Below are 45,715 nucleotides of genomic sequence, written 5' to 3'. Positions count from 1 at the left end.
ATTGTTTTCAAGAAGTTCTCTTAGAATAATTACTTTTTGTTCAGCCGAGTAGTGTTTTCTTTCTCTCATTGTTGGAATCTCCATTTTTTATTTTACAAATATTATAATTTGAAAATTCCTTTTCCACTTGAAGCATTACAGTACAAAGAATTACGAATTACAAATTGGGAATTAGAAATTGGGGAAAAGTTGGTTTTGTAAACGGTAACGGCAATAGTAACTCGCCAAAAGAATATTCTTTTATTGATAAAAATGTTTTAAACGGAAATTATTCTTACCGCTTAAAACAAATTGATAATGACGGACAGTATAAATACTCCGGTGAAATTGAAGTAGATGTAAATATTTTGCCAATTGAATTTTCTTTATCGCAGAACTATCCTAATCCATTCAATCCATCAACAACACTAAAGTACTCTTTACCAAATACATCAAATGTTGAATTGAGAATTTATGACTTGTTGGGAAGAGAAGTTAAAACATTAGTATCTGGTTATCAGTCTGCTGGTTATAAAGAAATTGTTTGGGATGGAAGAAATAACACTGATGAACAAGTTTCAAGTGGAATATATATTTATAAACTTACAGCATCATCAATCGAAACTGAAATAGTAATTGAGAAAAGCGCAAAGTTGGTTTTAATGAAATAGCTATTAAATATGATTTACTTTGCAACTATAATTTTTTATTTTTATACAAAGTAAAGCAGGAAAAAGGTATGAATAATGAAATTATGTTTATTATTGAAGAATCATTAGAAGGTGGATACGAAGCTAAAGCCTTAGGTTATTCAATTTTTACCGAGGCTGAGAATTTAGTTGAACTTAGAAAAAATATTAAGGAAGCAATTGCCTGTCATTTCGAGATTTCAGAAATGCCAAAATTGATAAGGCTTCATTACATTAAAGAAGAGGTAATGGCAGCGTGAAAATCCCAAGAGATGTTTCCGCCGTTGATTTAATAAAAAGACTTGAAAAAATCGGATATTCTATAACCCGACAAAAAGGCAGTCACATTAGATTAACTAAGCAGTCTGGTTCAGAACAATTTCATATAACAATTCCAAATCACGATCAATTAAAAATTGGAACTCTAAACAACATTCTTAATTCTCTTTCCATAAATGAAAATATTACAAAGGATGAATTAATAAAACTTTTATTTACATAGATGAGTCCGGTTTAAAAAGCTAATATTGCCCAATTGTCATTCCCACGAACCAGCCAGCGAAAGGCGGGAGTGGGAATCTATTTAAAATTCTACGTGTTTTAGATTCCCACTTTCGTGGGAATGACAATTTGAGTATTTCGGCTTTTTAGAGTGGACTCATTTATGATTAATCAAAAAAAAGGTGGTTACTAAACCACCTTAGAATAAAATAAATTAGATTTATTATATGTTCATCTATAAACTTTTTCCATCAGTTGAAAGTTTTGATAAATATTTATCCGGATCCTTTTTTACTTTTGCCAGGCATTTTTTGCAGCAAAGACCATAAGTTACACCCTTATATGTGTAAGTTACATCGTTATTTTCAAGCTCTTCTCCGGAAACCGGGCAAACTTTATTATTAGCCATTTTAACAGATTCTTCCACTTTACCTTTTTTATCAATTGTTTTGGCGTTATCTGAATTTACTACTTCTTTATTTTTTAATACCTCTTTTCCAGTTTTCTTTTTCATATCCATCATTTTTTTATCCTGGGCGTTGGATAGAATAGTTACACTTAATAAAAGAAGTACAGCAACAAAAAATATATTTTTCATTTATTTCCTTAATAATTGTTATCGTTTAGTCAGTTGTAAATATTCAACAGGATGAAGGGAAGAAAAGTTTCACTCGCTTAAATTATTTTTAAATTCGCCTCTGGTAACCAACCGATTTTTCCATCTGCAAGACGCACTTTATACCAATTGTTCAATTCATCTTCAACTTTAACTTTTAATCCTTCGTGGATAATAAATGCATCATTACTTTGATTATCCGGCGATGTTTTAACTGTTACTGTTGATTCAATCAAAATTGCATAATTGCTGTTTGTATCCTGATTTAATTTAAGGAAGAAAAATAACAATGATAATAAGAATAGAATTCCGAATATTGAACCGGTAAGAAAAGACCATCTTTGTATGAAGGAACTTTTAGAAAAAAAATATAACGCAGCGATAGAAAGAATAATCAAATAGATAAAATAGATTGTTATCAACCAGCCATTAATTGGGAAAAGATTTACCAACGATTCCCACCATCTTACAAAGAATAATTTTGGAAGCATTTCTATCTTATCAACAGTATGAGCATTAGCAATTTTTAGATTATAATTTATATCTTCATCATTTGGTGAGAGTTTAAGCGCTTTTTCATAATTCAGAATTGAATAGCCAATTCTGCCAATTCTAAAATTAGCATTGCCAAGATTATAATAAAGATTTTTACTTTCGTATCCGTTATGCAAAATTTTTTCATAAACTTCAATCGCTTGTTCAAATTGATTGTTCTGGTAAAAGGTATTTCCCTTTTCCAGTATTCTTTCAGGTTCACCATTAGCTAATAATGGGATTGAAATAATTAATAATATGAAGATGAATAGTTTTTTCATTTCAATTTATTCTTTGTAACAAGATTCTTTTCAAATTCAATAATAATTTTGGAAGCCCGTTCATACATTTCCTGCATCGTAGCCTGTCCATCGCTCTGTGGAGCAAATCGTGCAAATTCACAAGTCTCAACTGAATTCCTCACCTCTGCAACAAACTCTTCAGAAATATTATTATCTCTTAAAGCTTCAATTGCCCGATCAATTGAAAAATCAGCTTTGGGAATTTTCAATTTATCTTCAAGATAACCGAATAGCGCCTGAGAAATATCGGAATAAAAAACTTGCTGGTTATGTGTATCAAAAGATTTCTTGGCTGTTTTTAATCTATTCCGTGCAATTTTTTCTGCCCGATGGAATTTCATCAATTGCACATTACCTGATAATTCATCTTCTCTCTTTTTCCATGCAATTAAGCCAACAAAAGCAATTAATGGAAGCAATGTAATTGCCCAGAACCAAAATTTGAGATATGTATAATCACCTTTTTTTACTAAATCATCAGAAGTAGTTTTTATAAATCTTATATCCTCGCCAAGAAGTTTAACATCCTCCTTATTGAATCCAGCCACACCCTCACCGTAAGTTCCATCACCCTTTTCAACATTTAGATTAAAAGTCTGAGAGCTTACTGTATAATATTTGTTATTGGATGGGTTGAAGTACGAAAACTCAATCGGTGCAATTTCCTTTTTACCCATCGCCCGTGGTACAATTAAATACTCAACAACTTTCTGCCCGGAAATTCTACCACTTCTATTTATCTGATCATTGGTTTTTGGTTCATACTTTTCAAGCCCGGCGGGCAAAGTAATTTCTGGTAAATCCAGCAGACTAATGTTTCCAGTTCCGGAAACAAATAATTTCAATGTAAAAGGTTCATTCATCTTAACATTATTTTTATCAACAGAAGCTTTGAATGAAAAATCGCCTACTGCACCGTGGAAAGAAGCCGGGATATTTGAAGATGGAAGAGGCAGAACATCTACTCTTAAAGTGTTTGACGTAGCTTTGTAATCAACTGTTTGTCCCTGGTTAAAAAATGGATCATTAAAGAACTCATCAAAAATATCACCGCGCCGGCGCTGCTTTGGAATAACCACAGGAATCGTAAGTTCAAATGGTGTAACTGATAGCTGCCCTGTTTGGGTGGGGAACAAAGCAGCTTTTTTCAAAGTTGCAACTCTGTATTGCTTTCCATTAACAACTTCAGTTGTAAAGAAAATTCTATTTGGCGATTCTATTTCTTCTGCCCAAAAACCCTGGTATTGCGGTAACTTTGAAATTTGCGGAGAAGAAATATCTAACCGTGTGTAAAGTTTATAAGTAACTGTAACCTGCTCCCCTTTATAAACTTTCTGTCTATCCGCAAATGCTTTAATGAAAACATTCTCGGCAATATTCTTTGTATTTACCTGTGCATTGTTTTGTTGTTGTTTCTGCTGTTGCTGTGATTGAGGTGCAGTACCTTTAATAACATTTATTTTTATTGGTTCTGTCTTATACGTCTTTCCCTTGTAATCGATAGATGCTGAACCGATTGTAAAATTACCTAAAGCCGAAGCGGTTACGTAAAATGAATAACTTAAAGAAGCAGAAACTGAACCATTAATTATCTGCATGCTTGTAGATTGGTTTGGTCCGGAGATAACCTTGAAATTCATAAAATCCGGTGCATGGAAATTTCTAAGACTGTTAATTTCGTCTCCATTAAACTGGAAAGAAATTTCGAAAGGTTCATTCGATCCCACAGACGTACTGTTTACTGAAGCCGTAAATGATTGTGCCGCCAGATTGTAGTTTATTATAAACGTTATTAAAATTATAAAAAATATTTTTTTCTTTTCTATCATACCAAAGATTCAATTAAGGTTCAGTCCAAATATAAGAAACGTAATTCTAATATATACTTGAAGTAAAATAGTTTTCATTTACAAAGCAAAAATTAAACTATACTAAAAAGAAAGTGGTTTCTGGGATATAGGTATAAGGGTATAAGGGTATATGGGTATATTGGAAAGATCTCTACGTACTTTATACTCCTATACCTTTTACTCCTATACCTTTATACCCCTATACCTTTATACCAGCCTCTTTCAAAGTATAGTTTAATTGTAAATATTCCATCTTTTTACCAGTCTTTAGAAGTTGCTACCCGCTTTCCTGCAAACTTCCTAAGTTTCTTTTGCAAATCCTGTTCATTATTTTTTAGTGCATTAAGAATGCGCTGTGCTTCTTCCTTAGACATTTTATTCTTATCCTGCTTTGCCTGCTGATTTTGTTTATCCTGCTGCTTAGTATTATCCTGTTGGGATTGTTGGTCCTTATTCTGATTTTGATTCTGCTGATCTTTTTTGTCCTTATTCTGGTCCTGTTTATCCTGATCTTTCTGGTTTTTGTTTTGATCCTTCTTATCGTTCTTGTCTTTATTCTTATCCTGTTGTTTATTTTCTTTTTGTTGTTTTAACTTATTCAACGCATAAGAAAGATTATACTTAGTTTCTTCATCCTTGGGATTCAGCTTCAATGAATTTTTATAGGCATCAACACTTTCCTGTACCTTTTCCGATTTTAGTAATGAGTTTCCAATGTTATGAAAAGTTTTTGCTTTAGACTCATTATCTTTGGACATTTGCAACGCCTGCTGGTAGGATTTAATTGCTTCATCGTATCGCTGTTGTTTGTAAAGTGCATCGCCAAGATTAAACTTTGCGTTAAAGTTATCCGGTGCTTTCTCTAATCCTTTTTTAAAATTGACTTCAGAATCCGGAAATTTTTTATCTTTATATTTTTCCACACCATCGTTAACAAGACTTCTTAAACTTTGGGAAAAAGAAACATTGGCAAACAACACAAAGATTATTAACAACAAGCCGATTGCGTAAATTCTATTTTTCATTGCATTATTCATATCAACTTCAACTGATTTTTTTAAGATTCAATTCCAACTTTTTTACTAAACTTTGCCCATCGAGCAGATCTTTTTTCTGAAATAAAGAATTCAATCATTAACAGGATTATAGCTGCAGCAAGCAAGTAATAAAATCGATCTTCATAATCTGTAACTTTTGCAGTTCCATATTCTGTCTTTTCAATTTTGGAAAGCTCATTGTAGATTTGATCTAATTCATTACCACTACTTGAACCGCGATAATATTTTCCTTTACCATCGTTTGCAATTTGCTGAAGAGTTAGTTCATCTAACTTTGTAAGAACTATATTCCCTTGTTCATCAGTCTTATAAGCAGGCTGACCTTGTTGATTACCAATTGGAATCGGAACACCCTGCGGCGAGCCCATCCCGATTGTATAAATTTTTATTCCTTTATCTCCAGCCTCATTAACTGCACCGGTTATGTCTCCCTCGTGATCCTCGCCATCAGTTATAATAATAATTACCTTTTGAGTTTTAACATCCTCCTTGAAAGATCTGACCGCCGACTTAATAGCTTCGGCTATAGCTGTGCCGGGTTGAGGTACGGTGTTGAAACTTGTTGCATTTAAAAGCAGATTGGCCGCCGCATAATCAGTTGTTAAAGGAAACTGAACATAAGCAGCTCCGGAAAAAACTATCAGACCTAATCTATCACCTCTTAACTTTTGAATTAAAGTTGAGATTGATTGTTTTGCAACATCAAGGCGGTTTGGTTTTATGTCTTCTGCCTTCATACTAAGGGAAACATCAAGGAGAATAAACACATCTATTCCAGCCTGTTTAACTTCTTCGTACCTTATACCAATTTGTGGATTTGCCAATGCTAAAATTAATAAAGTGGCTATGAACAAATTTAATCCACTCTTTAAAATAAATTTAGATCTACTTCTTTCAGGTGAAAGAACTTTTAATAATTTCTTATTAGCAAAAAGCTCAAGTAGTTTGCTCTGCTTCCTGTAAGTCCACCAGTAAAAAACCACCAGTAATGGAATTAAATAAAGAAGGTTTAAATACTCACTATGTGCAAATCTGAACATTAGGTAACTTAATTTTGATTAAATAAATATCTTAATGTAAAAATTATTATAAAGTCAGCTATGGAATTTTTCTAAAAACTGTTCTCGATAATCCCATTTCCAGGAAAAGAAAAAATATACCAGCACCGAGCCAGCCATAAAAAAGTTCTTTAGCATTTCTGTATGAAGTAATTTCAACTTTTGTTTTTTCCATCTTATCAATTTCTTTATAAATATCTTCAAGCTTTTTATTATTGGTAGCACGGAAATATTTTCCATTAGTAATTGATGCAATTTGTTTAAGAACTCCTTCATCAATTTCAACCGGAACCATTTGATATCGAATTCCGTAAGGTGTTTGGAAAGGATATGGCGCTTCACCAATTGTTCCCACACCGATTGCGTATACACGTATTCCAAAAGTTTTGGCAATTTGTGCTGCTGTTAACGGATCCACTTCACCAGCGTTGTTCACGCCATCTGTTAAAAGAATGATTACTTTGCTTTTAGCCTTACTATCCTTTAACCTGTTAACACCGTTTGCAATTGCGTTCCCAATAGCTGTTCCATCTTCAATCATACCGCTTTTAATATCTTTCAACAATCCCCTAAGCACAGGGTAGTCGATTGTAAGTGGGCATTGAGTAAAACTCTCACGGGCAAAAATTACCAATCCGATTTTATCACTAACCCTGCCCTGTATGAAATCATCAATTACATTTTTTGCAGCGCCAATCCTGTTAGGATGAAAATCTTCTGCGAGCATACTGCTGGAAATATCAAGCAGCATTGCAATATCAATTCCCTCTGTATAAATATTTTCGCCCGAAGAAAAACTTTGTGGTCTTGCCATAGCAACGATTAAAAAAGCTAAAGCGAGCAATCGAAGAACAAAAATTAAATGTCGTAACCGCTCCCGCAGAGTTGGTGGAAATCCCTTTAAGATTTTTAATGATGAAAAAGTTACTGAGGTTGATTTATTCCTGCCAGTTTTCCAATACCAAAAAGCTAGCAGTGGAAGGAGCAGAAGAAAATAAAACATCCATGAATAAGCAAAGTGAGTGTCAGTGAACATCAACTACCTCCGACTCAATTTGCATGTTATCTTCTGTTTTGTGCATTGTATCGTTTACTATTTGATAAGCTTGCTTCAGCATCTCTTCATTAACATCATTCATCGGTACAAACTTTGCAAATTTAACTAAGTCAGCATTGTTCAAAAAATCAGAAGTGATTTTTGTAATTGATTCAGCATCTGCCACCCCATTAAGTCCATTTAACAATTCGTCTGTTGTAATTTCTAAAGCAGGAACAAGGAATCTTCCTTCAAAATATTTGCGGATGATTCCAGTAACCTCAGTGTGATATTCTTTTATCCTGCCTTGCTGCCAGAGTTTTTTTTCTTCAAGCAATTTAAGTTCTTCCAAAGCAATTTCGTACGGTTCTCTTTTTATCTCTTCAATTATTCCAAGTTTTTGTAATCGTTTCTTCCTATAATATAAAAATCCATAAACTCCAGCAGCAATAATAACCAGAGCAATTAAACTCCACATCAAAATTAATCGCCAATCCAAAGGAATCTTGATCGGTTCTTTCACATCCTTAATATCACTTTGTGGATTAACATTTAATGTACTTACTGTAAGATAAACCGTGTTGGTTAATGTAGTTTCTTTAGCTTGATTCCCTTTCCGATTATAGATTATTGGTATAGCTGGAATATGAACATCTCCGGAATCGTATTTAGCTAAAATAAATTTAAATGTAGAAGTTACGCTCCCATCTTTTTCTTCTGTTGCAACCGGTTCAATTTTTATTAAATCAATTCCTTTTAAGCTATCCTTAATAGATGGAGAATTTACGCTAACATCTTTTGGATGATTTATTATGATGGAATAATTTATAAAATCACCAACAAGATAGCGTGAAGAATCTACCGAAGCTTTAACAGAAACACTCTGCGCTTTAACAGAAATGAATGTAAAACCTATTACAAATATTGCTAATAATACTTTTTTTACCATCGTCTCTCGCGTAATCGGAAGAAATCAATTAAAGGTTTTATGTAAGATTTATTTGTATTAATACTAATTGAATCCAGCCGGCTCTTAATAAACAATGATTTTCTTTGTTCAAAATTTTCAAGCCGGTTTCTAACAAACCACTTTTGAAAAACTTTATCGGAAGTATCGATGTATCTTTCTTCGCCGGTTTCAGCGTCCTGGATTTTAATCAGACCAACTTTAGGGATTAAATTTTCTTTATCATCAGTTAAAACCACGCCTATAAAGTCATGTTTCTTTCCAACTATTCTCAAAATTCTTTCATAGCCGGAGTCCATAAAATCCGAAATTAAAAAAACAATACTTCTTTTCTTGATGGCATTGTTCATATACTCAAGTGCAGCTTTAATATTGGTTTCTTTCCCATCAGGTTCAAAAGAAAGAACCTCCCGGATTATTCTAAGAACGTGGGTTCTTCCTTTTCTGGGCGGAACGAAACGTTCTATTCTATCACTGAATAAAATTAATCCAACTTTATCATTATTCTTCATAGCAGAAAAAGCTAATACAGCGCTTAATTCTGCTGCAATTTGCTGTTTTGTTTTTTCAACACTTCCAAATCCTAATGACCCACTCAAATCAACCAGAAGCATTACAGTAAGTTCCCGTTCTTCTTCAAATATTTTTATATAAGGATGACCAAACCGTGCTGTAACGTTCCAGTCTATATTCCTTATGTCGTCACCGAATTGATATTCGCGCACTTCAGAAAACTCCATTCCTCTTCCTTTGAATACAGAATGGTATTCGCCAGTGAAGACCTGGTTAACAACGCCTTTGGTCTTTATTTCAATTTGACGGACTTGTTTAAGTAATTCTTTGGTTAACATAAAAGCCCACACCCAACCCTCTCCCCAAGGGAGAGGGAATTGAATTCAATAATATATTCAATAATCGTTTTCATAATAACTCATACTTGTTCTTCTAAAGTCCCCCTTGGGGGGATTTAGGGGCTAAGGCACTTCAATTTTATTCAAAATTTCCTGGATGATTGTTTCCGAAGTAATTTCTTCTGCTTCCGCTTCATAAGTTACAGCCACACGATGACGAAGAACATCATAACAAATATTACGGACATCTTCCGGAATTACATAACCCCTTCTTTTAATAAACGCCATTGCACGCGCTCCAAGTGCCAGATTTATAGATGCACGCGGTGAAGCACCGTAAGAAATTAAATCTGTCAAATTCGGAAGCCCGTATTCCTTTGGATTCCTTGTTGCAAAAACAATATCAAGTATATAGCGATCAATTTTCTCATCAACATAAATCTCCTGCACCAAATTTCTGGCTTTAAGAATATCCTGTGGAGTAATAACCGGCTGGATTATATCATTGGATAAATTCTCTACATTCTGCTTCATTATCTTCAACTCTTCTTCGCGCGAAGGATAAGTGATTTTTATCTTCAACATAAACCTATCAACCTGCGCTTCTGGCAATGGGTAGGTACCTTCCTGCTCGATTGGATTTTGTGTTGCAAGAACAAGAAATGGCTCTTCTAATTTAAAAGTACTTTCACTAATTGTAATCTGTCTTTCCTGCATTGCTTCCAGCAAAGCGCTTTGCACTTTTGCCGGGGCACGATTTATTTCATCAGCAAGAATAAAATTTGCGAAGATCGGGCCTTTCTTAATAAAGAAATTTCCATCCTTTTGGTTGTAAATCATTGTACCGATTAAATCTGCAGGCAGCAAATCGGGAGTGAATTGAATTCGCTGGAACTTAGCTTTCATTGCCGCAGCCAGCGATTTTATTGCAAGCGTCTTAGCTAATCCAGGCACACCTTCCAGAAGAATATGTCCATTGGCAAGCAAACCAACAACAAGTCGTTCAACCATAGCCTTTTGCCCAACTATCACTTTGCCAATTTCATTCATCAGTAAATCGACGAAAGCACTTTCGTTTTTTATTTTTTCATTTAAAGCTGTAATATCCAAAATGTTAACCTCGCTTTGAATTTTATAAAATTACTTCTTTTGTACAACTACCCGTAAGAAATGGTTTCAAAAAATATAGATGAAATAATACTTTTACAAGAATCGAACTTTATATTTTTGGGTGGCGGATAAAAACGATGCAAAATTAATAAGGAATTACCAGTAGTTGATGAACTGGAATTAATAATAATCTGGCAGGCGGAACATTACGCCCCGCCTGGGATAAGACTTATCTCTATCTAATTAGAATCATCTTCTTGGTTATCACATTATCTCCAAATTTGATATCATAAAAGTAAATCCCAGAACAAACTTCATTGGTATAATTATCTTTACCATCCCAAACAACCGAGTAACTGCCAGCATTTTTATAATCATTAACTAAAGTTTTTACTTCTCTTCCAAGCATATCGAAAATCTTTACTGTTACAATTCCATCTGATTGTAAATTATAGTTTATTGTTGTTGTTGGATTAAAAGGATTGGGATAATTCTGTAGTATAGAATATTTATTGCAATTGTTTGAAGATTCCTCATTAACATTTGTGGTAGAATCCGGAGTAAAGTTATAATTTCTATCATAAATACTTTGCGCATTGTTTTTATTTAACGCAAGGTCATCAAAGTTTTCGCCAAAAAGTAATGCCATCGAATACTTTTCTCTGCTGCCTTGTTTAAACGGAAAAGTACCAGAAGAAAAAACGATGCTGATATTTGAATTCTGCAACGAAGTATCAAACGTTCCTGCTTGCATTTTTAACCACATAGTTTCATCGTCTTTAGGCCATCCGCCACCCACACCTCCATCACCTAGACGGTAAATAGAAACTGCCGTTAACCCAATCTGATCAGATTCATGTTTATCTGTTTTATCAAAATTGGGTTCACCATTTGAAGGCATACCATCACCTTCACCGAAATCATAGGTATTAGGGAGACCATCTGTACCGACATCATCTGTGATAACTTTCCAATCATTATCATTATCAATTCCATCATCTTGCCTTTCATCTATCATTCCATCTACATCATTGTCAAATCCATCCCATGGATTTCCTGGGCTTTCCAAATAAGCATAACCAATTAAACCTGTTTTCCAATTATTTGGCACTCCAAAACCATTGGAATCAAATGCATAAACCAAATCAAGTTCTGTATCAAAAGAACCACAATCATCTCCGGAATCATAAATGCCGCCCACACCTGGATCTGTAAAAATGCCGAAACAAGTATTATCGTAATCATTATCTGAAATATTAGTTACATCATATTGCCAAAAAATAACATCCGCCGTTAAAGGATTAGACCATTGAAAGCCTCTTACTTCAACTCTTAGTCCCAGCCCACCTCTTGCCAAATCAGAGGCTATTGGAAAAAAATTGTAAGGCTGCCGCGTCCATTCATAATCTTTTGAATCATCCATTACATAGAAAGTTTCTAAATCGGCGTTGAGAATATTTTTGCCAAAATAACCATACCAGCTTCCATTCCAATCAGAACCTAAGCCTAATGCGGCTGGCCATTCGGAAGGCCAACTATTTGGATCGGCGCTAATGGCAGGTGTTTGTGAATTTGGATTTGCGTATCCTGGTACCGGAGTTAAAGTCCACAATGCTCCGGTTACAGGATCTTTATCAACCCATTCCCTGTAATATGTTTCCAACGGATGAATAATTTGTTCATTCCCTGGTGCTTTTACTTCAGATGCAATAAGAACACAAAGACCATCAAGATATGAGTGTCCGCTTGCTTTAGGCCATTCGCCTGATGGTTGGTTTGGCCATTGTCCAATCATACCGCAATTATCAAAGAGAGTTCTGACAAGGTTACCATCCATAATTCCCTGTCTGCGATATTGGAGGTCTCCCTTAGCATCATCCCTGTAGCGCTGGATATCCTGTGAGTAAAGTTGAATTGAAAAGTGGAAGGAGAGGAAACCAAAAATCCAAATTACTTTTTTAATCAATAACATTTTTACACCTTTATTTTGAGTAGCATAATTTCACAACAAAAATTGTGTAAAGAAGGAATTTCAAAAATGAAATTATTAAAATTTTTCTTAAGGTGAAAAAGAAAAATATTATCCTACTTAAATTACTCCATACCGTTTAAGAATAACGGAAGAAAAGAAGAGAAAGAAAATTAAAGATCCAACTGTGCGCGCCAAATTTAACACTTACAAGTTTGCTGCTTACAAAGAGCGCGTAATCGATTTGCTAAAGCGTGTTTGTAAAGTAAGTGTGGAAACGGTTATGATAATTGAAGAGATGAAAAGTAAATATGATGCAAGCAGTTGAAGAAAAAGAATTTATTTATAAATATCTTTCCTGTGTTTTATCCTGTAAATCAAGACGGATTTCAGCTTATCATTTATTTCAAAAAGCACACGATAATTACCTGAACGAATACGATAACCTTCTTTATCTGTAAGTTTCTGAATACCAATTGGGCGCGGTTCTTCTTTAAGCTGATTGATGCGGGTTAGAATTTTGTTTAATTCAACATCGGGGAGAATATCCAGGTCTTTAATAGCTGACGGTTTAATTATTATTTTATAAGCCACGCTTTTTTAAATATTGTTCAATGGAAAAACTTTTGCCTCGTACTTTTTTTGCTTTTTCAAGATCGGAGATATCCTCAAGCAATTCTATGGTTTCACTTAAAGCTGGATTTTTCTTCATCTTTTCCCACTCGGTACGTTCTATTAAAATATGTTTCTTAGTTTTAGTAAGTGTCATTTCTTCTTTTTTATTTGTTAGGCATACTTCCTTTTGAAAACTACTAGCATTTTCTAAAACAATCAACTATATAAATTAGACTTTCTTTCACTAATTCATTCCAAAACTCTGAACACAGCAAACTTTAGATATACCGTTTCTTCCATTGCAGGATTTTGAGGATGGTCTAAGGAAGCATTATTAAAATAAACCAGTTGAATTGTTCTTCCAGCTTTTACCGCAGCAGTATTAATTATTTGAAGGAATTCATCTTTCGTTAAATGATAAGAGCAAGATGAAGAAACCAGGAATCCATTATTATTAACCGATTGAATTGCCAGGCGATTTAATTTCTCATATCCTTTCCGTGCTGTTGGTAAACTTTTTTTATTTTTTGCGAATGCCGGCGGATCAATAATTGCAACATCAAATTGCTTATTTGCAGCAATACATTTTTGTAAATAATCAAATACATCTGAAACAATAAATTCCGATTGAGCTGTAAAATTATTTAGTTCAAAATTTGTTTTAGCGCTTTCAATTTCTGTTGAAGAGCTATCCACAAATGTAATTTCGGAAGCTCCCGCATTGGCAGCATGCAATCCAAATCCTCCCGAATTGCAGAAAGCATCAAGAATTTTTTTTCCATTGCACAATCTTTGGATAAAAAATCTATTGTCTGATTGGTCGAAGTAGAAACCAGTCTTCTGCGATTTTTCAAAATCAATTTTATATTTAATTAATCCATCATCAACAATTTCTATTGATTTATTCCCAAAATAGATTTGATCATCTTCTGGTAGTCCTTCCAGTTTACGGAAGTATTCCTCGTTTTTAGTGAATATATTTTTTGCCTTTAATTCTTCTTTTAATATCTGGATGATCAATTCAATATTCTTTTCCATTCCGACAGAATGAACCTGAAGAACGAAAGTCTCATTAAATTTATCTATAATAAGTCCAGGCAAAAAATCACTTTCACCAAAAACCATACGGTATGAATTGCGGTTAAGATAGAATTGTTTTCTTAATTCGTTTGCCTGTAGAATTTTCTGTAGAAAAATTTTTCTTAAGTCTGATTCCTTATTTCGGGATAAAAGTCGTAAGGCAATAAGTGAGTTTTTATTATAAAAACCTTGCCCCAAATAATTTTTCTGGTTGTCATTAAGTTCAACTAAATCGCCTGATTGAACCTCACCATCAATTTCATTTATTTCATTGCTGAAAATCCAGAGATGTCCCTGGCGGATTCGTCGGTCTTCATTTTTCTTTAAAAAGATTTTTGTCATTTGCATTTGAAACCAAATGGATTAAACCGATTAGAAAATAATTGGAATAAATTTTATCAATATTTCTCAGGCACAAAAGTCTGATCCGAAATTGGTGGACGAACATAACCAGCTTCTTTTTGTCTTGGTGGCAATTTGATGATTTCATTTTGTATTTCTTTATATGGTATCAAACTTAATAAATGAGAAATGCAATTCAATCTTGCCCGCATTTTATCATCAGCATTTACTACATACCAGGGCGCTTGCTTAAAATCTGTAAAAGCAAACATCTCATCTTTTGCTTTGGAATATTCAACCCATTTTGCTCTGGACTGAAGATCCATTGGGCTAAGTTTCCATTGTTTTGTAGGGTCATTAATTCTTTTTTGAAATCTTTTCTCCTGTTCTTCATCGCTTACAGAAAACCAATATTTAATTAATATAATTCCTGCGCGCATAAGCATTCTTTCAAACTCAGGACAAGATCTTAAAAATTCCTGGTACTCCGCTTCTGTACAAAATCCCATAACGTGTTCTACACCAGCGCGATTATACCAGCTTCTATCTAATAAAACCATTTCCCCCGAAGCAGGAAGATGTTGAACATATCTTTGAAAATACCACTGGGTTTTTTCGCGGTCTGTTGGAGTTCCAAGCGCAACCACACGGCAAATACGGGGATTAAGAGATTGAGTTATACTTTTTATTGTGCCACCTTTTCCAGCCGCATCTCTGCCTTCAAAGATTACTACTATTTTCAATCCTTTTGTTTTTATCCATTCCTGCAATTTTACAAGTTCAATACTTAATTTAGCGTATTCTTTTTCATAAACCTTTTTTGAAAATTTATTTGATTCCTTTTTCTTAATGATTTTTGCCGGTTTATCCTTTTCAACTTTCTCCGCGGCAGAGTTATTTAAAATTTCAAGCTCTTTCTTGTTCTGCTTTTTTTTGTTTTTCTTTGTCATATTTGCTTCCTAAATGATTTATGTAATATTAATAAACGAATGTAAGGATAGTTTTTTAAACAGGAAAATGTTCGTAAGAATACCAACCTATTTTTTGCAAATTTATAGAAACTCATTATCAAATCATAACTTCAATTTCGGCAGGAAAGTCAAGCAAGTTCACCTTCAACTTTTATTGAACAGAAAAGGTGTTAACCTAACCCACTTAATTCTATTATAAACATTTTTCGGATAACTGTGTAAAGAGTTTTTGGTAGTATGGATATTTATCCTGCTCATTTTTCAAAAAGGAAAAACGGAACGGTGAGTAAGTTTCAATCTGCTTAAAATAATTTTTCGAATAATAAATGAATGAAAGTCCAATAGTTTCAGTCATCAGAATCTGATCACTCTTATTCATTAATCCTTTGATTGTGTTTAGGTGTTTTGGAATAATAGAATCACAATAGGAAATTATTTCATCACCAAAATTGTAAGTTTGGTTTGCATAAACATCTAAAGGATTTTTTTTTGCTGCCCGAGTAAAAATTGTTTTGAGCCCGCACTCAAGATCCTGCTTTACATCCTGCAAATCATCAACAAGTTGAAGGAAAGCACCGTAACCAAACATAAACAATCGTTGTGCATCATTTAAAGTTCCTGCTACAAGATAACCATCTGCAAGAACCGATGTGCCTCCCTTTTCAATGCTAATGTTCAATAGTTCGTCTTCGGAAAGATGAGTATCTGAATCCAGCAAAGCAAGGCTTTTCATTTGCGCTTTATGAATAGAAATCAAACTATCGTAAACATTTGGATAAAGATAGCGATCATATTGAATTTCTATCATTCCAATAAGTTCATAAATTTTTTGTTCGTGAAAATCAATTGGATCAAGTGCTTCGCCTGCCAACCTGTTTGAAAGTCGTTGATTGAAGTATATTTTATTTTCGCGTGTTATATCCGGGTCATCAATGTAATTATCGGTATAAGGGTAAAGCATACTATAAGCAAAAATCGATGGTGTCAACTCAACCCGCAGTCCAAGCATCAACTGAAGGCAATTCATTGTCCAAACATTACGGCAAGCCTGGAATATGTCTTTAGTACTTATTGAATGATCAAAACTTTTTGCCGTTTTAATAAATTGTCTGGTAACTTCTAAAAAATTATTCTTAAACAAAAGGCCAACCTGCTCATCTTCAAAATCAAATGTTGTACTTAAAAGTTTTTTAATAGCAGGATTTAGTGCCGACTTATTCAATAAGTCAATTTCATTATTCGAATTCTTTTTTATTTCCTTTTCTAAAAGTTTGAAAAAACGTTTTACTTGTCTTTCCCGTTTTAGTTTTCCTAATATTGAATAAGTAATTCCTATCTGCGGAGCTTTAACACTGCTTTGATACCACATTTTATTGAATTGCAAAACAGATTGCTGAACAATCCTTTCCATCGAATTACTTGTAACTATTTCGGTTTTCAAATCACTTTCAAACATCCAATACTCCTTTGATGAGTGGAGAACTGAGAACGATGAGTTTAGAATTCAAACGACAATTTAATTAACTATAAATTGCTTTAATAGCTCTAATGTTAAATTTTTTGTTATTTTTTTTCATTCTTCATTCTACATTCTACATTCTACATTCTTCACTCTTCACTCTTCACTCGTAGTTCTAAGTTCTTATTTCTTGTTGATTCTTTAGACGTTTAAAAAATTGGATTGATTTATAATTTTGTTAAAATTTTTGAGACTAATTCACATTAGAAATAAAATATGAGGCTAAATACTCTTTATGTGTGCATGCGATAACAGAAATTAGGAATATTATGATTCCTTAAATACTGGAATAAAATCAAGCTGAAAAAATCTTGTTGAACCCTTAATTTGTTTACTTAAAACAGAAAATTCATACCGATAAATGCGAGTTTAAAATCTACACTGCTTCTAAAACTTTTATAAGTTTCTCAGATACTTGAGAAGCAACAGATTCTAAACCAGGATTTTTTACTGCCTGCATAGAAACCAAAGGATTGACTGCTGAAACTTCAACTTTTCCATCTATAGTTTCCTGAACAATAATATTACAGGGAAGCAGAGTTCCGATTTTATCTTCTGCCATAATAGCCTGGTAAGCAAATGGCGGATTGCAGGCACCAAGTATTTTGTATTTTCTAAAATCAACATCAAGTTTTTTCTTCAATGTTTCTTTAACATCAATTTCAGTAAGCACACCAAAGCCTTCCTTTTTAAGCTCTTCGGTTACTTTTACAATTGCATCTTCAAAAGATAATTTTACAATTTTAGTGTTGTAATAATTCATAACTATTCTCCTTAAAATTAATTAAAAATATGATGCATCAAACTAACTTAGGATACAACAGCATTATATAAAGATGAATAATCTTTCTCGGATAATCCCATTTTAATTGCGTGTTCAAGTATTTTTTGGACTCCTTCCAAGCTACTGGTATTAATTTCCAATTTCTTAGCTTCATCAATAACTAAGTTCACATCCTTTAAGAGATGTTTGGTTGGAAAGTTTGTAGCATCAAAATTTCTTGTAAGCATATTATCAAGTTTCTTTTCAAAAGTAGGAGCCATCAGAGCGCTTCTTTTTAATATTCCCATAAAGAGTTCAACATCAATTTTTTCTTTCTGTACAATTCCAAGGCTTATAGAAAAAGAAGCGGTTAAAGAAGCAATTAGTTGGTTAAAAGCAAGTTTTAATGCAGAAGCTTTACCAACTTCACCGATGTAGATTGATTCTCCAAAAATCTGAAGAGTAGCAGAATGTTTTTCATACAATGCTTTAGTACTGCCAACCATAACAAATAATTTGCTTTCTTTAACCTGCTGTATACTACCTAAAACTGGCGCTTCAAGAAAATCTCCGCCAGATGTTATAACTTTTTTTGCAAATAATTTATTTTCTTCCGGTGAAACTGTGCTCATCTGAATAATTGTTTTTCCACCAAAGGATAAAATCGATTTTAATACATCCTCAATCGCTTTCCCATCTGCAAGCATTAAAAAGATAATATCCGCTTTTAGAATTACTTCAGCCGGAGTAGAACAAATTTGAGCCCCTTTTATTTTTAGATTACTAGTTTTTTCAATAGTCCTGTTGTAAACCAACAATTCATTACCAACCGAAAGAAGCTTTTCAGCCATTGGATTGCCCATTAAACCAGTACCAATAAATCCAGTTTTCACTTTTTACCTTTCTTATTTTGGATTTTTATTATGAAGCATATTGATTAAATCCAACTCAATATCTTCCTCGCAAAAAAATGGTTCACCATAAGTTTTACCAATTCTAAATCCATAAACCTGTGCTCTTGATTCTATGAACTTTAAAAAATTTGGCTGACTAATAAACGTTTCAGGTTCAACACTTTTAGGATTAAAAAATTGAGTTGAATAAGCTGTAATAGCTTGCATTTTATTTTCAAAAGTATCGCTGATATCAATAATAAAAGATGGATTAAAACGGTAGAAGTGCATAAAGTAAAAAAGTTTTTTCGGGCGATATGCTTCCTGCGGTTTTTCTTTTTCAAAAGTTTTTATTTTAGGAAGTCCACATGCAAAATAAGCACGCTTAACTAAATTACTTGTGTCCATATGGTCAGGATGGCGATCATTATAATAAGGAGCAAAAATTATTTTTGGTTTATATTTTCGAATTGCTTTTATCAGTTTCAGAACATTTTCATTATTTACCTGTATGTTGCCATCAGGCAGTCCAAAATTTTCTCTGAAAGCAACCTTTAGAATTCCTGCCGCAACGAATGCTTCCTTTTGTCTGGTTTCAGCATTACCACGGGTTCCCAACTCACCCTGAGTTAAATCAATAATTCCTATCTTCAAATTATTTTTAGATAGTTTTGCAATTGTTCCACCCATTGATATTTCAGCATCATCAGGATGGGCGCAAAAAACCAATACATCAATATTCATATTTTATCCAATTTTTTTCTATAAAAATAACAAAAAAAACTTCATTTCAAACATAATAACCTTCAGTTTCTTTACTAAAAAAGAACACGATTTAGCTGTCTTAACTTTTGAAAACAGCCTTTAATTGTCCCATTTTGCAACAGGTACGAATTAATAAAAGTTAGAAATTCTTCTGAATTTGCACAAAACAGCCTTGGTACGAGAACTGAGTTAATTCCAGCAAAATAAATAAATAATTTTTTTTTCAACAAAGGGACTCATTATGAAAAATCGACTTACAAATTTGATGGTGCTTTTCTCTATCATCTTTTTGTTTTTAGGTGTACAGGTTACATCTGCTTATGAACCTGTAGTTGGTGGAAACAAAAATGTTTCAACAAATTTTCCTACCAGGTTTAACAACTCTGGCAACCAGTTATTAGGTACAAGCACAGCTAAAGTAACCGGTACAGATCAGGTTAGTGATATAACTTTTACTAATCCTTATGATAATAGCAGCCTGCATGTTTACGCAGGTACTTTTGCTGGTACAATAAATGGTGTTTCAGCAAGTTTTTACTGTATTGATATTCAACATCATATTAAGTGGGACTCACCAAGTGATCCTAATCCTTATACTGATGCAGGTTTCACTCCTTCAGAAGTTACTTATATACTTAACAATTATTATCCATATAAGTCAGTTCCTTCTGGAGCAGATGTAAAAAAAGAAGCCGCAGCACTTCAGGTTGCTATTTGGCATTTTATGGACGGGGTAGATGCAAATACGGTTAATGACGCAGTTATAAAAGCAAGAGCTTTAGTAATTATTGCAGATGCAGTAGCAAATGCTGGTACAACTAAACCAGTTGAAACTTTACAAATATTACCTCCAAATCAAAACAACCTTGTAGGTAATGCAGCAAAATTTAACGCAGCTGCTTATGATGAAACCGGAGCTCCTGTTAACGCTTTAACAATCAATTTTACAGCTTCTACCGGATCATTAAGCACTTCATCTTTACAAACCGATGCTGCAGGAATGACTACATTAGTAAGCCTTGCAATGGGAAATAGTTTAACATCAGAAATTACTGCAACAGCTAACGCAATAATTCCTCAAGGTACACGTTATTTTCACATTGCGGCTCCTGATATTTATCAAAAATTAGTTTTAGCAACTCCAACAACAGTTACAAGAATAGTAAAAGGTAGCGCAAATTGGAATGAAGGAGATTGCGATTTAAAAGGTTATACAACTTATACCCAGGGTGGTTGGGGAAGCAAACCAAACAGTACACCTGGACATATAAGAGAACAATATTTTCCATCAGCTTTTCCAAATGGACTTGTTATTGGTGGAATTTATAAAATAACTCTAACAAGCTCATCAGCAGTACAAGGATTCATACCACAAGGTGGAACAGCGGATGCTTTAACTCAAAATTATAATAACCCAACTTCAAAGATTACTGTTCTTGCAGGACAATTAGTAGCATTAACATTAAGTGTAGAATTTGATAAGGTTGGTGCATTTGGAATAAAAAGCACTCACCTTGGCGACTTAGTTATAAGTTCCGGTACTCTTGCAGGTAAGACTGTAAATGAATTTTTAGCAATTGCAAATACAGCAATAGGCGGCGGAAGTCTTGGTGGTTATACGTTAAGTCAATTAAATGATGCTGCAACTGCAATGAACGAAAATTTTGATAATGGAACAGTTGATAAAGGATATTTGGCTTGCCCACCGGTAGTTTGCAAAAGCTCAATCGGCGATTTTGTATGGCACGATTTGAATTATGATGGAAAACAAGATGCAAACGAACCTGGCATCCAAGGCGTTCAAGTTGAATTAGTTAATAACAGCAATCAAGTTCTTCAAACTGTTACCACAGATGTAAATGGAAAATATTCATTTACAGATGTTGTAAACGGAACTTATACTGTACGGATTGCAGCAAGCAACTTTGTTTCTGGTGGTTTATTCTTCAATACTGATCAAACAAAATGGTACGCAAGTAAAAAAGATCAAGGCGATGATACGAAAGACAGTGATGGTGATCTTACTACACATTCTGCTTCAGTTACGGTAAATTGTTCAAATAATATTACAATTGATTTCGGATTTTATAAGACTTGCATCAGTATGGAAAAATCAGTTGCACCTACAACTGCCAAACCGGGTGATGTAGTTACCTATACATTTACAGTAAGCAATTGTGGCGATGTTGCACACGCAGGCGGCGCTGATTTATTTGATGCTTTATTAAATCCATCAGGTAATCATAGTATTAAACATTTTGATTTGATCAATCCTGGTCAAACTCAAACTTATACCCAAACCTATACAGTTACAGAAAACAACTGTGGTCAGTTGGTAAACACTGCAACCATAGAAGGTCATCCAAGCAATGGATCTGCATATGTAACATTCCAGAGCAGTGCTACATTAACTGTAAATTGCAAGAGTTCTTTAGGCGATAAAGTATGGAACGATGTTAATAAAAATGGAATTCAAGATAATAATGAAACTGGTGTTGGTGGTGTAACTGTTAAATTGCTTGATTGCAACGGAACAGTTCTAAAAACCACAACAACAGACAACAATGGTTTATATTTATTTAGTGATCTAACAGCTGGCAGCTACAAAGTACAAGTTGTATTACCAAACGGTTATGCATTTACATTAAAAGATGTTGGTAACGATGCACTTGACTCTGATGTTGAACTTACCGACGGAACAACAACCTGTATTACTTTACCAATTGCTACCAATGATTTAACCTGGGACGCTGGAATATACGTTCTACCTGCTCCTAAAGGTTCACTCGGTGATAGACTTTGGGAAGATAAAAACAAAAATGGCGTTCAGGATGAAGGTGAATTAGGAGTTCCTGGAGTATTAGTTAGTCTTTTTAATTGCAACAATGAATTATTAGCAGAAGCAACAACAGACAATAATGGTTTATATTTATTTAGTGATCTTGTCTCCGGTGATTACAAAATTCAATTTGTATTACCTACCGGATATTTATTTACACAGAAAGATGCTGGTATTAACGATGCAATTGATTCTGATGTTGACATCAACACTGGAATGACAGTATGCACAAATTTAGAAGCTGGTGAAAACGATTTAACCTGGGACGCTGGTATTTATAAGAAAGAAACTGGTTGTGTTACTAATTGGTCAGCTTTCTTTACAGTTGTAGGTGCCCAAAACAACTCTATGGCTGTTTGTTGGTTGAATTCTCAAGCGGCTTCAGTTACCGGACACGTTGATCTTACTCCAAATCCAAGTAGTGCAAGATTACAATTAGCCTGGAATATTGTTCAACCAAATGATGGCAGCGTTGATAACAGCACACATTATATTAACCAGGATATAACCGGCAGCACAGATTTTACTATCAATGGAATTTGGCCTGGTGTTAGATGTACTGATCAAATCGTAGAAATTCACTTTGGTGTAAATGTTCTTGATTGTAATGGAAATGTAATTCACAATGGAGAAGGGTTTGATTACTATTGGAATCCCAATGTATGCTCTGCCCCAGCTTGCGATAATGCAGATTTAGAATTAACAAAAACTGTAAGTGATGAAAACCCCAAAAATGGTGACAACATTACTTACACAATAACAGTAATTAATAAAGGTGCAAAGGATGCTGATAATGTTGAAGTAAAAGATGTTCTTCCTTCTGGTTTAGATTATATTAGTTCATCTTCTACAAACGGTTCTTATGATAACACAACTGGAAAATGGATTGTTGGTTCATTAGCAAATGGTGCTAGTGCAGTTTTAAGTATAACAGTAAAAGTTAACGTAAACCAGATGAACAACAGTAATTTCGATTTAGGTCTTGCAAAAGGTTACAATGTTTTTGTTCTTTATGATATTAACCAACCATCATCAGATACCGAAGGTAAGATGGCAGTTGGAAGAAGCGCTGAATTAGGTTGCTATAGTGTTGGTGATAAACTTACTAACTCCAATGGCGCAGAAGATGTTTTGATAGTTGGTGAAAATCTAACCTACCACAGTGGCGCTGTTTATAGTGGTAATGTGGTTTATGGAAGTTCATCTAACCTTCCAATTTATCTTGTTAGCATCAATAATGGCGATGTTCATCAAGGAAATCCAATTGATTTTGCAGCAGCCAGAACTTACCTGACTAATCTTTCTACTCAGCTTTCTGGTTATACAGTAAATGGTACAACCAAATTTGAGTGGGGTGGATTGTTCTTAAAGGGAACCGACCCATTCCTTAACGTCTTTAAAGTTTCTGGTGCTGAATTATCTTCAGCTAACAATTTTGAAATTGATGTACCAAACGGTTCTGTAGTTCTTGTTAATATCGATGGTGTTGATGTTTCCTGGACTGGTGGATTAGTAATATTTGGAACAGAAAAATCAAACGTCCTTTACAATTTCTATAACGCATCAACTCTTAGAATTCAGGGAATTGATGTTAGAGGCTCTATTCTTGCACCATTCGCAGCAGTAAACTTTGTATCTGGTGTTCAGAATGGTCAAATGATTGCAAAGAGTATTACAGGTCAAGGTCAGTTTAACAATACTCAATTCATTGGCAACATTCCTGTTGATCATATTACAAACGTTGCAGAAGTTTCTGCATCTTCCAAATACGATCCTGATTCTACTCCAAACAATGGCGTTGAATCAGAAGATGATTTTGGAAAAGCAGTCGTTCATATTACTTTCGATAATAATGGTCCAGTTGGAAACTCAGATCAGAATAACTGGAAATCGATGAATAACTTTAATTCTAACTCTGTTGTTTCCACACTTGCAAGTGATGCTGAAGGCAATTTGTTTGCTGGTGTAGTTGATGGATCAATCTTAAGTTCAAAAGATGGTGGCAACACTTGGAATAAAGTAAACAATATCAGTACAAAGTCAATCTGGTCTATTGCTAATAACGGAAATGAATTGTTAGCAGGAACAGAAACCGGGTTATATCGTTCATTAGATAAAGGAAATACCTGGGTATCTGCTGGCTTATCAATGCAAGATGTAAGAACAGTTACGTCTGATAATGAAGGCAGCTTGTTCGCATCAGTATGGGGCGCAGGCGTTTATTCTTCTAATGATAACGGAAAAACCTGGACTTCTATAAATGATGGTTTAACTAATCTTTCAGTTCAAAGTCTGCTTATTAACTCAAACTCCGATTTGTATGCGAGTACATTTGGTTCAGGAGTAGTTAAATTCAATAAAGCAAATAGCAAATGGAATGAATTGACAATTGGTTATGATTATGTATGGTCATTAACAAAAGATTCTAAAGGCGTTCTTTATGCCGGTACTTATGGTAATGGCTTATACCGTTCAGTTGATAATGGTGAAAACTGGATTAAGGTTAACAGCAGCTTAACTGCAAAATATATCTACTCAATGACGGTAGACGGTAATGATAACATTTATGCAAGCTCAGTTGCAAATGGTGTATTCGTTTCTAAAGATGGTGGCGAGAACTGGAAATCAATCGGAATGGATGGATACGGAATAAGCTCAATGATAGTAAATCCTATTTCCAATGATTTGTTTGTTGGAACAAAGAGTGGTAAAGTATTCAAGAGTGTTAACGGAACAACTTCTGTTGATAAGAATAACGAACTACCTTCGGAATTCAAGTTGAGCCAGAACTATCCAAACCCGTTCAATCCAAGTACAACAATTGAATTTTCAATTGCAATGAGAGGACAAGTTACATTATCAATTTACAATATGCTCGGTCAGACTGTTAGAACTTTAATCGATCAAGAACTTGAGCAAGGTAATTATAATGTTTCAGTTAATGCAAGTGAATTGGCAAGTGGTGTGTACATTTACAAACTCACCTCCCCATCGGTAAGCATTTCTAAAAAGATGATATTACAGAAGTAATCGGGCTTCGGGGGTCATCTTAGAAGCGGTTCCAGAAATGGAACCGCTTTTTTTTTGAATTGGTCGATTATAAAACTTTTTTTTTAATCCCAACTTCCATAAACAATAAATTTTGAATTATTCATTCATTTTTCCTGGAACCAAAATAATTCGAGATCTTTCTATTTAATATGGGTCGAAAGAGTTGTGTCATATTAATCTTGTTATTAATAAAGGAATAAACGACGATTCCAATAAATAATTTTAAAGCATTTATCCACTAATCAAGCAACCAACGGTCTGAATAATACAAACCATGTCTTCAATATACTTTCTAAATTATAACAGAAGTAAAGAAATTTAATTCCAATTGCATATGAAAATTTTTTTACTGTTTTTAGGATTCATTGTGACTAACAGCAAAAATTGGGGGAAATGAAAGAAGTATTTTTATTTTAGGTTTTAAGGATAACAAATTAAATTATTCTTGACAAAGCAAATATTTTTTTTTAATATGAACGTATGAAGAGGTCTCATTTTCATCATTGTTATCACTTTAAAACCGGAGAATATAGTTATAGTCTTGTATATACGAATAAGCTATATTTTAATATGAAATTATTTGTCGACCTTTTCAATAAAAAAGCTGCTTAACACAAAAAATGAATAAAAATTTTTACCACCAGTTATTTCCTTCGTTTAATAAAATTTATTGGATTATTAAAAAGCAGAATCCGGTGGTAACATTTAAATCTATATTCTTAAATAATTTGGGTGTTTTGTATGACCGGACAGACTACTAATGAATTTTTTAGATGCACATAAGATGTAAATTGACTAGGTACTTTCATTTAGGAACAAGAATTTTATAAACATAGAACTCTATAAAATATCACTTATTAAACAAATTTATACTTAGCTATTTGAACAAGTAAGAAAATAAGTGAATAAACAAAATGTGAGTCACTGAACGAAGTTGCGTCCAGTTAAATTATTTTCCTCTAATCTAAATTCAAACATATCAAAGAATGAAATTAAAACTATTTATTAAAAAACAATCCGATCCTTCTTATTCAAAAGAATTGGATTTTACCCGATTTCCAATTTTTTTAGGCAGAGATGAAAGTAACGATATTGCCTTGCCAGATGCTTTTAAAATTATTTCTAGAAAGCATGCGCGGATTATTGATACTGAAGGTATACTTCAATTAATCGATCTCGAATCTGCAAATTTTACTTATCTGAACGAACAAAAAATTGAAGCAGGAGAAGAAAATCCTTTAAAATCTGGTGACAAAATAAAAATTGGAGATTATGAACTTGAAACTCTGCTTTTAATTGATCAAGAGGAAAAGAAAATAATAATTGATGACAATCAAAAAACGATGGTGTTCTCAAGTCCATACGCTGATGAGATGAACAATATAGTTGAAAGCTTGGGAAAAATAGCAGAAAAATATTCGTTAGAAAAATCTCAGGTAAAATCAGATGCATTAAGATTCTCTGTACTGCAATCTCTTAATAGGATTGAAGCAAATGATGTTAATAAAATTTTAGCAGAATTTTTTGTTGAAAAATTTTTGGGAAAGGAATATCACCCATTTGAGAAAAAAGGGTACGATCCTAACAAAAAAGAAATTGTTGATGAGCCTGAATTAAATAAATCGCAATCTTTCAAGCAAACGATAGAACCAATGGTGAATCCGAACGAACCGTTTTCCCAGGATTATTCTCTTAGTTCCCATTTTACAAACATTTTAGATATCTTACTCGATACTTTTTCAAAACTAATCCAAGGCTTTCTTCATTTCAGGCAGGAATTTTTTGGGGTAACAGTTTTTTATACATTGCCAACTGGTTCTTTAAAGGAGTTAAAAGAATTTTTATTTAATCCTGCGGTTTCTGCCGAAGAAGAAAAAAAGAGGATCTTTTTGCTAAAAGAAGAAGCACAAAAATTACTCGCACATCAAATAGGTCTCCTGGAAGGTTATATGAATTCGGTTACAGAAGGCAGCAAATCACTTTTACAAAGTTTAAATCCTGAGCTAATTGAAGCTGAGATGGAAAATAAAATTAAAAAAACTCCAGGTTTAGATTTTGGAAAAATGTTACCTGGCTCTAAAAAAGCAAAAATATTGGAGAGCATTAAGGAAAATTATAAAAAGTATATATCTGATCCTTATCATATAGAAAAGAAGTTTTTTAGACCATCTTTTATGAAAGGATATCAGAAAAGAATTTCAGGTAAATCTCAAAATGAATTTTAATAATTTAAAACTGGAAGCGGTATGAAAAAATTATTTTTACTACTCCCCTTTCTTGTTACTTCGTTTGTATTATCCGGATGCGGCGGAGTGCAAACAGTTAAAATCAATTTAAAATGCGATGATGATTGCAATAATAATAATGCAATTGTTATTAGAATTTATCAATTAAAAAATGCTGATAAATTCAGGAACGCCAGCTTTGAATCATTAATTAGAAGTCCAGAGGAAATTTTAGCTGATGACTTAATTCCAAACTCCAAATTTGAAAAAACATTGGTACCAGGAGAATCTGTACAATCAAAAGAGATTGAAATTAAAAAAGATGCGGCTTACCTTGGTGTTGTTGGTGATTTCTTTTCGCCTGCTAAAGATGGTTGGCTTCAAATTATATCTTTGGATTCTGGGAATGACAAATTTGAAATAGTAGTTCACGAAAATTCTTTATCGTATAAAAATGAATAATCAATTTGGGGTTATTCAGAATCCAACAAAATAACAATTTGAATTATTAATACCAGGATAATAAATTAATGAAATTACAGAAGGTTATCTGGTTCGAAGGAATGAAATTAGATCCGCATCATTTTCAACAGGCGGATAGATACAATCAATATTACACAAATACAAAACTTGGGTACTTAAATCCAAATTATTGGGGCTTTAAAGAAATTCAAATTGATTTGGCAGCACTGTCCGGTGGTTCATTTGGGCTTGTTGCATGCAGTGGAATAATGCCCGACGGGTTAGTATTTGATATTCCGAACAACGATCCAGTACCAAAAAGCAGGAGCTTTGCTGATTCCTTCTCAGCTACTTCGGAAAAATTAGATGTCTATTTGACAATTCCCATAGAAAAATTAACTGGAAATAACTGCCAGTTATCAGAATCTGCAAACTCCCAAAGTTCACGCTTCATATTGCAGAACATGGAATTACTTGATTATAATACCGGCGTAAATATGCGCACAGTTGGAGTTGTTAAACCAAATTTCCAATTCAAATTTGGCGAAGAATCATTAGATGATTTTAGTGTAATAAAAATTGGTGAAATAGTAAGGAGTTCTGATGGTAAATTTAATATGGATGCAAATTATATCGCTCCGGTAATTTCAATTACTGCATCAGAAGTTTTGCAAAGTTTTATCAGAGAAATTTTAGGCGCTTTGGTTTCCAAAAGTAAAGAATTGCGGAGCCAGGCAAGTATTCAGAAACCTGAATTGTCTTTAACTCAGGTAGAAATATTATTAATGCTTCTTTCGGTTAATACTTACATTCCTTTACTAAATTATTATCATTCTTCGCGTCATATTCATCCGGAAAATCTTTATACATTATTTTTAAATCTTGCTGGTCAGCTTTCCACATATTCAAATTTAGGATTGAAGACCGGGGAATTTCCAATGTATGATCATAATCATTTAACTGAGGTTTTTAAACTTTTGATTGATGAGATTAATGCAATGTTAAATGTTCAGAAAACTGTTTCCAGACGTGATGTAATTATTCCTTTAAGAAAACAGGCAGATACTTTATTTGTTGGACAGCTATCGCCTATTCAAATGAATGCTCAATTTTTCCTAACCGTGCAAGGTGAAATGTCAGAAAAGAAAATAATTTCCGAGTTATCAAAAAATATTAAGATATCCTCGTACGAAGAAATTTTTGCTGTTCATCAGGCTGGTATTCAGGGTGTATCAATTGAGTATGTAGCGCGTCCACCGGCTGGGATTTCCATAAATGAAAAAGCGCATTACTTTAAAATCAATAAGGAAGGTAGATTCTGGGATAAAATTATTGCCAAAAATAATATCGCCTTCTTTATTGCAGCGGAATTTAAATCTCTGCAAATGGAGTTAGTTCTGCTAATGCCTGGGGGATAATTTTTTTTCATATTCCACATATTCATAGTCCAAGAAAAATTGTTCAATTGTTATTTATGATGAGACGATTAAGCAATCAAACTTTACAACGATATCTAAATCCAATAATTTTTAATTTTTTTCCTTATTTACAGGATTGAAAAAATGAATTCAGTTCAGCAAGTACAATCAAGCCAAAAACGCAAACCTCTTTCAGACGTAGCTTCTGATTGTTTGATTCTTATTCTTCAATTGAGAGCAACAAATAATTATGGTAATGCAAATTCCATCAAAACAAAAGTAACTGAAATGTTTGATGACTTTGAACGAAATGGAAGAAGCTCCGGATACGAAAATGAAAAAATACAGCAGGCTAAATTTGCATTGGTTGCCTTACTTGATGAAACAATAATCAGTTCTTCCTGGGACCAAAAGAGCGAATGGCTATCTGAACCACTTCAATTAAAACTTTTTGATACTTTTAATGCAGGTGAAGAATTTTTTAATAATATAAATTCGCTTAGACAAAGAACTACTGGCAACAAAGATGTCTTAGAAATTTACTACCTCTGCCTGGTTCTTGGCTTTAAGGGAAAGTACCAGCTTCAATCTCCAGAAAATTTGAGACGGGTAATAAATGATTTGAATATAGAACTTCATCCGGATATGTATAACGCCATTGATACAATTTCCCCAAATGGAAAAGCAAAAGATGATGTAATTCAATATGCTAAAGGAGGTTTACCACTTTGGGTGTATCCGGTTGGTGCTATCGTAATCTCAACAATATTTTATGCGATAATGGCAATGTCTGTTTCTGGTAAAGCTGATAGTGTTGTGCAAATATTAAATAAGCTGCTTTAAACTAGTCATCAATTTTTTAATAACCTCAAAAACAATTATAAATAATGGACAGCATCATTAAAATCCTTAGAAGCCGAAATGTAATAGTTGCATTGGTAATTATTCTTTTATTGGCAATAGCATATTTTGGCGGTTCAATTTTTGGAATGTCAATGGTATTCCGGATAGGAATCGGAATATTCTTCATTATGGTTGTAATAATATTTTTGTTGTACAATCGAATGAAGGAAGTTCAAAAAGCTGGAAAGATTGAGCAATCAATAAATGCTTCAGCAGATGCAAATATGCAGAACTTAAGTCCTGAAAAAAAAGCCGAGATAGAGCAGTTTAAAAAACAGTTAGAAGCGGCAATAACCTCGTTAAAGAATTCAAAAATCGGGAAAGGTAAAACTGGCAAAGCTGCATTATACGCCCTACCCTGGTATATGATTATTGGTCCATCTGCTGCCGGTAAAACAACAGCTATACAAAACTCCGGTCTGGAATTTCCATTTGGCAAAGAAGGATTTAGAGGTGTAGGTGGTACAAGAAATTGTGATTGGTTTTTTTCTACTAAAGGAATTTTTCTTGATACTGCCGGCAGATATATTTCACAAACAGAAGACCGATCTGAATGGCTTGCATTTTTAGATGTATTAAAAAAGAATAGACGCAAAAAACCCATCAACGGTGTAATAATTGCTCTTAATGTTGATGAAATAATTAATGCTGATAAGGAACAGCTTAATGAACATGCATCCAATATGCGGCAGAGAATAGATGAACTAATCCAAAACCTGGGAGTAAATTTTCCAGTTTATTTTATCTTTACCAAGTGCGATTTAATTCAGGGATTTGTGGAATATTTCGGAGACTTTAGTGAGATAGAACGCTCACAAATTTGGGGTGCTACTTTTCCTAGTGAACAACTAAACCAAAATGTAAAAGATTTATTTGAAATTGAGTTTAATAAACTTACGGAAAAACTTTTTGAAATTCGAACAATCCGGCTGAGCGGACCTTTGAAAAGAGAACAGCGTCGCAAAGTTTTTTTATTCCCTTTCCAATATAAATCCCTTCAACAAAAGTTAACTCACCTGATTAGTGAAGTTTTTCAGCATAATCCGTATCAGGATAATCCAATATTCCGTGGATTTTATTTTACCAGCGGTACTCAGGAAGGTGTTCCATTAGATCTTGCAATAAAACAAATTGCTAAACAATTTAATCTTCCTGAACCAACAAAAGAATCCACAGAAGATGCGGAAGAAATTGTTGAAACAAAAAATTATTTCATAAAAGATTTATTGAATGATGTTGTAATCGGTGACCAAAATTACATTGCAGGACAAACTTCCGGCTTTACTAAAAAATTGAACACATTAAAGCTAGTAGTTGTAATATCTTCCATCTTGTTTCTTTCACTGTTTAGTTTGTTCACATATGTTGGATTTAGTGGCAGCACTAATGCCTTGGATAAAATTTCCAGCACAGCAAATACCTTTAAATCTATTAATTGGAATGGAAATCTCTTAACTAATTTTAAGGAAACAGAAAATCTACGGTCAACCATTGAAAACATAGAAAATGGAAATGCGGTTGAATCATTTGTAAGCTTTGGAATGGATAGGAGTGATAGAACTAAAAAATTGTTAGAGAACTTATATATAACTAAAACAGAATATTTCTTTAATGAAAATATTTTTAAAGAGATTGAAAGAGTACTTAATATTTTTGCTAATGGTCAGGATTACTCAGGTGAGGATATTTACAATTATTTGAAAGCATATATGCTGCTTGGCAATGAACGTATAAAATTAGATACAACTGAACATAAGTTTTTAGTTAATGTATTCTCAAAAATTTTAGAATCACACTATATAAATCCAAATACACTTGCTTCATCAACAGACAAAGATTCATTAAAACATCTTTTCAGAAATTACATTTCATTCATTGTTAAAAGACTTAATGATAAAGCTGTTTATCCCGAAAGGAATGATAATGTATTGATAAGCTTAGTAAGAAGCAGAATTCAATATCAACCAAATGCAGAAAATTTATATGCCCGGTTAAAGCAGAAAGGTACAAACCAATTTTCTAATGATCTTACACTTGAGCAAGTAATCGGTGGAAGATTTTCCAGTTTGATGAAGACCGATTTAAAAATACCACATATTTTTACTGCCGATGGCTGGAAGAATTATATGCAGGAAGCAATCATAAATGAAAGTAAGAATCCAGGGCAGGAAGATTGGGTAATGGGAGATCAACAGATAAAACCAACAAAAGAACTTAACAGCGAAGATGTTAGAAATGAATTATTGTTAATGTACTTGAACGATTATAAACAAGCCTGGGTTCAATTTCTTCAAAGTATCCAGTTCGGCGATTTTGAATCTGTTCCTTTGGCTGCAAATAGTTTAAAGATATTAAGTGACCCAGTGGGATCTCCGCTAGTATTAATTTTAAAAACTTTTGCTACTCAATTACAGGTAATTGTAGATATTCAATCTCCGCAGGATACAACTCAAAACAAAAAAAATTCAGCAAATTCAGGTTCAACAAATCCCAATCTTGCAGAAATTAATAAATACAGAAAATTAATTTTAGCTCCGGATGGTTCTGCCAGCAATGATTTGAATGCAATTATTGCTCAATATGGTAATATCGGTGGAGTAATTGAATCGATTAAAGATGCGCAGGATTTAACCAAAGATTATGCTGTTAAAGTATTAAGCCAGCGCGCTGTGGAATTACCTACTGCGCTTCAATCAATTAAAGGTGCGTTATTTAGTACACCAGCGCTCCAGGGACTTTTTACCGATCCGGTTAAACTTACCTGGCGGGCTATACTTTCGGATGCTTCGCTTTATATTAATGAGCAGTGGAAAACAAAAGTTTATGATGTGTTTAACAAAACTATGGCTAACTCATTTCCATTTAAAAAATCTAACAATGATGTTCCAATTCAGGATTTCAAAGATTTCTTTAAACCTCAGGGCGGCATACTTTGGAGTTTTTTCAATGATGAATTAAGCTCATTCATAAATAAAGAAAGATGGAAAGTTAATTTGTGGGAAAACGAAGGAATAAATATTTCCAATGAATTGTTAGCTGCCTATAAAAGAGCGGATGATATAAGCGCCACATTATTTAAAAGCGGTGATTTAAATATTTCGTTCAAATTAAAACCGCAGCTTCCTGATTCTAAACCAATCGTTACTCCTAAGCCGGTTGTTGAACAAGTTTATCTTAATCTTGATAACGTTGAGAATTATTATAAAATGGGTGCTTCTTTCTGGACAGATTATTCCTGGCCCGGAAGCAAAGGAACTCCAACGGCTAAAATGAATATATCAATCCGCGGTTATGGAACAAGTGATTCAAAAGCCTATGATGGAGAATGGTCTTTGTTCAGGTTGCTGAATGAAGCTTCAGCATCTATTGGAGAATCATCCTCCCAGTATATTTTTAACTGGTTCTTTAGAAAAGAGAATTCTTACGATGTTGTTGTTACCTACTTATTAAATGCGGGAAGTTCAAGAAATCCTTTTTCTGCAAGTTTCTTTAAATCTTTTAATCTGCCGTATAAAATTGATTGACAATCGGTTGTTCTATTGAATCCGCAAAATAATTTTGGGCTAACTGCCGGATACTTTGGCAAGCTGCCAAAATATTTAGATTTTATTAAATACAATGCGGGTGGTGAAGAAATCCTATCCATAGATAAATGGATACAAGACGGGATAACATTAGCAAGAGGAAAACTAAAATCAGAATGGAAAGCATATTACAAACAATCTCCTGGGTTAAATTTCTTTTATCCTGATACAAATACGAAAAACGCTCTTGCCGGAGTAATTTTTCCAAGCAATGATAAAAGTGAAAGAGAATTTCCATTCATTTTATTTTTGAATTTAAATACGAATTTTTTAAATGGCATCCCGGCACATTTAATTCCACTTTTCTTTTATGAATCATTTAATTCATTCAGGCTCTTGTATAAAGAATCCTCATTAATAAAAACTTTAGATTTACTGAATAATGAAGTACAGAAAATCTCATCTCAAATTTCAATGAATAACCCAAACTTGAAATACCAGGAATACCTTACTTCCACAACTCAGAAAATATTCTGGGAAAGAACTTTGAATGATTTTAATCATCCGGTAAAATTTGCTATAGTAAATAATTTGATTAAAAATCTTTCCTGGATGAAATTCAATTCACACTTGATATTCCCATTCGGAATTAAAATTTCTTTTCGAACTTCAGAAGAATACTCCAATTACGATTTGGGATTTTTTATTCAATTGATTCTAATTATAGTAAACAAACCTTTATATATACCTTCATTTTTTTGGACTCAACAAGACAACAATATTGATTTATATGTATTTCTTAACAAACCTACCTCATTGCAATATGTTGATCTTATTCTGAAAGATGAAAGTGGGGCAAGAGTTTTAAAAGTAGAAAAGTTTGAGGATAAAATTCAGTTACTAAATTCAATACCATCAGCTTATAAAAAATTATTAGAAAATGATAAGCTTTCCTTGATGAAGTTTTTTCAAACAATACAACAATAAAAAACGGAGCTGAGATTTTGGCGGATATTGATATAATAGAAATTTCTGAAGCTGTTGAAAAATATTTAGAACCCATACCTGGTGATTCACCTGCGGGAATAGATGCGATTAGTTCTGAAGAATATTTTAAGCTAAATATGGAAATTCCTAAAACAGAACCAGATTATAAAAAAATTATAGAATTATGTGATGCTATCCTGTTGGATAAAAGTAAAGACTTGAAAATTGCAATTTGGTTATGTTTTTCTTTTTTCAGAACAGAAAAAATGCAGGGACTTAAAGAAGGATTAAACTTAGTATATCATCTTCTTGCAAAGTTTGAAAATAACCTGTTCCCTGGAAATATTGTTCATCGAAGCAAAGCTCTTCAATTTCTAAATACACCAAGAGTTTATAAATTAGTTGAACGAGAAGATATAAATAAATCTAATGCTGCCTATGTTATAGACGCTGATAAAACATTATCCCAAATAATTATTTTAAGCGAAAAACTTTTTGTTGAAAATGTTCCTGTCTTAAAATTATTTAAGGAAGCACTTGAAACCCAGGCGGAAAAAGCTAACAAACTATTATTCCCTCCACAAAAGGAAGAAGCCAAAATTAGTACTCCCACAGTTGAAAGACCAGTTTCTACTCCTTCAACTCAAATTGTTGAAGCAACAAAACCTCAACAACCCTCTGCCCAAACTTCTTCATCTATTCAAGAGATAAATCTCAGTTCCGAAAAAGATGCGGTTACTCAATTAAGAAAAACTATTACTTTCTTTTTTGAGTACAACGAAGAAGGCGTTACTAAACAGCGCATCCCGGAAAATTATTTTGTGTTCGGATTATCGCGGCAAATTCAATGGACTAATCTCGTGCGCCCAGCGGATACTGATGGTGCTACTCTTATTGAAGCGCCAAATAAAATAATACGAGGTTTAGTTAAGGATTGGTTTACAAATAACAATTTTGATATGCTGATTGCCCGTGTTGAGAGTGAGTTTATAAAAGAAAATAGTGAATTCAGATATTGGTTTGATGCGCAAAGATATTTAATAAATGCACTCGATAAAAAAGGTGGGAATTATGTCTTTGCTTCAAACGATATTAAACATCACCTCGCTTCGCTGCTTAAAAGAATACCGGATTTACCTCAATTAAAATTTAAGGATAAACAAACTCCATTTGCTGATCCTGAAACAATTAAATGGATTAATGATGAAGTTAAAAGTGTTGTAAGTTCTGATGGAACAGGTGGAGCAATGATTCTACCACCTATCCTTGGCGAAGATTATAGCACAATAAATAATGAGTATGAAGCTGCATGCAAAGATCTTCCGAATAATTTTGAAATGAATGTATTAACGATGCAGAATAAGATAAATTCTGACGATAGAATGAAAGGAAAATTTTTACGAAAGCTTAATCTTGCAAATTATTTCTATCATCAAAAAGAGTATTATCTCGCAAAAGTAAATCTTTTAGAACTGAAGGAGGTTATCCAAAATTATAATCTTGATGGTTGGGAACAAGCTTTAAGTACAGCAGTGTGGCAATCACTCTATTTAACCAACCTGGAAATTATTTCCAAAAGCAAGGATAAGGAATTAATAAGTAAACTTGAAAAGGAACAAGAAGAATTGTTCTACAAAATTGCAAAATATAACGGAATCTTAGCAATCAAATTACATAAACAAAAACCAAAATAAAGAGGTACACAATGGCAAGACCAATCACACCTAAAATAGCACAACGAGTTAAAGTTAGTATCTTACCAAGCAGCGACGCAAAAGAAAGCGTTGAACTTGATTATCGCCTGCTTATTCCCGGAAATTTCAGTAAGAGTGAACCTGGAAGCCTGGGCGCTGTTAAAGATCGTAGACTTAGGGTTATAGGTAACAAAGGGGATTACAAAAGAGCATTGAAGGATATTAATCCTCATCTGAAATTAACTGTTAAGAACAAACTTTCTGATGATCCTGATGCGCAGATGGAAGTAAAACTTAACTTTCAGGACATTAAAGATTTTCATCCTGATGAAATTGTTAAAAAAGTTGAACCCTTGCAAAAACTTTTGGATGCAAGAGAAAGGTTAAAGGAATTAAAACTTTCCGTTCTAAAAGATGCCAACCTAAAGAAGGCTTTGGAAAGTGTTCTTAAAGATGGCAGTGGAAGTATTGAAGACCTCATGTCAAAACTGGGAGTTGGACAAACTTCAACAGAAAAGAAATAATAATTATCAATGATAAAAAGTTTTAAAATTACAAATCGGAGGATTTAAAAAATGGCAGAAGAAAAAATAACCGGTACAGAACAGCAGCAGGAGCAAAGTTCAGTTGATAAACTTATTTCGATGCTGGACGAGACAAAAAAAACTGCTGTTGCAGAGTTTATAAATAAAATTGGAAAAGAATCCCAGGTGTTTAAAATAACAGGTGCTTTGGTAGATTCTTACATTGCCGATATTGATACTGTTTTAAGCGCTCAAATGGATGAGATTTTACATCAGCAGGATTTTCAGGAACTTGAATCTACCTGGAGAGGCTTGTTGTTTCTTGTTCAGAATACTGAGTTTAGCAAACCAGTAAAATTTGAACTTCTTGATGTAACAAAAGAGGAATTGTACGATGATTTGAACGATGCTGCTTTAGGTGAGGGTTATGAAAAAGACAGCGGATTCTGGCATCATATATATTGGGGTGCATATGATAAAGTAGGTGGACATTCTTACACTTCAATTATTTCTGATTTTCAGTTTAACAATACACCAACAGATATGTCTTTGCTTCAACATCTTTCTGTTCTTTCTGAATCAGCACAGCTTCCATTCGTTGGAAATGCAAGTCATCAATTCTTTGGTGAAAAAAGTATGGGTGATGTGATGAACAATCGCTTCCTTTCGGAACAGGTTAATGAAGGGGTGGACTATACATCCTGGAGAGCTTTCCGCGATGATGATCGTTCTAAATATATCGGGCTGGCACTTCCAAGGTTTTTAGGAAGATTACCTTACAATGCTGAAGCTGAACCAACAAAAAACTTTAACTACAGCGAAGGCATTTATTCTGCCGGGCAGGATAAAAGTTTGTGGTGTAGTGCTTCATTTGCACTTGCGTCTAACATGGTTAAGAGCTTTGAAAAATGGGGATGGGGCGTAAAAATAGTTGGCGTAGATTCAGGTGGTAAAGTTGAAAACTTACCAGTTCCAACATATGAAGAAAATGGACAGAAGAAGCTAAAAGTACCTATCGAAGCTTCTGTCGGTCAGGCGAAGGATCAGGAACTTTGCGATTTAGGATTTATTCCTCTTGCACATTGGGATAGAACTGATTATGCATGTTTCTTTGAAACTCCTTCCGCAAACAGACCTAAACAAATAAAAAACGATCCGATTGCTTCTGCTAATTATGCTGTTGGATCACGTTTACAATACACAATGCTTGTAACCAGGATAGCGCACTATTTAAAATACAGGCAATTAGTATTCGTTGGTAGAAATGCCGGTGCTGGTGAAATTAAGAAAGACCTGTCCAGTTGGTTGGATACATTAGTAGTTGATATGCCTAATCCTGCTGAAAAAATTATTGCAGAAAAACCACTCCGTTCATATCAGCTTGATGTTAAAGAGCTTCCGGAAAAACCAGGATTCTTTCAGATAAGCGCTGAATTTAGACCACACGTTGCAATAACAGGAATGGACGTAAATCTTAAACTTATTGCCTACCATTCAGGCGAAGAGGGCTGAGACGATCGGAATTGATCGATCTTATTTTTTAATAAATTAATTCTTAACAAACATAATAGGAGGTTCTTATGGCAGTTAAAGGCGAAGTTATTTTCTCTGATGATGGCGGAAGTGAAATGCCAGGTCCAAGAGCAAATAAAAGTTGTATGGTTTTTGGATTTTCTCAACAATGCAGTTTAAGTTACCAGAAAGGTTCATCTACACCTTCGGGCAGTAGAACTTATGAGCAGTTTGAAATTGTAAAATCAATCGATAAGTTAACGCCGCTTTTATGGAAAGCACTGGTTGAAGGTGCAATATTATCTAAAGTGGTTGTTACTTTATATGAAATTGCTGAAGCAACAGGATCAGAAACACCTTACTTTAAATATACTTTAGAGAAAGCGAGGATTGCTTCCGTTAAGAACTGGATGCCTTCTTCGTTTGAGGCAGAGACTGAAACAGTTGGACATCTGGAACAAATTAATTTGGTTTCCGAAACATATACCTGGGAACATCTGACAGCAAGTACAATACATACCGATGAAGGCTTCTTTATGAAGTAACGTTTCTCGTTTTTTTAGCCCCGGCGTTTTGCCGGGGTAATTATTTTATTGTTCTAATCTCCTTCTTATTTTTGATCTTAATCTTATTCTTTTTTATCTACTAAAATGAATAAGATTAAAACCATGAAATTTTAGTACAAAAGTACTACATAGAGTGATTTAATAAATTATTCGTAAATCATTTACTTCTCTTAAGAAAACATATCAATATAGAATGAGTAATCTAAGTCTGTATAATATTCTTGTCGGTCAATTCACTTATGAAAATAAGAATCTTGATGAAGCCGGTCTTTCTCAATTCGATCATCTAACTGAAGATCAAAAATTAAGCTTAAGTGTAATTGAGAATTTGCGGATGATATTAACTACCAGAAGAGGTTCCGTGTTACACTTGCCGGATTTTGGTATTTCAGATATCCTACAACTTTACCTGGAGTCCGGTAACCCAACCGAATTATTAAAAAAAGAAATTCAGGAAGTCATCCTAAAATATGAACCGCGAGTTGGAGAAGTAAGAATAGAAAAATCAGATTTTGACCAAAAAACATTAAGAGCATCGTTGAAAATAATTATAAAAATTAAAGACAGTCCAAATAAAGAAATACTATTAACCGAATTTTCTACCACTGGCTGGACAAAGGTAGTTCAAGAGAAGGATGCGAAATGAGTTTAGATAAATATTTTGAAAGAGAATATAATTCGCTTCAGGTTGAAGGTAATGAATTCAGCAAGAAACATCCAACTCTTGGTTCAAGTTTGCGGTTAAGTGAAAGAGAAAAAAAAGATCCGTTTGTTGAAAGATTATTTGAAGGATTTGCTTTCCTTGCTGGTAGAATCCATGAAAGATTGGATGATGAATTCCCAGAGATTGCCGGGGGAATATTGGAAATCTTGTTTCCGCATTTGCTAAAAGCTTTTCCTTCTTGTGCAATTCTTCAGGCAAAAATAAAAACTGGTGCGCTTACTGAACCAGTCTTTATCAAAAGAGGGAGTGAAATACAAACACCTGCAGGAAAGTATAAAGTTAAATACAAAGTACAATCCGGACCAAGTGAAAATAGCCGTATAACGGAAAAGGAAGAAGCTGCGGATTTTATTTTTCGCACAACACAGGATTTAGTAGTCCGTCCTATAAAATTGGAAGAAGTTAAAGTTGTTGATTCGGCTTATGGAACTTCATCATTAATTCTTCGCCTTCAGCTCGAAAGAAATGTTGACTATAATTTGCTTAACCTGGAACGCTTTCAAATATTTTTACATGGGTCCGCATCCGTTAAATACAACTTACATCTTTATCTGAATCGATTTGTAAAATCAATCTCAGTCAGGGAATATATAGATGAAGCATCGCCATTTGTAAATATTGAAAATTTTAAAATAGAAGTACCTGAACTTACAAAGGAACTGGAAAATGGAAATGAATATGCACTACTTCCCTATTCCCAACAAACCTTTGTAGGATTTAGATTGCTTCACGAATATTTTTCTTTCCCTGAAAAATTTTTCTTCTTAGAAATTTTGGGATTAAATCAATTTAAGAGTTTGGGGGAATCTTCTACATTCGAGATAAAAATTGATTTCGATAAAAAGATGGCTCGGGAAAAATTGCCAGATGCTTCAAACATATTAATAAATTGTGCTCCTATAATTAATCTATTCTCCCGTCCGACAGAAGAAGTTTCTGTTACTCAGCGCCTTCCTGAATATTATATCATTCCTGATCTATATAGAAGAAAAAGCAGAGAAATATATTCGGTGGATAAAGTAAATGGAATTAGCCAGGATAGAACGGAGCAATATGTTTATATCCCAACAACTTCACATGATATTTTGGATTCAAACAGTCCTGATTATAATTACAAAAGATTTTTTTCCATTTTTAGAAGACCGCTTCAAAGTGATATGTCTGAAACTTATATCCGATTATTTGGACCAAGTATGGGACTGGAAACTTTTCCTAAAGAAACTTTAAGTATTGAAGCAACACTTTCTAATGGATTTTTACCATCGGCATATTTGGAAGTAGGCGCAATAAAAGAGCCATTAGATTTTCCGCCTGGAATTGAAGCCTCAAATATTACAATGCCGTCTGAAGTTCTTGAATGTCCTGACAAACAAAATTATTTATGGTCATTAATTTCTCATCTGTCATTCAGCTTTAACACAATGGCTAATACAGAAACTTTTAAGAGTGTTTTAAATCTTTACAACTGGAATAAAAAACATAATCATTCAAATAAGAAACGGATAGATGGGATAAAAAATGTAACTCAGCCAAAACTCATTAGTAAAATCATGAATCAGGGATTGATAAGAGGCATTGAATTTCAGGCTGAAGTAGATCCAAAAGAATTTGAATATGGTGAAGGAGAAATTAATTTGATGGGAATGGTGCTGAATGCTTTCCTATCTCAATATGTAACTCTTAACTCCTTTGTATTTTTAAAAATTACTGAAAAGGGAACAGGAAAAGTTTATACATGGCAACCGCTGTTGGGGGAAATATTACCAGTTTAATAAAAGAGCTTATTCAGGAAGGACCTTCCTTTCATGTTTGGCAAGCTGTTTGGCTAAGTGAGCAAATCACAAAAAAAGATTATCCAAATAGAAAAGATTTTCTTCTCGACCAAACCGGAATAAGGTTTCGCTCATACGAGAATTATGAATATCCACCAAGAGATATTAAATCTATATCCTACAAAGAGGGTGAGATACAATTCATTCTTAACTTCCTTGGATTGTACGGCATAAATTCGCCGTTACCAAGGTGCTATCATGAACAAGTCTCGATGCAACTGCGAACATTAGGTGAAGGCAATGTTCCGCTTCAAAGTTTTTTTGATTTGTTTAACAATCGTTTTTATTGGCTTTACTATCAATCCTGGAAAAAGTATCGGTTCTATCTTCATCTTGATGGAAAACCGAACAACAAAATAACTGAAAGATTATTTGCATTTATAGGAAGAGAAGAACATTCCGGTTCCAAAACTTCCATATTACCAGATTTTACGCTTCTAAAATTTTCAGGAATATTAAGTCAAAGGGTAAGGAATAAATCAGGATTAAAAATTCTGCTTGCAAAATTGTTTCCCGAATTCCGTATGAAAATAAAAGAATTTGTTCCTCATTGGGTGGAGTTATCTGAAATACCAACACTTGGTAATAATGATTATAAGTTAGGTTCAAATTCCTATATTGGTAAAACAGTTGTTGATTATATGAGCAGGATAAGTATTCAGATTGGGGAGATTTCATTTCAAGACTATCTGCAATTTTTACCGGGGACAGAAAATGCAAATAAATTATACGAACTTCTAAAACTCTATTTGAATGATGGATTAGAATTTAACATTGAATTTATTGTAAAGTCAGATTCAATTTCTTCAGTAGATTGGAATGATGACCGTTTAAGATTAGGCTCTACAATGTGGCTGGGAAAACCAGACAAAGAAAACGTAAATGTTAATTTAAGATTTGAAGAATTAGCTACTGCCGCTTAGTCATAAAACCATAGATTGTTTTCACTTCATAAAAAATAATTCTGAATTGCTCTGAAATAAGTACTGAGCTTTGGAATTATTTTCTTCATAACATCTGAAATTTTTTTAACAAGTATTTCTAGGAGAATAAATGCAAGGTAAAGATTTAAAATCGCTGCTGCTTAAGCTAAATAATTATATAGTTCGCATTCTGGATACAGCAACCGGACTGGGAATAAAACGGGGACATTATGAAATTACTTTAGATCATCTGCTCAATGCTTCGCTTGAAGATGGACAAGGAGATATACCACTGATCCTAAAACATTTTGGAATTGAGGAAGGCGATGTTCATTCGATTGTTACAAAAAATCTGGATGAAATGGAAAGTGGGAATTCTGGCAAACCCAAATTATCCCCTTTGTTAACAGAATTATTAGAGCAGGCATGGATAACCAGCTCAGTACATCATCATGAAACAAAAATAAGATCGGGAGCATTGTTCGAAGTTTTCATAGCTTCTGAACAAGTTATAAGCAGCAAACTAATGAACATTCTTTCGGCAATTAAAGAAGATGTGCTCCGAACCGAATTTTACAATATTGTAAAAGGATCAATTGAAGATCCGGCAGTGTCATCTGAAATGATTTCAAAAGAAGAAGCTCAAGAAATTCCTAAAGATGGAACTGTGCTTGATATATATACAACAAATTTAACGCAGCAAGCTAAAGACGGAAAAATAGATCCAATACTTGGGCGCGATGAAGAAATCATTCAGGTTATAGAAGTATTGTGCCGAAGGAAAAAATCCAATCCTATTTTATTAGGTGAACCGGGAGTTGGAAAAACCGCCCTTGTTGAAGGACTTGCAATAAAAATTGCCGCTGATGATGTTCCGGACATTATAAAAAATAACCAAATATATTCTCTTGATATGGGAGCTCTACAGGCTGGTACTAAGATGCGCGGTGAGTTTGAGAAGAGGTTAAAGGCGGTAATAAATGAAATTATTAATTCTCCCAAGCCAGCCATTCTTTTTATAGATGAAGCACATACCTTAATTGGTGCTGGTGCATCCGCAGGAGGTGGTGACGCAGCAAATCTTCTTAAACCTGCACTTGCCAGAGGATCATTCAGAGCAATTGCGGCAACTACTTATCTTGAGTACAATAAATACTTTGCAAAAGATGCAGCTTTGGAAAGAAGGTTTCAGCCAATACATGTTGGTGAACCAGATAATGATAAAGCTATATTAATGTTACGTGGTATTAAAAATAAATATGAAACTTATCATGGAATTCATATTACTGACGAAGCGCTTGAAGGTGCTGTAAAACTTTCCCGAAGATATATAGCTGGAAGGCAATTGCCGGATAAAGCAGTTGATCTTTTGGATACAGCCGCAACAAGGGTAAAGATGTCTTTAACAAGCAAACCACCCAAACTGGAATTAACAATCAGCCAGCTAAAATCTGTTGAGATGGCAATTAACTCACAACAGAAAGATTCGGATATGGAATTAATCATTGACCAGGAAATTCTGAAATCATTAAAAGAAAGAAAAATAAAATTAGAAGAAGAAATTAAAAAAGATGAAGAAAGATGGGTAACGGAAAGTTCACTTACCAAAAAGTTAATGGATCTTAGAATTAAAAAAGCTGCCGGAAATGTTGCAGGAAAAGATGATCCTGTAGTTGTTGAAGAGTTAAAGAAAGTAAAAGATGAATTAATTGCTTTGCAGGTAAATAATCCACAGGTTTTTGCCGAAGTAACCGCAAACACGGTGGCAGAAGTTATTGAGGCGTGGACAGGCATTAAGGTTGGTAATATGACAAGAGATGAGATGACAACGTTATTAAGTCTTGAGGATGATTTAAAGAAAAGAGTTGTTGGACAGGACCACGCCATTAAACAGATTGCAGATGCAATACGTGCAGCAAAAGTTGGAATTAAAAAAGAAGAAGGTCCGATTGGTGTATTTTTATTAATCGGAACGAGTGGTGTGGGTAAAACCGAACTTGCCAGAGCTGTAGCCGAAGTTTTATTTGGCGATGAAAGATTTATGGTAACACTTAATATGACGGAATATCAAAACGAATATAATACTTCAAGACTTATAGGTGCAGATCCTGGTTTAGTAGGTTATGGTGAAGGTGGGGCTTTAAGTGAGCCAGTAAGAAGAAGACCTTATTGCGTAGTTTTGTTAGATGAAATTGAAAAGGCAAACTCTTCTGTTACTGATTTGTTCATGCAAATTTTTGATCGTGGAATGCTGCAGGATGCTGACAGGAGAAATATTGATTTCTCAAACACAACAATTTTTATGACTTCAAACCTGGCATCAGAAGTCTTGTTTGAAAAATATAATGGCGGCATGACATCCCCCGAAGAACTGCTTGAAGAATTAAGACCATACATGAATCAATACTTCCGACCAGAATTCCTTGGAAGAGTTAAGCCGATAGTATTTCTTCCGCTTAGCAGCGACGTAATGAAACCAATCGTTGAAATGAAACTTGGGAAAATACAAAAGAGATTGTTGACTAATCAGAATCTTGAAGTGGAATTTAACAAAGCAGTAATTGATGAAATAGTTACATCGTGTACACGTGCAGAAACAGGTGCCCGGAATATAGATGCAATTGTGGATAGAAGATTAGCACCCGAAATTTCATCCCAGCTTTTAGGCTTTATGGCGGAAGGGAAAAATCCATCAAAGTTAGTTGTGTCTAAGGCAAAGGATGGTTCATTCAAATATAAATTTTCATAAAAACTAACTTGCACAAAAGCTGGTTTAGAAATCCATTTACTCAATTTTCAACAATACAAATCAAAAAAAATTTTTATAAATGATTCAGCCACATAAACCAGCAGTATCCTAACTGAATTCTCATTCTTGCTCTTACTCTTGCTCAAGAAATTAAAATGCATCAAAATTTTGATTAATTAACTCACCTTACGCAAAGAGAAAGAAAGGTATTAAATTTCTGGTGACAAAAATCAGAGGTATGCGATGAAAAAAGAACTCTTAGAACTGTACACAGATTATTTAATGAGTTCATTTTCTTATACGACAGCCACGGG

Annotated in this window: 37 protein-coding genes; 19 read left to right on the top strand and 18 right to left on the bottom strand. The window is 33.8% G+C overall.

Annotation, left to right across the window (positions count from 1 at the left end):
- Positions 1 to 164 precede the first annotated feature (164 nt).
- The 3 genes from NTX22_15300 (at position 165) to NTX22_15290 (ending at position 1,170) form a co-directional block, all read left to right on the top strand.
- Positions 165 to 650, top strand: a complete 486-nt coding sequence (locus NTX22_15300) for a T9SS type A sorting domain-containing protein (GenBank protein MCX6151890.1) — start codon at positions 165 to 167, stop codon at positions 648 to 650.
- Positions 651 to 718: 68 nt separating this feature from the next.
- Positions 719 to 928 (top strand): 2-oxoisovalerate dehydrogenase, encoded by a 210-nt coding sequence (locus NTX22_15295; protein ID MCX6151889.1) that lies wholly within the window; start codon positions 719 to 721, stop codon positions 926 to 928.
- The gene (locus NTX22_15290; GenBank protein MCX6151888.1) at positions 925 to 1,170 is read left to right on the top strand and encodes a type II toxin-antitoxin system HicA family toxin; all 246 of its coding nucleotides are present in this window, start codon (positions 925 to 927) and stop codon (positions 1,168 to 1,170) included. The genes NTX22_15295 and NTX22_15290 overlap by 4 nt, the downstream gene beginning before the upstream one ends.
- A gap of 234 nt (positions 1,171 to 1,404) precedes the next feature.
- Here NTX22_15290 and NTX22_15285 read toward each other — a convergent pair whose 3' ends face one another.
- The 10 genes from NTX22_15285 to NTX22_15240 all read right to left on the bottom strand — a co-directional run bounded on the left by NTX22_15285 (position 1,405) and on the right by NTX22_15240 (position 12,523).
- On the bottom strand, positions 1,405 to 1,767 hold the full coding sequence (locus NTX22_15285; protein ID MCX6151887.1) for a hypothetical protein: 363 nt from the start codon (positions 1,765 to 1,767) through the stop codon (positions 1,405 to 1,407).
- A 77-nt stretch (positions 1,768 to 1,844) separates the two neighbouring features.
- The gene (locus tag NTX22_15280; protein ID MCX6151886.1) at positions 1,845 to 2,600 is read right to left on the bottom strand and encodes a hypothetical protein; all 756 of its coding nucleotides are present in this window, start codon (positions 2,598 to 2,600) and stop codon (positions 1,845 to 1,847) included.
- Complete coding sequence (locus NTX22_15275) at positions 2,597 to 4,450, bottom strand: BatD family protein (GenBank protein ID MCX6151885.1); 1,854 nt, start codon at positions 4,448 to 4,450, stop codon at positions 2,597 to 2,599. Before NTX22_15275 ends, NTX22_15280 begins: the two co-directional genes overlap by 4 nt.
- Positions 4,451 to 4,728: 278 nt before the next feature.
- Positions 4,729 to 5,496 (bottom strand): tetratricopeptide repeat protein, encoded by a 768-nt coding sequence (locus NTX22_15270; protein ID MCX6151884.1) that lies wholly within the window; start codon positions 5,494 to 5,496, stop codon positions 4,729 to 4,731.
- Positions 5,497 to 5,528: 32 nt separating this feature from the next.
- Entirely contained in the window at positions 5,529 to 6,569 is a 1,041-nt protein-coding gene (locus tag NTX22_15265; protein MCX6151883.1) for a VWA domain-containing protein, read from the bottom strand.
- 58 nt (positions 6,570 to 6,627) lie between these two features.
- A complete protein-coding gene (locus NTX22_15260) occupies positions 6,628 to 7,623 on the bottom strand; it encodes a VWA domain-containing protein (protein MCX6151882.1) in 996 nt (331 codons plus the stop codon).
- On the bottom strand, positions 7,613 to 8,572 hold the full coding sequence (locus tag NTX22_15255; GenBank protein ID MCX6151881.1) for a hypothetical protein: 960 nt from the start codon (positions 8,570 to 8,572) through the stop codon (positions 7,613 to 7,615). The genes NTX22_15260 and NTX22_15255 overlap by 11 nt, the downstream gene beginning before the upstream one ends.
- On the bottom strand, positions 8,566 to 9,441 hold the full coding sequence (locus tag NTX22_15250) for a DUF58 domain-containing protein (protein MCX6151880.1): 876 nt from the start codon (positions 9,439 to 9,441) through the stop codon (positions 8,566 to 8,568). Before NTX22_15250 ends, NTX22_15255 begins: the two co-directional genes overlap by 7 nt.
- A gap of 123 nt (positions 9,442 to 9,564) precedes the next feature.
- Positions 9,565 to 10,551 carry a MoxR family ATPase gene (locus NTX22_15245; GenBank protein ID MCX6151879.1) on the bottom strand — a complete coding sequence of 329 codons (987 nt, stop codon included), beginning with the start codon at positions 10,549 to 10,551 and terminating at the stop codon, positions 9,565 to 9,567.
- A gap of 235 nt (positions 10,552 to 10,786) precedes the next feature.
- Positions 10,787 to 12,523, bottom strand: coding sequence for a T9SS type A sorting domain-containing protein (locus NTX22_15240; GenBank protein ID MCX6151878.1), 1,737 nt, complete (start codon positions 12,521 to 12,523; stop codon positions 10,787 to 10,789).
- Positions 12,524 to 12,707: 184 nt separating this feature from the next.
- On the opposite strand from NTX22_15240, the gene NTX22_15235 reads away from it, so the two are divergent.
- Entirely contained in the window at positions 12,708 to 12,848 is a 141-nt protein-coding gene (locus NTX22_15235; protein ID MCX6151877.1) for a hypothetical protein, read from the top strand.
- Between the two features lie 11 nt (positions 12,849 to 12,859).
- Here NTX22_15235 and NTX22_15230 read toward each other — a convergent pair whose 3' ends face one another.
- The 8 genes from NTX22_15230 to bshB1 all read right to left on the bottom strand — a co-directional run bounded on the left by NTX22_15230 (position 12,860) and on the right by bshB1 (position 19,447).
- Positions 12,860 to 13,114 carry a type II toxin-antitoxin system RelE/ParE family toxin gene (locus NTX22_15230; protein ID MCX6151876.1) on the bottom strand — a complete coding sequence of 85 codons (255 nt, stop codon included), beginning with the start codon at positions 13,112 to 13,114 and terminating at the stop codon, positions 12,860 to 12,862.
- The gene (locus tag NTX22_15225) at positions 13,104 to 13,355 is read right to left on the bottom strand and encodes a hypothetical protein (GenBank protein MCX6151875.1); all 252 of its coding nucleotides are present in this window, start codon (positions 13,353 to 13,355) and stop codon (positions 13,104 to 13,106) included. The genes NTX22_15230 and NTX22_15225 overlap by 11 nt, the downstream gene beginning before the upstream one ends.
- Before the next feature lie 29 nt (positions 13,356 to 13,384).
- Positions 13,385 to 14,557 carry a class I SAM-dependent rRNA methyltransferase gene (locus NTX22_15220; GenBank protein MCX6151874.1) on the bottom strand — a complete coding sequence of 391 codons (1,173 nt, stop codon included), beginning with the start codon at positions 14,555 to 14,557 and terminating at the stop codon, positions 13,385 to 13,387.
- A 56-nt stretch (positions 14,558 to 14,613) separates the two neighbouring features.
- On the bottom strand, positions 14,614 to 15,507 hold the full coding sequence (gene ppk2, locus NTX22_15215) for a polyphosphate kinase 2 (protein ID MCX6151873.1): 894 nt from the start codon (positions 15,505 to 15,507) through the stop codon (positions 14,614 to 14,616).
- A gap of 214 nt (positions 15,508 to 15,721) precedes the next feature.
- A complete protein-coding gene (locus NTX22_15210) occupies positions 15,722 to 16,984 on the bottom strand; it encodes a class 1 isoprenoid biosynthesis enzyme (GenBank protein MCX6151872.1) in 1,263 nt (420 codons plus the stop codon).
- Between the two features lie 439 nt (positions 16,985 to 17,423).
- Positions 17,424 to 17,810 (bottom strand): DUF302 domain-containing protein, encoded by a 387-nt coding sequence (locus NTX22_15205; GenBank protein ID MCX6151871.1) that lies wholly within the window; start codon positions 17,808 to 17,810, stop codon positions 17,424 to 17,426.
- Positions 17,811 to 17,857: 47 nt separating this feature from the next.
- Positions 17,858 to 18,703, bottom strand: coding sequence for an NAD(P)-dependent oxidoreductase (locus NTX22_15200; protein MCX6151870.1), 846 nt, complete (start codon positions 18,701 to 18,703; stop codon positions 17,858 to 17,860).
- A 12-nt stretch (positions 18,704 to 18,715) separates the two neighbouring features.
- Positions 18,716 to 19,447 (bottom strand): bacillithiol biosynthesis deacetylase BshB1, encoded by a 732-nt coding sequence (gene bshB1, locus NTX22_15195; protein MCX6151869.1) that lies wholly within the window; start codon positions 19,445 to 19,447, stop codon positions 18,716 to 18,718.
- A gap of 262 nt (positions 19,448 to 19,709) precedes the next feature.
- Here bshB1 and NTX22_15190 point away from each other — a divergent pair, with 262 nt between their 5' ends.
- The 15 genes from NTX22_15190 to tssH all read left to right on the top strand — a co-directional run bounded on the left by NTX22_15190 (position 19,710) and on the right by tssH (position 45,401).
- Positions 19,710 to 25,337 (top strand): choice-of-anchor A family protein, encoded by a 5,628-nt coding sequence (locus NTX22_15190; protein MCX6151868.1) that lies wholly within the window; start codon positions 19,710 to 19,712, stop codon positions 25,335 to 25,337.
- A 1,007-nt stretch (positions 25,338 to 26,344) separates the two neighbouring features.
- Positions 26,345 to 27,583, top strand: coding sequence for an FHA domain-containing protein (locus NTX22_15185; protein MCX6151867.1), 1,239 nt, complete (start codon positions 26,345 to 26,347; stop codon positions 27,581 to 27,583).
- 21 nt (positions 27,584 to 27,604) lie between these two features.
- Positions 27,605 to 28,045 carry a type VI secretion system lipoprotein TssJ gene (tssJ, locus tag NTX22_15180; GenBank protein ID MCX6151866.1) on the top strand — a complete coding sequence of 147 codons (441 nt, stop codon included), beginning with the start codon at positions 27,605 to 27,607 and terminating at the stop codon, positions 28,043 to 28,045.
- Positions 28,046 to 28,113: 68 nt separating this feature from the next.
- Positions 28,114 to 29,463 carry a type VI secretion system baseplate subunit TssK gene (tssK, locus tag NTX22_15175; GenBank protein ID MCX6151865.1) on the top strand — a complete coding sequence of 450 codons (1,350 nt, stop codon included), beginning with the start codon at positions 28,114 to 28,116 and terminating at the stop codon, positions 29,461 to 29,463.
- A gap of 144 nt (positions 29,464 to 29,607) precedes the next feature.
- On the top strand, positions 29,608 to 30,306 hold the full coding sequence (icmH, locus tag NTX22_15170) for a type IVB secretion system protein IcmH/DotU (GenBank protein ID MCX6151864.1): 699 nt from the start codon (positions 29,608 to 29,610) through the stop codon (positions 30,304 to 30,306).
- A 44-nt stretch (positions 30,307 to 30,350) separates the two neighbouring features.
- Positions 30,351 to 33,890 (top strand): type VI secretion system membrane subunit TssM, encoded by a 3,540-nt coding sequence (gene tssM, locus NTX22_15165; GenBank protein MCX6151863.1) that lies wholly within the window; start codon positions 30,351 to 30,353, stop codon positions 33,888 to 33,890.
- Between the two features lie 15 nt (positions 33,891 to 33,905).
- The gene (gene tagF / locus NTX22_15160; GenBank protein MCX6151862.1) at positions 33,906 to 34,877 is read left to right on the top strand and encodes a type VI secretion system-associated protein TagF; all 972 of its coding nucleotides are present in this window, start codon (positions 33,906 to 33,908) and stop codon (positions 34,875 to 34,877) included.
- A gap of 17 nt (positions 34,878 to 34,894) precedes the next feature.
- Positions 34,895 to 36,571 (top strand): TssA family type VI secretion system protein, encoded by a 1,677-nt coding sequence (locus tag NTX22_15155; protein MCX6151861.1) that lies wholly within the window; start codon positions 34,895 to 34,897, stop codon positions 36,569 to 36,571.
- Between the two features lie 11 nt (positions 36,572 to 36,582).
- The gene (gene tssB, locus NTX22_15150) at positions 36,583 to 37,095 is read left to right on the top strand and encodes a type VI secretion system contractile sheath small subunit (protein MCX6151860.1); all 513 of its coding nucleotides are present in this window, start codon (positions 36,583 to 36,585) and stop codon (positions 37,093 to 37,095) included.
- A gap of 51 nt (positions 37,096 to 37,146) precedes the next feature.
- A complete protein-coding gene (gene tssC / locus NTX22_15145; protein ID MCX6151859.1) occupies positions 37,147 to 38,607 on the top strand; it encodes a type VI secretion system contractile sheath large subunit in 1,461 nt (486 codons plus the stop codon).
- Positions 38,608 to 38,675: 68 nt separating this feature from the next.
- On the top strand, positions 38,676 to 39,152 hold the full coding sequence (gene tssD, locus NTX22_15140; protein ID MCX6151858.1) for a type VI secretion system tube protein TssD: 477 nt from the start codon (positions 38,676 to 38,678) through the stop codon (positions 39,150 to 39,152).
- 214 nt (positions 39,153 to 39,366) lie between these two features.
- A complete protein-coding gene (tssE, locus tag NTX22_15135) occupies positions 39,367 to 39,819 on the top strand; it encodes a type VI secretion system baseplate subunit TssE (protein ID MCX6151857.1) in 453 nt (150 codons plus the stop codon).
- Positions 39,816 to 41,669, top strand: coding sequence for a type VI secretion system baseplate subunit TssF (gene tssF / locus NTX22_15130; protein MCX6151856.1), 1,854 nt, complete (start codon positions 39,816 to 39,818; stop codon positions 41,667 to 41,669). Before tssE ends, tssF begins: the two co-directional genes overlap by 4 nt.
- Positions 41,633 to 42,652 carry a type VI secretion system baseplate subunit TssG gene (gene tssG, locus NTX22_15125; protein ID MCX6151855.1) on the top strand — a complete coding sequence of 340 codons (1,020 nt, stop codon included), beginning with the start codon at positions 41,633 to 41,635 and terminating at the stop codon, positions 42,650 to 42,652. The genes tssF and tssG overlap by 37 nt, the downstream gene beginning before the upstream one ends.
- A gap of 130 nt (positions 42,653 to 42,782) precedes the next feature.
- Positions 42,783 to 45,401, top strand: coding sequence for a type VI secretion system ATPase TssH (tssH, locus tag NTX22_15120; GenBank protein MCX6151854.1), 2,619 nt, complete (start codon positions 42,783 to 42,785; stop codon positions 45,399 to 45,401).
- Positions 45,402 to 45,715: the final 314 nt, after the last annotated feature.

It is taken from the genome of Ignavibacteriales bacterium (assembly GCA_026390815.1).
In the GTDB taxonomy this organism is placed as follows: domain Bacteria; phylum Bacteroidota; class Ignavibacteria; order Ignavibacteriales; family SURF-24; genus JAPLFH01.
This window is presented reverse-complemented; position numbering and strand designations above follow the sequence as displayed.

What these genes read in the sequence shown, in the direction of transcription:
- NTX22_15295 (MCX6151889.1), top strand. Translation starts at nt 719, where the DNA reads ATGAATAATGAAATTATGTTTATTATTGAAGAATCATTAGAAGGTGGA.
- NTX22_15285 (MCX6151887.1), bottom strand. Translation starts at nt 1,767, where the DNA reads ATGAAAAATATATTTTTTGTTGCTGTACTTCTTTTATTAAGTGTAACT.
- NTX22_15280 (MCX6151886.1), bottom strand. Translation starts at nt 2,600, where the DNA reads ATGAAAAAACTATTCATCTTCATATTATTAATTATTTCAATCCCATTA.
- NTX22_15275 (MCX6151885.1), bottom strand. Translation starts at nt 4,450, where the DNA reads ATGATAGAAAAGAAAAAAATATTTTTTATAATTTTAATAACGTTTATA.
- NTX22_15270 (MCX6151884.1), bottom strand. Translation starts at nt 5,496, where the DNA reads ATGAAAAATAGAATTTACGCAATCGGCTTGTTGTTAATAATCTTTGTG.
- NTX22_15265 (MCX6151883.1), bottom strand. Translation starts at nt 6,569, where the DNA reads ATGTTCAGATTTGCACATAGTGAGTATTTAAACCTTCTTTATTTAATT.
- NTX22_15260 (MCX6151882.1), bottom strand. Translation starts at nt 7,623, where the DNA reads ATGTTCACTGACACTCACTTTGCTTATTCATGGATGTTTTATTTTCTT.
- NTX22_15255 (MCX6151881.1), bottom strand. Translation starts at nt 8,572, where the DNA reads ATGGTAAAAAAAGTATTATTAGCAATATTTGTAATAGGTTTTACATTC.
- NTX22_15250 (MCX6151880.1), bottom strand. Translation starts at nt 9,441, where the DNA reads ATGTTAACCAAAGAATTACTTAAACAAGTCCGTCAAATTGAAATAAAG.
- NTX22_15240 (MCX6151878.1), bottom strand. Translation starts at nt 12,523, where the DNA reads ATGTTATTGATTAAAAAAGTAATTTGGATTTTTGGTTTCCTCTCCTTC.
- NTX22_15220 (MCX6151874.1), bottom strand. Translation starts at nt 14,557, where the DNA reads ATGACAAAAATCTTTTTAAAGAAAAATGAAGACCGACGAATCCGCCAG.
- ppk2 (MCX6151873.1), bottom strand. Translation starts at nt 15,507, where the DNA reads ATGACAAAGAAAAACAAAAAAAAGCAGAACAAGAAAGAGCTTGAAATT.
- NTX22_15210 (MCX6151872.1), bottom strand. Translation starts at nt 16,984, where the DNA reads ATGTTTGAAAGTGATTTGAAAACCGAAATAGTTACAAGTAATTCGATG.
- NTX22_15205 (MCX6151871.1), bottom strand. Translation starts at nt 17,810, where the DNA reads ATGAATTATTACAACACTAAAATTGTAAAATTATCTTTTGAAGATGCA.
- bshB1 (MCX6151869.1), bottom strand. Translation starts at nt 19,447, where the DNA reads ATGAATATTGATGTATTGGTTTTTTGCGCCCATCCTGATGATGCTGAA.
- NTX22_15190 (MCX6151868.1), top strand. Translation starts at nt 19,710, where the DNA reads ATGAAAAATCGACTTACAAATTTGATGGTGCTTTTCTCTATCATCTTT.
- NTX22_15185 (MCX6151867.1), top strand. Translation starts at nt 26,345, where the DNA reads ATGAAATTAAAACTATTTATTAAAAAACAATCCGATCCTTCTTATTCA.
- tssJ (MCX6151866.1), top strand. Translation starts at nt 27,605, where the DNA reads ATGAAAAAATTATTTTTACTACTCCCCTTTCTTGTTACTTCGTTTGTA.
- tssK (MCX6151865.1), top strand. Translation starts at nt 28,114, where the DNA reads ATGAAATTACAGAAGGTTATCTGGTTCGAAGGAATGAAATTAGATCCG.
- icmH (MCX6151864.1), top strand. Translation starts at nt 29,608, where the DNA reads ATGAATTCAGTTCAGCAAGTACAATCAAGCCAAAAACGCAAACCTCTT.
- tssM (MCX6151863.1), top strand. Translation starts at nt 30,351, where the DNA reads ATGGACAGCATCATTAAAATCCTTAGAAGCCGAAATGTAATAGTTGCA.
- tssB (MCX6151860.1), top strand. Translation starts at nt 36,583, where the DNA reads ATGGCAAGACCAATCACACCTAAAATAGCACAACGAGTTAAAGTTAGT.
- tssC (MCX6151859.1), top strand. Translation starts at nt 37,147, where the DNA reads ATGGCAGAAGAAAAAATAACCGGTACAGAACAGCAGCAGGAGCAAAGT.
- tssD (MCX6151858.1), top strand. Translation starts at nt 38,676, where the DNA reads ATGGCAGTTAAAGGCGAAGTTATTTTCTCTGATGATGGCGGAAGTGAA.
- tssE (MCX6151857.1), top strand. Translation starts at nt 39,367, where the DNA reads ATGAGTAATCTAAGTCTGTATAATATTCTTGTCGGTCAATTCACTTAT.
- tssF (MCX6151856.1), top strand. Translation starts at nt 39,816, where the DNA reads ATGAGTTTAGATAAATATTTTGAAAGAGAATATAATTCGCTTCAGGTT.
- tssG (MCX6151855.1), top strand. Translation starts at nt 41,633, where the DNA reads ATGGCAACCGCTGTTGGGGGAAATATTACCAGTTTAATAAAAGAGCTT.
- tssH (MCX6151854.1), top strand. Translation starts at nt 42,783, where the DNA reads ATGCAAGGTAAAGATTTAAAATCGCTGCTGCTTAAGCTAAATAATTAT.